The following is a 57,671-nucleotide window of genomic DNA, read 5'->3' as shown; positions in this document are numbered from 1 at the left end:
TGGAGAATGGGGACTGGGAAACAGAGGGGAAAGAGGTAATTCTTAATTCTCCCCCTTACCCCAGCTAAGTGCCCCTCTGCCTTTTGTGCCCAATTACGAATTACGAATTACGAATTACGAATTACGAATTACGAATTTTCTGCGACTCGTTTCAGGCGGCGGAGTTGAGCTTGCATATCTGCTTTTGTCCAAGAAGCAGCAAAGGTGTTGAAACCCCAACTCACTAAGGGGTTAGGAATATCGTACTCAAAACGGTTTAGTAAAAGCGTTCCCTTTTCTGTGGGTTGACATTCCCAGCGATCGCGCCCTTGAAAAAATCCCTGGAATTCCCAGACTACCAAACCTGGTTGTCGTTCTACAACTACGCTATTCAACGTGGGTTTCAGCAGAGGAATTTGAATGATAAAACGACTTTGACTGCCGACATCAGTACTCCAAGCTTCACCCACAGGTTCGCAACGCAGGACGGGGTTGAGCCAGCGTTGCATAAGAGCTAAATCGCTAATACAGCGCTCCACCACCGTAGCTGTAGCATTAATTTGAATTGATTGTTCTAAAACTTGCGGCATTCCACATCTTCGATGCTGTTGCTGCAATTAGAGTAACGCAAAATTCGCCATTGTCAGTACATTAAATCAAATATTTAGTAACAAAGTCAAAAATTACTCTTGATATCAATGCGATAGATGTATGTTTTTACTGGTAAATTGATAGGCAAAACACTTACTCAGTGTTTGCGGTGAATACTTAAGCTTAATTTCCGAAAACCATGAACACAACTTGGCAAGGAATAACCCAGGTGATAGGAGTTGGTTTGCCCATGAGGGTGCAGCAATTTTTGGCACAATCGCCCAGTCTGCAACCGATACAACCAGCAGTGAATCAAGGAATCGCTAATGTACAAGGTATTGTTCAACAGATAATTCTGTTTACGCCCCGTCTACTGGGGGCAGTAGCAATTTTGTTAGTAGGTTGGCTAATTGCAGCGATCGCAGCTGCGGTGACGCGAGGAATCCTCAATCGCACAAATATAGATAATCGCATTGCCGCAGGGGTAACAGGTCGTCAAGATGTTCCCCAAGTGGAGAAATTAATCTCCAGCTTAGTCTTTTGGAGTATTATCCTATTGACGGCGGTAGCTGTTTTACAGACGTTGGATCTGGAGGTAGCCTCTCGACCCCTGAATAATTTTCTCAATCAACTTATTGGCTTTTTGCCAAATTTGGTTGGTGCGGGAATCCTTTTAGGAACCGCCTGGTTTTTGGCAACCATTGTGAAGATTATCACTGTGCGATCGTTACAGGCATTTAATCTGGATGAGCGTTTGAATCCAGAACCAGAAGACAGGACACCTAGCCTGAATCAGTTGTCTCTGAGTGACACCATTGGTAATGCTCTGTATTGGTTTATATTTTTACTGTTTCTCGCCCCAGTTTTAGATACTCTCGGACTAAGACAGGCTCTACAACCAGTACAAGCTCTGATTACAGAGGTTCTGCTAGTTCTGCCAAACATTTTAGCGGCGGCGCTAATTGCTCTAGTTGGCTGGTTTTTAGCTAATGTGGTGCGCCGGATTGTGACTAACTTGTTGGCAACAACTGGGATCGATCATTTGGGTAGTCGTTTGGGATTATCTGCGGCTGCGGGGGTGCAACCTCTATCGAATATTCTCGGCACAATTGTCTATGTTTTGATTTTGATTCCTGTGGCGATCGCAGCGCTTAATGCCTTGCGAATTGATGCGATCTCTGTCCCGGCGATCGCTATGCTGCAACAGATTCTTAACGCTCTCCCTGCCATCTTTACAGCCGTGGCAATTTTAATTGTTGCCTATTTCGTGGGGCGGTTTGTCGCAGATTTGGTTACAAGTATCCTCACCAATTTAGGCTTTAATAACATTTTCACTATTTTGGGTCTAACAACACCCACTAGACGCATCGAAATTTCAACCGAACCAACAATTGCCCATACCCCAAGCCGCACTCCATCGGAAATTGCAGGTATTGTTGCCTTAGTGGGTATCATGCTATTTGCAACGGTGGCGGCGGTAAATATCTTGAATATCGCAGCCCTGACAGCATTAGTGTCTGGGATTGTGATTATATTCGGGCGGATTTTGGCGGGATTGGTAATCTTTGCCATTGGCTTATTCCTGGCAAATCTGGCTTTTAATATCATTACCAGTTCCGGCGAACGTCAGGCAGAGATTTTGGGGCAAGTAGCGCGAATTGCCATTATTGCTTTAGTCTCTGCAATGGCACTGCAACAGATTGGAGTTGCCAGTGATATTGTGAATTTAGCCTTTGGACTTTTATTAGGTGCGATCGCAGTTGCTATTGCCTTAGCCTTTGGTCTTGGAGGGCGCGATATTGCCCGCGAGCAAGTTCAAGAATGGCTAAACTCTTTCAAAAGTAGAAACTAAAAGTTGATAAAGGTGCAATTTCGTCTGTAAATCTCGCAAGAGTACAGCCATAAGCATCAATAGTGCAGAAAATCTGCTTAAGATATTGAAAGTTAGAGCTTAAAAACTCGGAGTTTGAGTGGAGAATTTGACATTTCGAGTTCTAAAGCTCAAGTTCCGAGTTCTGAAGCTCAACGCTTTCAAAAACAAGAGATACAGCAGATTTAAAGTTGGGGAGCTACAAAATAATCGATAGCAGAGAGCGATCGCACTGAAGAAGTCAAACTGGTAATGGAAAATATTTCTCAATGGGTAGGAATTGATGTTAGTAAAGCCATGAAGCCCGCAGTTCTGGGAGCAGGACACACTCAACGAGGAAGAATATCATCTAGGCGAAGTTGAAGACGGGGCAGAAGTGGTGATTTTATTAATTGATTTAATCGATATTGTTGTAAAATATAAGTATCTTCAACTAGTTGACATACAGTGAAAGTAGGTTGTTTCGGTTTACCAATAAATGCGACTCCACCCAATCCTCGATAATCTACAATCCAATATTCAGCAATGCCTAAAAGTGCATACTCCTCAACTTTGCGAGCATAGTCAGTTTCCCAGTTAGTACTCACAACTTCAACCACCAGCTTAATTGAACGTCCCAGCGTAATTACGGGTTCTCGCTCCCAAAGAGGTTCGCGGTCAAGAACAGTTTCATCAAGAACCACAACATCAGGACGACGAACTGTGGCTGCATCCGCGAAAGGGTAAATTAAACAAGTGCGAGGAATAAACCAGGGGAGTTGTTCTGTAACAATTTGTATACCAATTTGGGTTGCAACTTTGCCACTCACCGTTTCATGGGGGGCAGTGGGTTCCATATTAATTAGTTCTCCGTCTGCTAATTCATAGTGGGTATTCTCTCGGTATTGGGACAGAAAATCTTCTGTAGTGAGGGTTTTTTGGGAGATATATGTCATTATCCTGAAAGTATGTTGTTTTAATCTTAAAGTATCTAACCAATGGGGAAGCGCCATTACACAGGGCGCTTGATTATTTTATAAAAGCTAAATTTTCAAGTTAGCTTATTTTTCCAAGCGATCGCACTCTTGTTCTGTCTGCTTCTAAAAGGTACTATTTCTCGTGTTTTTCTATGGAAGTGACCAGAACGCAACTAACACAAGGTACTTTGCCAATGCACTTCAGTTACAAGAAAACCGGAGGTACGTTGAAGCCGGAAACGCTTATTTGCTAAGATTTCCAGTGCGACAACATTAAAACAGGGCAGTTCTCACCACTATGCCAACATCTACAATTGACGATCGAGACGCAGCAGCTATCCAAGCCGCTAGAGTTGGGGTTGCAATATGCGATCGCACCGCTTGGGGACGCATCAAAGTGGCTGGCGACGATCGCCTCAACTTTTTACACAACCAAAGTACTAACAATTTCCAAATACTCAAGCCAGGACAAGGTTGTGATACGGTTTTTGTCACTTCCACAGCCAGAACAATTGATTTAGCAACCGCCTACGTTAGAGAAGATGCAGTAATCCTGCTAGTTTCACCCAACCGCCGCCAATATCTCATGGAATGGCTGGATAAATATATTTTCTTTGCTGACAAGGTGGAATTATCTGATATCACAAAATATACCAACACCTTCAGCCTCATTGGCCCAGAAAGCGACGCTATTTTAGAAAAGCTGGGTATTGGCGAACTCATCGGCCAACCTTACGGTAGTCACAAAGTATACACTATTGCTCCCGCCGAGGGAGTGCGGATTGCCGTGGGTAGTGGGTTAGCTGCGCCCGGATACACCTTAACTTTCCCCTATACTGATAAAGCGACAGTATGGAATAAATTGTTAGAAGCTGGGGCGGTAGAGATGAGCGATCGCGCTTGGGATGCCTTACGAATCTTACAAGGTCGTCCCGCGCCAGATTCCGAACTCACAGATGATTACAATCCTCTGGAAGTTGGTTTGTGGCAAACAATTTCTTTTACTAAAGGTTGCTATATTGGGCAAGAAACCATCGCTCGATTAAATACATATAAAGGTGTAAAACAACACCTTTTGGGTATCCGCCTCAGTGCCCCTGTGGAAGTTGGAAGTGCGATCGCAGTTGGAGATGAAAAGGTCGGTAAACTTACCAGTTACACAGAAACGGCTGATGGTTATTTTGGACTAGGTTATATTCGCACCAAAGCTGGTGGCGTAGGCTTAAAAGTTAAAGTGGGAGAAACTGAAGGTGAAGTCATAGAAATCCCCTTTGTATCTCACGAGTACCCGTAAGTAATTCAAGTCCTAATATCTTCTTCTTTATTTCTAGTGCCGTAACAAAATTCATCCACCCAAGAAGCTAAACTACGGGCATTAGTGGTTGGTATCACTTTGCTTTTAACCTCTTGTGGTTGAATATTCGGTTGTTTACCGTTGCTTTTAACCTCAGTAGTAATTGCTAGCGATCGCACTGATTTGCCATTACTGTTAATCTCGGTTGTAATTGCCAGCAATGCGCCTACAGGGATTCGGACAGATGGCGCGTTGCTTTTAACCTCGCTAGCTAGCGCCACAGATGGCATAGTTTTTGCTTTGCTGTTAACTTCGGTAATCATTGTCAGCGCAGAGTGCAATCCTATGGGTTGATATTCCCTTATAAAACCGGGGGATGGCGTTTTTATCGGAGTATCTGGAGCAATTTTAGTTGTATTTGCTACTACCAACTCAGGTTTGCGGGTGCGAACTACTTCAGTGTTAGCTGTAAATAATGGCACTACTTGATTGGCCCGTGACAAGTTGGAGTCTAGAGTCTTGGCAAGAGACTGAAGTGCAATCTTGCTGGCAGTTACAGATGATAATAGATGTTTATCCTCGGAATGCTTCTCATCTGGCAACTCACTTGCCACTTGGCTTGTAGTTATAGAATGGTCTAATTTTATCAAACGTAACTCTTCATCAGGATTGAAGTTAAGACCTAAAGCAGCGACTATTTTATCTGGATCGTTATTCAAATCCATCATAAAAGCAAGTATTTCATCAAACTGGGGTTCTAAAACAGACAGTGTTGCCAAAATAAAACCGGACAAAGGACGGCGTAGACCATCGTAAGTCCCCCAAATTCGCATTTTCACCAGCCAGGTAATATTTTGGTTGTAGTAAACAAGCCAATTTTGTTTTAAGGATTGACGCAGCTGCTGGATATTCATTGGATGCCTCACTTCAGTCAACAAGATTACAGACTTTGATATTGCTAATTAATTTGATCTCTGGGGATGAAACCGATAATAGAGCATCTGTTCGACTCTTTCACCATCCAGTAAATGATTTTCTATCAGTAGAGATACTTCATCCGGTTGAACGCCGCTATACCAGACCATATCGGGTAATACCAGCACCATCGGCCCATTGCCACATTGTCCTAAACAGCTGCTAGCCGTTACCGTTACATCAGGGATTGGGAAAGCCGTAAAAGCTGCTAATACCTTGGCCGCACCTTGCTTTTTGCAGGTACGATTTTGACAAACCCGCACACATTTAGAAGCAGAGGGTTGGTCTATTGTGGGCAAGTTTGATGGTTGAGTGATGTTGGTCATTTATCCTTTGTCTTTTATATTATTTTTTACCAATGACCAATTACCAATGACTAATCTATTGAAAGTCCTTTTGAAGCTAGCCATTCCGGGTTGAATATCCGCGACTGATAGCGGGAACCACTATCACACAAGATGGTGACAATGGTATGTCCTGGCCCCAACTGCTTCGCTAGGGCGATAGCTGCGCCAACATTAATACCCGTTGAACCGCCCATTAACAACCCATCTTTCCTTAGCAATTGGTAAACTACCCGCAAAGCTTCTTTGTCATCGATTTGGATAGCATCATCGGCAGGTGCGCCTTCCATATTGGCTGTGACGCGACCGTTACCGATGCCTTCGGTAATGGAATTTCCTTCTATATTGATTTCGCCAGTTTTGACATAGCTATAGAGTGCGCTACCCAGAGGATCGGCTACAACGCATTTAATCGCTGGATTTTGTTCTTTCAAGTACAAGGCCACACCAGCATAAGTACCAGCAGTACCAGTTGCAGATGTCCATGCATCTATTTTACCATCTGTCTGTTTCCAAATTTCTGGCCCTGTGGTTTCGTAGTGGGCGTGGCGATTGGCTAAGTTATCAAACTGGTTCGCCCAAATAGCATTTTCTAACTCAGCAGCGACTCTGCCAGATAGCTTGACGTAGTTGTTCGGGTCTTTGTAGGGTACAGCTGGAACGCGACGAACTTCTGCACCTAGTGCTATCAGTGCGTCTATTTTTTCTTGTGACTGAGTATCGGGAATAATAATTAGGCATTTGTAGCCTTTAGCATTGCAAATATGCGCCAGTCCAATGCCAGTATTACCAGCAGTTCCTTCTACAACAGTACCACCAGGTTTGAGTAAACCTTTCTTTTCGGCATCTTCAATAATGTAAAGTGCGGCGCGGTCTTTGACGGAACCGCCAGGATTGAGAAATTCAGCTTTAGCGAGAATTTCACACCCTGTTTCTTCACTGAAGCTGTTTAAGCGAATCAGGGGGGTGTTACCAACAGCGCCGACGAAGCCATTTTTAATATCCATTTTGACTATACCTATTATCGGGGGATTTAGGGGGATCTAAAAGTATTTGATACATCACCAAGGACTTTTCAAACATCCTCTTATAGCGTAATTCACGATTAACCTCACAAAAGTCAAAAAACTGTTCGTCTGTCATTTGCATTGAGGGAGGAATTTGCACAACTAAAGGGGATGAAAACATGATGATTTCCTCTAGGTTTTGCTGTCTACCCAACTGGCTTGTATTTCTTATTCTCACGCAACTAATTCTTTTGGTGAGACAGTAAGGGATTTCCAAAAAATAAATTAATTATCCCTCTTGTGGGGTGGGCATCCTGCCCGCCCTGAATATAGGACGGGTGAGGACACCCATCCCACAAGAAAATTTGGGATGTTTTTTTATTTGTCAGTCCCTAATATTCGTTTTCGCCACAAATTTCCGATAAGAAAGTGCATTTTGTGGTGTTCAACTCCAGCTTCAGTTTACCAGGCTATGAGAAGCAAAATAGTAAATTTACTGGGGTTGCTAAATATTTACGTAAGTTAGTATACAACATGATTGATAAGAAAATGCTGGTATCTTTTCATTGTCTTAGACGGGATGGACACTGATGACATCTGAGAGCGATCGCCAAAAAGAACTTGAACACCGGGAACGCACATTACGAGAACGAGAAGTTGAATTGCGACTCCGGGAAATGGAAACTAACATCCATGCTACTGATGTAGCTTTTCATCAAACTGTGAAACATCAGCCAGATCGGAAACCTTGGATGAAAAAACTGATTCTGGGTGGAAAGCTTTTTGCTCTTGGTGTGGTAGCGCTAGTTGCAGTAAGAATAGCCTCAGTATTAGCTGGGTTTATTATTGTTGGTGTGCTGGGGTGGGTGTCTTACAAACTATTTTTGGAATCTAAAAAAATCAATCTTTAATTAAGGTGTAAATTTTATGACAAATCAGGTGGCAACTGACAGATTTATCCAAGATTTAGAGCGGGTTGCTCAAGTGCGATCGGAGATGTCTGTGTGTTTAACTAAACTGGCTGAAACTATTAATCAAGCGGAGTTAGCTGGCGACTCTTCATCAGGAAAACTCAGTTTAGAGCGAGATATTGAAGATATTACAGTAGCTAGTAAAAACCTCCGCCAAGGTGTATTTCGCCTTTTAGTCTTGGGCGATATGAAACGGGGAAAAAGTACTTTTCTCAACGCTTTAATTGGGGAAAACTTATTGCCGAGCGATGTTAACCCTTGTACCGCAGTATTAACAGTTTTACGCTATGGCCCAGAAAAGAAAGTTACTATTCATTTTAATGATGGTAAAAGTCCGCAAGAGTTAGATTTTCAAAACTTTAAATATAAATATACTATCGATCCGGCTGAAGCAAAAAAACTAGAGCAGGAGAAAAAGCAAGCATTTCCAGATGTCGATTATGCAGTAGTTGAATATCCCTTAACGCTACTAGAAAAGGGAATTGAAATTGTCGATAGCCCAGGATTGAATGATACAGAAGCACGAAACGAATTATCTTTGGGTTATGTAAATAATTGCCATGCAATTCTGTTTGTGATGAGAGCTTCTCAACCTTGTACCTTGGGTGAGCGTCGCTACTTAGAAAATTATATCAAAGGTCGAGGATTGACAGTTTTCTTCTTAGTTAATGCTTGGGATCAGGTGCGGGAATCATTGATCGATCCTGATGATGTCGAAGAATTACAAGCATCTGAGGATAGATTGCGGCAAGTATTTAAGGCGAATTTAGCAGAATATTGTACTGTAGAAGGCCAGAATATTTATGAAGAAAGGGTGTTTGAGCTTTCGTCAATTCAAGCACTCAGACGACGGTTGAAGAACCCTCAAGCTGATTTAGAGGGGACTGGCTTTCCGAAGTTTATGGATTCCCTTAATACATTTCTTACCAGAGAACGTGCGATCGCAGAACTCCGTCAAGTTAGAACCTTAGCTAGACTTGCCTGCAATCATACCCGTGAGGCAGTTGCAAGACGCGTACCATTACTTGACCAAGATGTAAATGAATTGAAAAAACGCATTGATTCAGTAGAACCAGAGTTTAACAAACTCACAGGTATTCGAGATGAATTCCAAAAAGAAATTATCAATACCAGAGACACTCAAGCAAGAACGATTTCTGAATCTTTTCGCAGCTACGTTTTAAACTTAGGTAATACCTTTGAAACCGACTTCTTACGCTATCAGCCAGAATTAAATTTGTTTGATTTTCTCAGTAGTGGTAAACGAGAAGCATTTAACACCGCACTGCAAAAAGCCTTTGAGCAATATATCAGTGATAAATCTGCGGCTTGGACATTAACTGCTGAAAAAGATATAAATGCAGCTTTTAAAGAACTTTCTCGCAGTGCTGCCCAATATGGCGCGTCTTATAATCAAGTCACAGACCAAATTACAGAAAAGCTCACCGGACAAGACGTAAAAGTACATACCACTACTACTGCTGAAGAAGATAACTCTCCCGGCTGGGCAAAATGGGCAATGGGATTGTTATCACTGTCTAAAGGAAATCTTGCTGGTTTTGCGCTAGCCGGGGCTGGATTTGATTGGAAAAATATCCTGTTAAACTACTTCACTGTAATTGGTATTGGCGGCATAATTACAGCTGTGACAGGTGTTTTACTTGGGCCAATTGGGTTTGCGCTGCTAGGTTTAGGAGTAGGATTTTTGCAAGCAGATCAAGCACGTAGAGAGTTAGTTAAAACGGCAAAGAAAGAGTTAGTAAAACATCTACCACAAATTGCACACGAGCAATCTCAGGTTGTATACAGTGCCGTCAAAGAGTGTTTTGATTCTTATGAAAGAGAAGTGAGTAAGCGGATTAACGATGATATTATCTCTCGCAAATCTGAATTAGATAATTTAGTTAAGCAGAAACAAACCCGCGAAATAAATCGTGAGGGTGAGTTCAATCGTTTAAAACGCTTACAAGAAGATGTAATAGCTCAATTACAAAAAATAGAGGCGGCGTATAGTAACTTATTAGCTTACTATAGCTAATATATATTATTACTCTCGTCCTTTCGTTATTCTCGTTCTCAGCTAGAAGCTGGGAATGCCTATAGGAAGGCTCCGCTTTCCATAACCATAAGTAGCTAAACATAAATAAATTAAAGTTTGTAGTAAGGACTTTAGTCCTGATAAACTTTGCTATGAGCGATGAATCGCTCACTACAAACTAGGATTTTATTCTATGTTTAGTTATGCCTAGTATAAACATAAGAATGTGAGGCGGAGCCTGGAAACGAGGAAATATGCAACAACAGTATGAAGGTTATAAGAATTTAGCAGAGTCTCTGAAATCTGTATCTGCGTTACTGAATTTAGAACGCAAATCACAATTACATCAAGATATAATTACCATTTGCAATCATCTAGTTAATCCTAGTTTTCGCATTGCGGTATTTGGCCCTTTTAATCATGGTAAGTCCACTTTACTGAATGCCATTCTAGGAAATCGCACCTTACCAATTGATTTAATTCCTACTACAGGTGCATCAATTACTGTTAAATATGGCTCTGATGTACGGACTCGGATCATATTAGTAGATGGTACAGAAGTCTATCGCAGTGGCACAGAAATTCTACAACAATTTGCAATTCTTGATGGCAATAGGCAGATGCGAAAAGATGTAGCATCTGTAGAAGTCTTTTGTCCGCATCCCTTCTTAGAAACAGGCGTAGAATTTCTCGATTTACCGGGAACAAATGATCGAGATGAACAAGATAATTTAGTCAGAGAAAAGCTTTTAAGTGCAGATTTAGTTATCCAATTACTAGATGCACGAAAATTAATGACTTTAGGTGAACGGGAAAACTTACGAGATTGGCTATTAGATCGCGGTATTAAAACAGTTATATTTGTTGCCAATTTTCTGAACTTACTCGAACCTGACGAGCAAAAACAAGTCCAAAATCGCCTGCTGTTTGTTGCAGAAAGCTTTCGAGCCGAATTACCCCCAGGCTTTAGTAATTTATATCGCGTCGATGCTTTACCTGCCTTAAGAGCTAGATTAAAAGGCGATGTTGCTGCTGCAAATAGTAGCGGGTTAGCAGCTTTTGAAACCGCTTTGCAAAATATTGTGGGGATTTTGCAACCAGATCGTGGTAGTGTGCGTTTGCCAAGAGTGCAAGCGATCGCTTCTCAAATCCAACTCTCATTAAAAGCTAAAATTGACCCGATTGCTCTTGAAATAAAATCTTTTGACGATAAACAAAATAGTAAATTTGAAATTAAACGAAAAGCAGCTAACTTAATTTATAAAGGCTTTTCTACCAGCATTGGAGAATTACGCGATTGGCTAGCATTACCCAAGCTACTCACAAAATATCAAGCTGATGCAGCAGTTGCATTAGCAGAAAATCAATTTAAAGATTGGCAAACAAATATTCTTAAAAAAGACTTAAATCAATTACAATTAGCTGCTGTGAAATGGCTTTATCAAGCTTACGAGTTTTTCCAAGAAGAAAGACCACAAGATTTATTAATTCCTTTTCCTAGCGAACCACAAGTAATACTACCCCCAAAGCCAAACAATACTGATGATTTGAGTGAACCTGGTTCTATCGCTGTTGGTGGTGGTATTGGTTGGTTATTAGGCGGACCGGTAGGTGCTGCTGTCGTGGGAAGTATTTCTTATTTGTTAAACAAGAATATCCAAAAACAAGACGAACAATTAGCCAAGGAATCTTATCATCAGGAAGTTGCTAAACTTTGTATAACTGCAATTGAAGATTATTTTTATAGTTTTAGCAGTCAAGGGTTATCAATTTTGGCTGAATATGAACGGCAAGCTGAAAAAGTAATTTGCTTTGAATTCAGTCAAGAACCAGTAGAAATTAGTAATAAACGCGAAAGTTTGCAGCAATCACAAAATGGTTTTAATCGGTTGCTACGAGAGTTAGAAAAAGTCAAAATCCTCTCAAATCATCAACCTTATAAAGAAATACCAAAATACACTAATACTAATAAAAAATATTCGCCACAGCCAGAGAGAGTTAGAATTTCCCCTGAAAAAGATCCTGTTGTTAAGCAACAGCAGGAAAATACTGTTAAGAATAGTGGTAGAAGGGTAGAATCTGTCTCTCCACTGCCAAAATCTTCTCAACCTCCGAGGAAAGAAGAGGTGGAGGCGAAATTTCGTGATTGGGAACTCAATGAGGAAATAGCCCGGATGAAAGCAGAGATGCGAATGCCTGGTTCCCAAACTAGCAAACAGCAAAATTCAACTCAAAGCAACAAAGCACCCAGTCAACCCAAAAGCCAGACGGAAAAAGATAAGATTACTCGCGCCTACGGCATTTTAGGATTGCAAGCAAATGCTTCTCAGGCTGAGGTAAAGCAGGCTTATCGAACTTTAGTAAAAAAATGGCATCCAGATTTGTTTGTAAATCAGCCGCAACTGCTAAAACAAGCACAAGAGAAAATGCACTTAGTTAATGATGCTTACACAATTTTGAGTGATAAATAAACGATAAGATACCGGACTTCTCTAAAAAGTTAGATTAAGTGTAAGTAGAACGACTTGAAAAAAACAAACTATGTAAAGTAATGTAATTTTAGCAAAAATCAGTTCGTAGTAAGGACTTTAGTCCTGATTTGAGAACTAAAGTTCTCACTACAAACCTTTAATTATTTACCCTGTTCTACTTAGCTGAAACTTTTTGTTTGTCAAGGCGTAAACTTTTCATAAAAACGAACAGTTTACCTAAAGAAAACTCAAAGGCAATAAGTGCTTGGTTTTTAAGAAATTAGTATAAATTATAGGTAGTTCTCCCAACCAGTTTGTCACACTTCACAATACAAATGTAATATGGCGTGGAGATTCATCTAACACTTTCGATGCAGAATCTATTGTTTTAACCATTGAAGACAAAAATTATACTTGTCCTTTTTTTGAGAAAGTTTTCGCCACAGACTCAACTCTCTTAAGGAGTAATATCAATAAATTTTAATAGCCTCTTGTTTTTTAGCACAATCCATGTAAATCTCATAAATGTATACTACGATAATCAGATTGATTTACAGGAGATTATCGATAAATTATCTGCGTTAGCCAATAAACTCAAAATATAGTGCCAAGTAAACTTTTAGCGTCTATTACAAGGGTTGTTGAAAGCTATGTCTGAGCCATATTACAGGATCTGGATTCCCGTTTACGACAACTGCACCATAATGACTCACCCTCTTAAACCTCGTGATGTCAGTTACTCACGAGCTAAGTATCCGATCTAGTTGGCTGAACTATGTGGGTTTACTAAGCTGTCATGCATTTAATTTGCACAATTAAGGCGGGCAAGATGCCCACCCCACAAGAGATTTATTTTTTGGAGGATACAAATTAAAAGATTTTTAGCTTACAACCTTGATTGCAGAACACATGATTTAATCCCAGAAATCAACAACTCGATCGGCTAGAAACTTGGACAGCAGGAGCAGCCGTAGTGCAAAAGCATTGGGAGTACCAATTCAAAAAAGACTGGGGAGGGTCTTATTCGTCTTCAAGGTGCATTTTTAAAGCGTAACTGAAGTTTTTTGTCCCGAAAATCATATCTGAAGATATTTTGAAGTTTGTAAATACTCAACTAGCACCTGAAGACAAAACAGAAGTAATAATTATTACTTCTAATGACCAAGTACGACCGAATATAGCTTTAAGAGATAAAGTAATCGATGCCAATTTTTTTCAACATTGACCTTTCATGATTAATACCATCAAGGAACTCAGAATTAATTTAGTGCCATTAAATCTAGTTTTATTAAGCACACTTGGTCTTTTATCGAAAAGCCTTAAATCAGTGAATGAGTCCAACTAATTCGAGATGTTAATGATGTAGAATTCATTGTTTATTCGGCTAAAACTGTTGTTCTAGCAGCAATAACACTGCAATCTATCGGATAAAAAACAGCTAAAGAGAAAAAGTATACTTTGGCATTAGTCTCGTTAGAGGGTTAAGAAAATGAACCCAATATTCAGAAACTAAACAAGCTACTTAACGATCTACAGGTGAGAGATTTTATTAATAACCAATATCAGGGAGGAATAGGAGATGTATTTTAAATCAGATGAAAGAATGAAGGATGAATATTTTGTTACTTCGTTTTTCAGAAATCAGGAGTTACTAAACTTAAATTGTGACATTTATGGAGAGGAAAGTTATGTTTTTTGGACAAATTGAAAGAGAATGTTTATATGGAGAAAATTGGACAATTTCGCAACCAGCTAAATTACCAGATCATCTACAGTTATTAGTGGATAAAGAAGAAGTAAAATGTGATATCTGGGAATTGCAGAGCCAAGAGCTTGAGAATCAGGCTATTCATCAAAATTTCGAGCGGGACTCTAGTCAGCTATAGGATTCTTTTTATTGGCTGTGGCGTTTATCATTCATGTCAGTATAAGTCAGAGAAAATCTACAGCCGTTTAATGTCTGAAAATAAGGATGTTGGGGTGTAGGGAGAAAAGCTAATCCTAGTTTCAGAGCAATTTGATTTATCGAGGTGTGGAAGAGTAGGGGCAAAACTAGTCATGATTTTCAGAACAATTATATTGAATTAGAGAGTGACTCACCACCCTTACACCCCTATTTTTTCACCAAGCAAGAAAAGGAATCAATCCCAATGGCACATCTATTTGAACCATTAAAGATTCGTGAAGTTACTTTTCGTAACCGCATCGCCGTTTCACCTATGTGTCAATATTCCAGCACAAATGGATATGCTAATGATTGGCACGTTATTCATCTAGCTTCTCGCGCAGTTGGCGGTGCAGGTATAGTGCTAACAGAAGCAGCAGCCGTAGAACCTCGCGGACGCATTAGCCCTCAAGATTTGGGAATCTGGTCGGATGAACACATCGAAACTTTAGCCAAAACGGTGGCATTGATTCATAACTTTGGAGCTGTTGCAGGTATTCAACTCGCTCATGCAGGCAGAAAAGCCAGCACTGCCAAACCTAGTAAGGGAGGGAAAGCGCTAGATGAATCTCAGGAAGGTTGGCGACCTTTGGTTTCGAGTAGTGCGATCGCTTTTAGCAAAGATAGCCCAGTTCCAGAAGCCCTAAGTCTTGAGGGAATTCAGGAAGTTATTGATGCCTTTGTCCAAGCTACTAAACGTTCTCTACAAGCTGGTTTCAAGGTAGTTGAAATCCATGCTGCCCACGGTTATCTACTCCATCAGTTTCTCTCACCTCTTTCTAACCAACGGCAAGATGATTATGGTGGCAGCTTTGAAAACCGGACTCGTTTACTTAGAGAAGTTGTTCAAGCAGTCCGAGAGGTTTGGCCTGAGACGCATCCACTCTGGGTACGTATTTCTGCCACCGATTGGGTAGATAAGGGTTGGGACATTGAGGAAAGTATTGCTTTAAGTGACAAACTGAAGTCTTTAGGAGTCGATCTCATCGATAATTCATCAGGGGGTATTATACCGGGCATAAATATACCAGTTAAACCTGGTTATCAGACTCAGTTTGCCGAACGCATCCGTCGCGAAGCCAATATCCATACAGGAGCTGTTGGCTTAATTACAACCCCTGAACAGGCTGATGAGATTATTCGCACAGAAGTAGCTGATATAGTGCTGTTGGGACGCGAACTACTCCGCAATCCTTACTGGCCGCATCTGGCAGCTAAACAGTTGGGACACGATAAACTCTGGCCTGTTCAATATGACCGAGCTTGGCTATGATATCACCTGTCCTTAATTGAGTATCAACCACCTTCAACCCTTGCTGCTTACAGTGGGTCACTACTGACTGTGGGTGGAGAGTTGAATAAATTGGCAACTAATTATGCTATTGGTCGCGGTCACGGTGGTATCCATTGGCGTTCGGATGCTTCAGCTGCTTTGGCTTTGGGAGAAGAGGTTGCTATTAGTCTGCATTTTTGTCGATCAATTACTGTGTGTTGGTAACGATGCCCAAGTTATTCTCAAAGCAGTTGAGACAGATCCAGCATGTGCGATCGCCAATGCTCAAGTTGCCGCCTTTTATCTGTTTGCTGGTGGTAGTAATGCCTTAACCCAGGCGAAATCGTATCTCAATGTGGCGAAAGCAAACCTGAAAAGAGCTAACGATCGCGAAAAACTTTACGTTGCTGCAATTGAAGCATGGGCAAACCGAGATATTGCTCAAGCGATCGCCCACCATGAAGCGATCGCCATTACTTTTCCCCGCGATTTAGCTTCAGTACATCTGGCCCAATACCACTATAGAAATTCTGGTAACAGCCAGGGAATGTTGCGAATTGCCGAAAAAGTTTTCGCTGCAAATCGTGACAACCCGTATATGTACGGAATGCTGGCCTTCGGGCTAGAAGAGTGTCATCGAATAGCCGAAGCAGAAGAATATGGACGACAAGCGATCGCCCTGAAACGAGATAACCGTTGGGCACACCACGCTGTTGCTCATGTATTAGAAACTCAAGGACGTTTAGAAGAGGGGATTAACTTAATGGAGAGTCTTAGCGATACTTGGGAATATGGTAGCTCGGCTTTCTACGGACACCTTTGGTGGCATACATCCCTTTACTACCTGGATATTGAAAATTTTGCCAAAAGAGATTGAGTAGCAATGTTTTATTGAGTTGGCATAGTTACTTCCCAAATTCCTTCATTTCCACCATATTCCAGAACATAAATTTTATTGCCGATAATTTCACTATCAATAGGATTACTAAAATCTTTGACAATGCGCGTAGCGTTAAATTTATAGTTGGTAGTTCCTACTTTAGTTAAGTTTAAATGTAGTAGGTCTTGGCTAGGATCTTTAAAAGGGCCTGCTACTGTTTCGCCAGTGGAGTCGCCTGGTGTCCAACTCAACATGAATCCATCTCTATTGAATTCTGGACTCATTACTCCTTGTGTATCAAAAACTAAGCCCAAAGGAGAACGGTGGGCTGTAAAACTGCTAAAACTTTGCCCCAGAACACTGGCATCTTTGACTTTGCCATCTACTGGATCGCGGTAACTGTCTGCGTCTGGCCCAAGATTAGAAATTGGTTCAATTAAGGTTACATTAGGCCGAACAGGAAAGGTTGGATCGTTACGAAAATAGCCCTTTTGAACGGCGTTAAATCGAGGGTCTAACAATCTGTCATTAGCAGGATTATAATTGGGAAATTGTTGTGGATTGTCTGTCCCGCCAATGCGCCAGGGAAAGCCGTAGTTACCACCTAGACGTAGCCAATTTAATTCTTCTGACATATCGCGATCGGGGCCATTCTCTGTACCAAATAAATCCCCATTGGGTGCAAATGCCATATCAAAAGTATTACGTATTCCTTCTGCAAAAATATAGCCAGCTGTCTTTAAGGTTGCTCGATTGTTTGCAAGGAAGAGATTTTTGCCATTACTAGGAAGTCGGAGTATACAGGCAGTTAATCCTACTTCGCGAGTATTGGGATACAACCCATCAGAAGACTGAACTTCACCGTGATCGGTACGAGAACCGCTATTCACATAGATAAAGCTACCATCTGGGCTAACAACCACACCGTTGAAGCGATGATCGTAAGCTGTTTTGCTTTTGGGATATCCTGCACTCTTAGCTAAGATAGACCAGATACGCTGTTGTGTACCCGACTGAATTTCACCTTTAACAATAATTGCTTTAGTTTGGTTATTCACAAGGTCTGCATTCCCAACCAAGTAAATTGTACCGTTAGGGCCAATAGCCAAACCTTGAGTCTCACCGATATTATGATTACTAGAGTTGTAGACAAGTGTACTAGTAGAGGAGCCTAAATTGACTCGATAAATCTCACCATTTCGTTTGAGGTAATAGAGGGTATTGTTTCTTGGATCTTTTGCAATCCGAACAGAGGGAGAGTCTGATAATGTATTCAGAATAAGGCGAATCTTAATATCAGCACGCAGGGATTGAGGTGCAGCATTTACTGCACTACTACCATAATTTAATATAACTATTGTAAGTAACAACGCTTTGGCAGCAATAAAGCACCTTTTTAGAGATAAATTACCGATGAATCTGCGTTGATCTTGCTTGGATAATTTAGTGCTATTCATTATTTGGTTCATAAAATAGTCAGATGATTTTGTTTTTAAACTTAATGTTCCTCTAGCCAGCAGTAAAAGTATTCTTAATAGCCTCCTAAGGTTAGTAATCCCTGAAGTTGACAACTTTCTTATACCAAACTCACTTCTAATGTATAAGGAGCAGAATTGCTGTCACTAGAGCCAGTGAAAGTTCCACCATCTTGAGGGAAGAAAGCATATTTGCTCACTGAAATTGAGTACGTTCCAGTACCTAGTGAAGCGGTTATAAACGATCCAAAGTCGGGGCCACTATCGTCGTCACTTTGAAGTAAGATCCCAGCATTGTTAAACAGTCCGATAACTGTATCATCGGTTGTTACCGCACTGATGGTGACAGTTTTGGGATTTGCTAGAGAAAATGTAAAAAAGTCGAAATCAGGATTGTCCCCTGGTTGAACTGTTACCAACTCACCTGAAAGTTTAACGTCTGAGCCTGATGATAAAGAACCCAATGCTTCAGCACTAGCTAGTGTATTGTTTGTAGCTTGTCCAGCATTTTCCCGTTCATAGAAAAGGAAATAGTTACTATCAAGTCTAAGGTTCACTTTCCCCTGGATAAGACCTATAATCTCATCTGGCTCTGTTCCTGGTTTATCTAATAATATTTGTGTGTTGGCTCCAGCAGATTGCAAGCGGTAGTCTTTTGGCGAACCTTTGAGTTCTATTCGATCTTCACTAGGGTTGAAGTCAGTAATAGTCGCCAAGTCACCAAAACCAGCATTGGTAGTGCTTTTATCGTCATAGAAGACATTTTTAGCGTCTCCCAGGATAAATCTATCTAGCCCAACCCCGCCAGTTAAGATATCAGTCTCCCCTAATCCAGGTGATAGTACACTAGCAGGGAAAACACCGATGAGGATGTCGTCTCCAGACCCCCCATTGAGGCTGTCATTGCCGGGGCCGCCTTGTAGACTATCATTGCCATCTTCACCAATGAGCGTATCATTGCCCAAATTACCATCTAAGTTGTCATTGCCTGCTCTCCCATTGAGAGTGTTGTTAGCAGTATTACCAAAAAGTATGTTGTTAAGACTGTTACCTGTACCGTTGATGGCGCTAGTTCCAGTCAGGGTCAGGTTTTCTAAATTTACACTCAGTATGTAGGTGACAGTAGACCGGACGGTATCTGTCCCTGAATTAACAGCTTCGGTAATGGTGTCAGCACCACTGTCAACAAGATAAGTGTCGTTACCTACTCCCCCATTCAAGCTGTCAATACCCAAGCCACCATCAAGTGTGTCATTGCCAAGTCCACCAATTAAACTGTCGTTTCCTGTCCCGCCAAACAAATTATCATTACCATCTGCACCATTTAGGGTATCGTTACCAGACAAACTATTGGCATTATCACCATTAGCCCAACCATATATCGTGTCATCTCCTGAAGTCCCATTTCTTGTGTCAGGAGCCGTAGTGCCGAAAATAACTGCCATATTATTTTTCCTAAATTTCTCACTAATGCCTAAGTTTGGCCTCAGTCAAAGAACTCTTTATAAGTTAAATGTGGATTACTTAAAACTGTAAGTTTAAATACAGATACCTTGATTAACCTAATTAATACCAATATTCATTAGAAAATATCAATTATTGATTTGGTTAGTTGATTTTGAAAGTGATAGGTAATTGAGTTCAAGTTTATTTATTTTAATTATTTTTTTAACTTCAACTTACATTACTTAAGTACCACGAACAAAAGGTTGCGTCAACTTCTTTACGAAATCTTAAAAATAGAAGGTTTGTAATTTTTAATACTTAAGTTAAGAGTTTTATAAACTTTAATTAAGTCTATTTTCAAAAATGCTATATTTCTAGTAAATACAGCAAAATTTTCCAGATTAATCCGCTATTCTCGTTAAGTTAGGTTTCAATGTGAAATTTTTTCTGTAAAAAAAATAATTTTATATTAAAGAAATTCATTTCAAAATACATAAGTTAAATTGATGGATTATCCAAAGCATTTTTGAGCATAACAAAACTTCAGCTTTATATAAAATTTATATATTTTCTTTAACGACTGAAGCTGATTCTGCCAAGGAATGCCCCAAAGAAGATGGTGCTAAAATGAAGCTAATTAACTCAGCAGTGCTAGGTGATTTTGCACTGCGAATTAGTTTAAACTTCAGAAAATGAATCTAAACATCAATTGCTCTTTATTGTTAACTAATCATGCCTAGAAGCGTTAGGCATAATTGCCTTCTGAAGATTTGCACCGCTAAGATTAGCTCCCCGAATGTCGGCTCCTCTGAGGTTAGCTGCTCTGAGATTTGCCCCTGCCAAATTCGCGTCTCTAAGGTTAGTCCAGCTTAAATCAGCTTGACTCAAGTCAGCTTCACTTAAGTTAACCCGCAACAGATAAGCACCACTGAAGCGAGCCTTATTCAAATTAGCTTTGTAAAGGTTGGTTTTATAAAGATAAGCCCCCAATAATTCCGCCTCATATAAAGTTGCTTCGCTGAGGTCAGCCTCAATCAAGTTAGCTTCAATTAGGTTGGCAAAAGAGAGATTAGCCCGGATTAGCTTCGCTGCACCTAAATCGGCATCTCTTAAGTTAGCGCTTCTTAGGTCAGTTCCAATTAGATTAGCATGAGCGATCGCAGCACCTCTCAAATTAGCCTCACTCAAGTCGGCTCCAATCAAATTAGCCTGACTCAAATCTGCCTGCGTAAGTATAGCACCACTCAAGTTAGCAACACTGAAGTTAGCATCACTCAAGTTAGCTTCAACAAGCAAGGCTTTGGAGAGGTTGGCACTACTGAGGTCAGCACTACTGAGGTTTGCTCGCACAAGTAAAGCATTACCCAAATCTACCTTTCTCAGATTTACCCCCTGGAGGTTTGCGCCTCTGAGGTTATCCCCTTGCAGATTTGCGGCGCTGAGGTCTGGTTCAATCTGAGGATTTTTCTTTCTCCACTCACTCCATGTAACTGCACCTGCTTTGAGTAAAGCTAGATGCTCTCGATTTGCCATTTTCTCTCCTTTACTCCTGACGACCACCTAGAGGATTTGCTCGACCAGCTACATTTTCAATGGCTGTTAAAGCTCCCGCCGCACCTGCTAGAATATCCTGTTCTTGCCCACCTAAGTAAAGTCGTCCAAAGCTACCTACAGCTTGAACTTCAAGAATGTTAATCCTCGCTGCTTTCTCCGCTTCATTGGCAGCCAGTGCAGCATAAGCAGCAGGTTCCACTTCTAGTACATATAGTGTTTGTCCTGCTAGTAGTAGCTGTCCCCGTCGCGTGCGATTAATCAGTTGTGTTTGATAAGCATCGATGTTGCGGATAATCTGACTAGAAATAACACGCGGTTTTAGACATTCCTCTCTTTTGACTCCTAGTGCCGCCAAAATTGCTTGACCAGCAGCCCGCGTTTCACCTTGGGAGCTAGAATGAACTTCCAATAGTCCGTATAGTCGTTCAACTACCTGTACACCCGGACGGACAGAAGCAGATTTCAGGGCTATATCCGTAATTTTATTAATTTCGATACCAGGAGAGATTTCAATCCACAGTGATGTATCCCCTGGTAATGGTAAGAAGCCTTGGGCTACTGTTCCCATATATGCTGCATGTTGAGGTTGCAGGTTGTCGAGAAATACGAAACTGCGTAGTTCTATTCCCAAGATTTTGCTCTCCAGTCATAAGGGTAAAAGTTATCTATTGCAATATATGAGTGCTTAACTTGGGTCATTTTTGCCACAAGTGAAGGATGGAAAAATACAAAGTATAAAAATTTTGCTGTCGATAAATTTTACACCTGAGAAGTATTCTGGCAGTAAAAACCACCTTGATAATTGTACAAGCTTTATTACGCACAAATCGCTTTCTGCAATGCCTAACTGGTCTTGATTTACTGATAAAGTTGATGTGACAAAAAAGTTTTTAGCTAAACTGAAGCGGAAAAAGTTGGCTGGGCTTGTGCGGATATCTTCAAAATGCTGCCAAAACCGCAGTCAATCAAACTCACAGTCTTAATATTTACACATTGACAAAGTGGGCAAGAAGTGAGGCAGATGGAAACCAGAAAATAATAGGCTATTCGCTAATCTTAATCTATTGTGTTTCCCCACAGTTGCGTAGCGCAAGCAGTAGCAGAACTTGAGTTATTTAAAGGAAATGATGGGTAAACTCAAATAGTCACATATCCTTCAAAATTTTTATGGGCACTTCTTACGGTTCTATTCACATTCGCTCAACCGACACTGAGCAAATAGCAGAGATTGTAAAAAGCCTTGCTGCACAAGAAAAACAGAAGTTTTTAATTTCTCCATGTATTAACGGTTGGATTAGCGTCTATCCTTCAGGACAAGGGCAAGATCCTAATATTGCTGCTGCGATCGCCCAGCAATTTCCTGGACATTTACTCCATCTCATTCTTCATGATGACGATGTTTTTTATTACATTTATTACAGAAGGCATGAACAGGTTGATGAATATAGTTCAATTCCAGACTATTTTGAAACTGTATCCAGAGAAGAGAAAGAAAAATTACGAGGAAAGCCTGAAGTTTTTGCCGATTTGCTAGCTGAACTACCAAAGAATCAAACAACTATTGAAAAGATTGCTGAAGTTTTGACAGTTCCCTCTGAAGAAGAACGTGAAAAACTCTATCAAAGAAGCCTAGAATTATTGAAACGGTTACAAACAGGTGAAAACCATACTGATATTGATGACTTGCATCATGATAAAGTTTTTCACGCAGCAAAACAGTTTTCTGATTTTGCTCAACTTTTCAATATCAGTAATGCTTCAACTAGCTATGAAGATTTTCAGTATAATGAGCATGAAAAAATTGAACGATGGGAAGAATTTATTCAGATTCCAAATCCATCAATTTAAATAGCATATATTTAAATATACCAATGGCGGACTATTTTGCTAAACCGAGAGTACGACCAGGAAAACCAGCAACGTCAAAATATCGAGTTGAGCCAACAGTTTGATACTTCAAGATTGTCTTTAATCCATTAGTACTTGGTTGAGATGTCAAAGTATTAGATTTAAAATAAACTTTTTTTACTCCTCTGACCAAAGATTCATTTAAAACACGACCTATAAGTTTTCCTTGATGAGGAATATTCAAATTTAAAATCTTAGCCAAGGTAATTGGTACATCAGCGTTACTCACTGGTACTCGGTCTACAAAAGCTTTCTTAAAGTCAGGGCCGATCGCAGCCATATAATTGTAAGTATCAGCACGGCTAAAAGAGCCATGCATCCCCTGTCCTTGCTGCAAAGAAGTGTCTGCAACTTCCACACCGCAAGCAGTTGGATCGCCACAACCAGTATCGAATGTCCGAAAGTTTACTGCGATCGCAGGGCTAGGAAGATGAGATTTACCCTTGAGCGCGATCGCACTTAATGGTAAAGTCCCTGGAATTGAGCCTAATGTATCATTTACAAATAAACCGCTAACATAATCTTCTTTTAAGAGGATATCTACAACTTGTTTAGCAAGTGCTTTGTTATTGGCACTATTAGGTAAATAAATCAAATCTGAACCACCATTAGCAGCCACTAATACATCAGGTTTATTGGGTTCTTTGCCAATTAAACCATTTTTAGAAAACTGACCCTGAGTTGGATCGACAGCAGCATTTTGCTTATCTGGATCGAATAAAGGCAATCCTAAACCATGAGCGATATCAATAGCTAGAAAACCAGGTGGCAAAAATCCTTTCATAATATCTGGATAATCAAGTGTCTTTGAGTAGCTGGTTTTGCTCTCCTTGCTGATTGTAGAAAAACCGTGATCCGCCGTCACAAAAATATTTGTAGAAGCTTCTAAATTTAGCTGTTTGAGAACGGCACGGATTTGTCCGAGATTGTTATCGACATTTTGACGAGCGGCAAATGAAGTGGGGCCATTAATGCCTGGAGTCAGAGTGTTTAAGCTATCACCTTGGTTATGCTGAGTTCCATCTGGATCGCGTGACCAATAAATTAAAGCAAAAGGTTTTTGCCGTTGTTTAAATAGAGGTAATAGCACTTTTGTGGTTATATCGGCAAAGTATTGTTGTTGAACTATATTAGCGATTTTAGTGCCTGGTACTGTGCTGTTCCCAGATTTACCGTTATCTCCTCGTGTAGGTGATTTTAAGTCAATGCCATTTTTTGTTAACAATTCAGCTATTTCAGAACTCAAAGGAATTCCCGTTGGAGAACCTGTGGCATCATCAATTATGATTGTAGATTTACCACTTCGTTGAGTAATATCTTGAATTAATACTGGCCCAATCTTTCCAACGGCAGCGGTACTAAATCCAGTTTCACGCGCGGCATCTAATAGACTTTCTTCGTTTAAATAATTGCCATCAAAGTGTTGGCTAATTTCTCCCAGAACAGCATTGTTTTCTAAGAAAGGAACGGGGCTATTATTAGCACTATTGACAGGAAAGCCAACATTAATTGTATTGCTGAAATCACCAGTATCACCGAGATAATGTCCAGTTGCGATCGCAGAAGCATTAGCGGTAGTAAAAGTAGGAAAGAGTGAATGGCTATTGACAAAGCTTACACCCTGTTGGCGAATCTCATGAAGATTAGGAGTTTCTTGAGCATTAACTTTACTAGGTCGCAATCCATCGGTAATAAAAATTATTATATTGTGTTGAGGTTTTGTTTTGGCAAACCCTGAAACTGCCAATACTGTCACGAGTGTAACAGTAGCTATTATCAGAAAAGTCTTATATATCTTAGGTAAAACCATCCGACCACATCTCCAAATATAGATATTTCCGGCTTTTGGGGCTTTAGTATCTAATTGAACCATGCATCAAGCTTTATTGCGTGTTAACTGGAATACTAATTTTTTTATACCAGAATATATAAGGAGGAGCAGAGAGGAAAGAACTTGGTATTTGAACTCTCCCCTGCTCCTCTGCTCAAGCGCAGGCTTAATCAAGATGTGGTGAGAAATCCGGGTTCCCTATTCCCTATTCACTAATGCTTTTTCATAACAATCCCAATTCTTCTGGAAAGCCTAGCATGATGTTTAAGTTTTGGATTGCGGCTCCTGATGCGCCTTTGCCTAAGTTGTCGAGACGAGCAACTAGCAACGCTTCTTTGGTGGTGTCATTGGCGAATACAAAAACCTGAACAATATTGGTGCCGTTGATTGCGTAGGCGTAGCCCGTCGTAGACATCGCATCCAAAAATACTCCGTCTCGCAGCAGAGTAGAATCTTGGTATGGAGCAACCTGCACAAATTTTTCACCTTGGTAGTAATTAGCGATCGCTTCATAGATTACCTCACCTGATGGTGGATTATCCAAAATTCCTAGTGGTAAAGGTACTTGAACTAGCATCCCTTGCTCAAAATCTCCTACTGACGGTACAAACAGTGGCGGCGATGCTAACTCTGAATAATAATGCATTTCCTTGACGTGCTTATGTCCAAACTGCAAACCGTAGATGGCATAAGGATATAGTGACTCCCCTCCGGCTTGCTGTTCGTGGAAAGTATGGTATTGATTGATGAGATTCTTTCCGCCACCAGAGTAACCTGATACTGCATTAACAGTGATGGGAAAATTACTTTTTAAAACTCCCTTAGCAGTCAAAGGACGGATACAGGCTAAAAATCCTGTGGGATAACAGCCTGGATTGCTGACAAACTGGGCGCTGGCGATTTTCTCTCTCTGTCCTGGATTAATTTCAGGGAACCCATATATCCAGCCATTAGCTGTGCGATGGGCACTACTCGCATCAAGAATCTTAACGGTAGTACTACTGACTAAGCTAACAGCTTCGCGGGCTGCATCATCAGGTAGGCAGAGAATAACAACATCGACGGCATTGATTAGTTTAGCTCGCTCACTTGCATCTCTACGTTTAGATGCCTCAATGCTAACTAACTCGATATCATCCCGTTGATTGAGACGTGAGTAAATTTGTAAGCCTGTGGTTCCTGATTCGCCATCAATAAAAATCTTAGGTTTAGTAATCATGCGGGAAGCATCCTTATATATGAATATATGAGTGATATTTTGACCGATTAGTAGTTTACGTTATATATTTATACATCTTCTAAAGGATCTTCAAAAAGGCTCTGATCCTTGTTGTTCATTGCCCAAAGTAAATTTTTTGGATACACAGAAATTAACACGATCAAAAGGTAACTACTCCTCCCAAGCAAGAGTTCGTTTCACTGCTTTTTGCCAAGTACCAAAGTTGGACAATGGGCGATCGCTCTCCGGCTCAAACACACGCTCAATTTGCCGTTGCTGCACCAGTGCTTCATAGCTCTCCCAAAATCCTACAGCTAAACCTGCTGCAAATGCTGCACCCTGAACAGTCGTATCGCGCATTATCGGCCGTTCAACTGGAATACCTAAAACATCAGCCTGGAACTGCATCAAAAAATTATTCTCACAAGCACCACCATCTACGGTTAATCGTCCAACTGGATTGCTACTAGATTCATTAATTGCTTGCACTACCTCCAGAACTTGATAGGCGATCGCTTCCAACACGGCGCGTACTAGATGCTCTGGTTCTACACTGGCGGTAATGCCAAAAAAGGCTCCCCTCGCGCTCATATCCCAATAGGGTGCGCCCAGCCCACTAAATGCAGGTACAAAGTAGACTCCGCCATTATCTTTGACCTGATTCGCCATCGTTTCACTTTCAGCAGCAGTTTTAATCAGTTTGAGGCGATCGCGCAACCATTGGATACAAGCTCCACTGGTAAACATACTGCCTTCTAAGGCATAGCCTACATCTAATGCTCCGCTTGAATTTGGTTTTGTCCATGCCACTGTAGAAATAAGTTGATGGTGCGTAGGCGTAGCCCCTCGTAGAGATCGCACAATTCGATCGCCTGTGTGAGCTACCAAAAAGCTGCCAGTCCCGTAAGTGCATTTCATCAAACCGGGGCGATCGCAGCCATGACCAAATAAAGCCGCTTGTTGATCCCCCAAGATAGCTGTAATGGGAATTTCAACGCCCAACAAAGTAGTATCGGTAACTCCAAATACTCCTAAACTAGGTTGAATCTGAGGCAAAATATCAGCCGGAATCTGAAACAGATCCAGTAATTTCTCATCCCACTCACAGGTTTTGAGATTCATCAACATTGTCCGGCTGGCGTTGCTGTGGTCGGTGGCATGGACTTTCCCGCCTGTAAGATTCCACAACACCCAGGTATCAATAGTGCCTGCTAAGACATTGTTCAGGTCAACATCTGTAACCTTGGCTAATAGCCACCTGAGTTTGGTAGCAGAAAAATAAGCATCAATGATTAATCCGGTGCGATCGTAAATTTCATCAGCATAGCCTTGCTCTTGTAACTGGTGACAAAGGGGAGCAGTGCGGCGATCTTGCCAGACGATCGCTCTATGGAGTGGTTTACCAGTAGTTTTGTCCCAAATCAAGCAGGTTTCGCGCTGTACAGTTAGTCCCAATGCTGCGATCGCGGATGGAACAATCTGGGCATTTTTAATCGCGGTTTGCATTACCCAACACGTATCTTTCCAGATTTGTTGAGGATCGTGTTCTAACCATCCGGGCTGCGGATAATACTGAGTTAGTTCTTTATATGCCTGCCCAACAATCTTGCCCTCTGCGTTAAATACAAAGGCGCGGTTGCCTGTTGTACCTAAGTCCAGTGCTAAGATGTAGCCCGATGATGGAGTTGTGTTGCCAAGTGTGTGCATAGCTGCTTTAACATCCTGCGATTGCGATTTTAGCAATCCGCATTAAATCAGATATACATTATTTTGTGTCCATTTAGGTCATATTTCTTCACCAAAAATCTATCTGTAATTAATCGAAATCTCTCAAGATCATGTGTTTTTTTAAGTCAAAACTGATAATACCTTCTTCTTGTAATTTGCCCATCAATCGTGTAATTGTTACTCTGGTAGTACAGCAAGCGCTAGCAATATCTTCGTGAGTAAAGCGAACGCTTAGGCGAGTTCCCTCCGGTACACTTTCACCCACTTCTCGTTTTAAAAGTTCTAATAGATAGTGCAAGCGCTCTTGTACTCGTCGCCTTCCAGAAATGACTAAAAAAGATTCTGTTTGCCGTAATCTCTGATTGATTTTTGGTAAAAGCGTATGGCTCAGATTTGGAGAAGCCTCTATCTCTGCCGCGTAAATTGATACCAACTTAACATCAGAGAAAGCTGTTGCTTGGTAGATGTTTAGAGAAGTCAAACTAGAGCCAAAAACCATTCCTGCTGTTGCCAATCCTATCAACACTTCTTCACCCGTTTCACAGTAGGTACTGAGTTTGACCAAACCCTGAGAAACATACCAAATTACTAATGGATTGAGGGGAATAGTTTCTCCTTTAGAATGTTTATGCACGTGGCGCTCGTTGAAGAAATCGCCGTCATTCTTGACTATTCCTGATTCTAAGTACTGACGGCCACTAATATTACGTACTATCCAGCGCAGAGAGATTGCCTTATCTTGCTGATTGCGGACAACTGTCACTGTCAAAGCTGCATCAAAAAACTCGCCATAACGTTGTTGCAAGCGTACCAATAACTCTCTAACTCTGTCTGATTGGGATAACTGGATGAGTTCGCTGTAAACCTGTTGACGTTCTTCTAGAGGGACAAAGTTAATCATTGGTTTGCCCACCAAAAAATGCTTTGAAACATTGAGCAACTTAGCTGCGGTATGATTAGCTTCTTGAATTATTCCTTCTGTATTAGTTACTAAATAGCCATCTGGCGCAAACTCAAATAAATCTTGGTAGTGTTGGCGTTCTGCTTCTAGCCAGTTCCGTGTTTGTACAAGTTCCTCATTTTGTTGATACAGTTCTTGTGCCGCTAACTTTACTATCTTTGAGTTATTGTAAAGTTCTTTAAAAGCTTGCGGCAGTAGATCCGGTGAAATCCAAGGTAATACATTAGCAGTTTGGTATAAATCTGCTAAACGCTTCTGCAATGTTTCTGCGCGTTGAATAAATTTTTCTATGTTCACCTTAAATTCCCGCTACTTGTTTGCAGAGGTTGAGCAAAAAAATCTACTAGTAGGAAATTACAGAGTGCCCGTTGATAACTGTAGTTACCCAGATACTTTTTTACAATAAAGTCTACGGTATTTTGCTAAGTGTTACTTCTACCTTTGGTGGGACAATTCTGTAAACTCAGCTAATAAAAACACCAAAATATGCTGACCTAAGATTATGCTAATTTATGAGTAAACTGATAAGCCAGTAAAAATTGCGAGTAGCAGACAAACTAGATAATAAAGCATAAATCGAAAAAATCCTGGACTCAACTTTTGTTTAACTCACTTTGTCATTCCCCCAATGAATGATTTAGCGTTAATGATAATTGTTTTTAATATTCTTGATGATAACTGATAATATTTTCCTCAACTTCCATGACAAGAATCAAGCCACTACTACTAAAGACATATAATCCAAGTTAAGCTTGCTTGTGTTCATAAATACATTCATTAGTAATAATTTTCACAACAAAATTCCCAACTTCTTTAAAAAGCAGCAAATAAGAGCCTTTCGATTTTCAAATCCATTATCCAACTCTCTAGCACAGGCAAAAGTAAAACTGAAGTCTACCAGTCGTACAAAATACCTGACGGAATTCTAATTACTGAATTATCTTTGATCGATAAAAAAAATCGTATAGAAAATCACGTAACAACTTAACAATTATCCGCCTCTTTAGTTAGAGGATAAATGAAGTAGTAAGCTGGTGTAATTTAACAATGCGTAACAGCTAATCAACGCGTAAGTCATAAGGAGTGATGGGTGAGGTGTCAATACGATAAAATCTCGTCACTCCTTTTTATCTACTTGAATTTACAGCGCTTTTCAAGTAATTGAACTGCACTGTCTGAGTTGTGGTCTAAATGGATGTTTTAAAAGTCTCTTTGTCGGTATCAAAATGTCCTAGATCCCTCTAAATCCCTCGGTAAATTGGGTGACTTTGCTTTTTAAGGGGGTTAGGGGGATCTAAAAGTGCTTAAATATAACATCCAAACACTTTTCAAACAACCTCTAAATACCTGAAATATCCGGTATTAGCTTAACGGATGCCATCATTATCAATGGCGCTGTAACTGTCGCTGGGGAAAAGCCCCAACCAAGGGTCAGAACTAGGAGTTAAAAATAGTTGGGCGTATACTTGCTCATTTAGCGCTTCCACACTCCTTGTTTGCTTACCTTGGATAAACCATTGATGAATTTGGTTGTGTAGCATATATTCATTTCTGACTGTATCTAAAGCCATTGTGGTTTCAAATTTTTTCACTATTATCGGCAAATTATCTTCTTGAGTGTTGACAGAGTGAGACCTTTTAGCTTTGATTAAAGAGATGCTATTTTGGTCTAGCTTGACATCAGCCGCATAGAGTTGAGCGATTTTGTTCCAAACTTCCTCGTCGGTAATTTTAGCTAAGGCGTTCTGATTCCGTTCAGCATCAGACTGGAAAGCACTCAGCATTGGCGTTTCAACTCTCATCTTAGAAACTGCTAGAGAACTTGCTATTTCTGCTGTTGGTGGTTGACTGGGATTGCTGGGAATTTTTACCAACTGAGGGGGAGACTGGATACCCAGGCGGGATAAATCTGCAATCCATTGGGCTTGGATAGAATTCAGGCGATCGCTGTGGTATTTTCTTAAATAAGCCTCGCGATCGCTTGGTGTCAGTTTACTATAATTTTTTACTGCTACTTCAGCCTGCTGTAACTGACGCAAAAATGCTTTTGGGCTATATAACCCTGGAATTGCATCAATTGGACGACCCGATGCATCTAATATATAGTGAATGCTATTGCCTGTAATTGTTCGCTCCAACTTGCGTCCGTCGCCAAAATCAATAGTTACTTTAGGTACAGGGCGCACTGATTCCCAGTGTAAAATGAAGCGGTCTTGAAGCAGTTTAGAAATTTCACTATTTGGATACAGTGCTACCCTGAAGAACCTACTATTAGCACAACTCAAATCCTGATCCAGCCTACCTAGCAACCGCAGAGATAAAATAGGTTTACCACTGGTTCTAGCAGCCGCCTTGGCTTGCTCTATATCAGTGTACCAGTAGAGACGAGAGGCGTAACAGTCTCGTTGTTGGCAGAGTTCATCTAAAGCTACCCGGAGTGCAGGGGAAGGTACGGCTGCATCTGAAGAATTGATACTTAACGTATTAGCATGTGATTTGAGAAATACTTGTAACCCGCTTGGGCCTTGTTTCCGAAGTACAGAAACTTCTTGAGATAGCTTGGAAATTTCAGCTACAGGAGTTTGAGCATCAGCTGTCTGCAAAAAACTGAAGCCGATTAGCATGAGTGCGAAAGGATATTTGAGGGTTCTAAATTTCATATATTTTCAGACAAATAGGGGCGTGAGTGTCGCCATTACTAACTAGAGAAATCTAGTCTAACTTGTAAGAATCCCCAGATGCTCTGAAAGTTTCAGGTGGGATAGTAAACCTTAAAATATCGACATAAGATCAAAAAATTATCACTTTATTGCTGGCTGATTTTTCCGATCCGAACGGGATGCTGCTTTAGGAGTTCTAGAGATAAACGATTAGTATCTATTACTGAACGTGTACACGTATTTATTACAGAAGCTACTTCATAAAGGTCAGGTTTTATTAAAAGTATATAAACTTTCTGATTTAGTTACTTAAATATGTGATTTAAAAGTTGATTTTCTATAAACTAGCTTTTTATAAAAATCAGTAATTTTTCTCTTTTATTAACAAGCTAAATACAACTAAAGTATTAATGGTTGTGCTGGCTTAGTTGATGAACAAAAACGTCAGCTATTCTAGATGTATCTACTTGCTAACTCTCTATCAGACTGATTCAGCAGTTTCAAAATGACTGCTCTCTTTTGATTAAAGAGAAAATTCCATTACCCTTAATTTATAAGGGATTTGATTGGGTACGCTCCAGTCTTTTTAGCTAATTAATGTCCTAACAAGTGCTAGTAATTATCCAATCAAACCTGACTTTCAGGTTTGATTGGATAGAAATACCATGATTTATATGGGGAAGTTACGGTTTTATTTATAACTAAGAACAAGCACAACTACTTGAAACTTTGAATATTTACCAACCATTTTGCCAATCTCTATGCAACAATACTTTTGTCGTTTGCTCATACTAGCATTAGGAACAACTTCGACTTTCATCATTGCTCCATGTCAAGGTCAAACTCCGGTAAAGCCCAACAGTCAAAATACTGAAAATATTAGCTCCATCTCTTCAAATTCATCTCCGGCTATCCCATTGAGTGATTCTGCCAATTCTACTAATAACAAACCAGCTATCATCTCTGAGGCAATCAATAACTCTTCTACTGCTAATGCCAATATAACTACAACTAAGCCAAAGCTACGGATTCCTATATCCAGCAGAATTTTTCCCACAACTTCGATGCAGCAATAATAATCAGTGGCTAATATTTACATGATGTGCGACTTTGCTAATAAAAATATCACTCCAGCAAAAGAAATTTTAATTATTCTCTTTTGCTAGGGTGAGATGAATATCATCCATAGCGGTTCTTGTTTGTATGCAATATACCCTGACCTCACTTCCATTCCTCTCTCCTTTAAGAAGAGAAAAATGGAAGTGTTACTCCTCAACGCAACAAGGGTTGGGGCTGTTTTTGTTAGGGTCTATATTGGACTTAACTGAGAACCGCTATACTATGTGAGGCATAGCTTAATTTGCTTTATGCTTGCATTTGACAGAGCAATAAACCAAACCATTGATTTGGATCTGTCCACACTTCAAGAGGTGATAAACCCTGTGCAGTGAGTTGCTGCTTGATGGTATCGAGGTCAAATTTGCGAGAAATTTCGGTAAGGATAGTCTCACCTAGTGCAAAATTAACCTTGAGATTAAGAGCGTGTAATTCTACAATTTGCGATCGCAGGCTGCGTAAATGCATTTCTATTTGCTGCTCACTTTCATTGTAAAACGCCCAGTGTTCAAACTGTGTGGTGTCGAAATTGCCGTCAAAGCGGTGATTTAAATGCTCTAGCATATTGAGGTTAAATGCTGCCGTCACTCCCTGGCGATCGTTATAAGCTGGTTCCAAAATATGTTTCGGCTTTTGTAAATCTATCCCCAACAAGAAATACTCACCTACTTGCAAAGCTTCTGTAATTTCCGAAAAGAAGACATCACACTCACCAGGTGTAAGATTACCTAAACTGCTACCAATAAAACAAATCATCCTGCTGGGTAATTGCGTTGGTAGAAGTTGTGCAAGCGCTAATTCATAAGTTCCCGCTAGTGCATAAACTTGCAGTAAAGGATAATCTCCCAATAACTGCTTGGCACTAGTCTCCAACATACCTGCACTCACATCAATTGGTAGGTAGTGCAGAGAATAACCTAGATTTTGGTAGGCATCTAGCAAAATCCGGGTTTTGGTAGAACTGCCACTGCCAAGTTCTACCAATTCACAAGGGCCAGTAATCTTAGCAATTTCGTCAGCATACTGCTGTAAAATCGTTGTTTCTGTGCGTGTGAGATAATATTCTGGTAAATCACAGATTTGCTCAAATAGCTCAGAACCACGGTCATCATAAAAGTAAGAAGGGGGTAGAGATTTAGGTGTTTGAGTTAATCCCTTCACAACATCACTCCCACTACTAGGTGCAACTATTTGAGTTGCTCCTAGCAAACGCTGTATCTGCAAGCGTTTTTCAACATTGTTTTGAGAAGTAACATTACTGTTAACAGCTTTAGATATCGACATTAAACCTCCGTATGCTTGGCGTAATAAGTTACCTTTGATGGCAAACCTTTACTCCAATAGTGAAACACATGGTCATAGCTAATAAAATCATGCTTGAGCTATATAGCTCAAGCATTAAGACAGAAGATGCTCGTAATGATTCAGGCGAACCGAGGTAAGGAAGTAAACGGCAGATGATGAATATTCCACCTTCACTTAACACAATTATTGGGCAACAGCCTTACCCGCTTTTATTTACCATCATTAGTGGTTCCCACTTGTATGGTTTTCCGTCGCCTGATTCTGATTATGACTTGCGTGGTGTGCATATTTTACCAGTTCAAGAAGTGGTGGGATTAGAAACTGGCAATGAAACTATTGAAGTTTCAGAATTTCGTGAATCTTTGGAAATTGATTTAGTAACTCATGATGTCAAAAAATTCTTTTTGATGCTACTTAAAAAGAATGGTTACGTATTAGAACAATTATATTCACCTTTAATATTAACAACTTCACCAGAACATCAAGAATTAAAATCTCTTGCTAATAATTGCATTACCCGTCACCATAGTCACCACTATCTTGGTTTTTCAGCAACCCAATGGAAACTTTTTGATAAAGAACAGACGCATCAAATAAAGCCATTACTTTATGTTTATCGAGTTCTCTTAACTGGGATTTATCTGATGCAAACAGGGGTAGTTGAAGCTAATTTAATTAAGCTGAATGAGGTGTTTAATTTACCATACATTCATGATTTAATTGCCCAGAAACTAGTGGGTAAAGAAAAGTCTATTTTATCAGATGTTAATGCAGATTTTCATAGAAGAGAATATGAACGTCTGCGTAATAAGTTGCAAGAGGCGTATGAATCTAGCCAATTACCTGAAGTACCTTCAGCGAATGTGGCTTTGCATAATTTGTTGGTACGCCTGAGAGCGAGGAGGGATGAATATTAATTACTTTTTATACTTGAATGTTCCTTTCCCTACTTTGGAAGGAGAGAATTAAGACTTCAATAAATGGAGTTAGGAGTCAAAAACTCTTAACTCCGCATTTCTAACTTTTTTACAACTTCAAATTCCAAGCAGCAAAAGCTAAAGTACCCCAACCAGCAAGAAAAGCTACACCACCGAGTGGTGCGATCGCTCCCAAGGATTTAATACCGGTTAAACTAAGGGCGTACAAGCTACCGGAAAAAATAGCAATACCAATGAGAAACAGCCATCCACTGGCGATGAGAGTGGGTTGAGGGGACTCGGTACGACTAATTAGGATGGCAACTAAAAAAAGTGCTAGAGCATGATACATTTGATAGCGAGCGCCAGTTTCAAAAATTTCTAGCGATCGCTCACTAATTTTTTCCCGTAAGGCATGGGAAGCAAAAGCACCAGCAGCAACTGACAAACCGCCTAAAATTGCAGCTACACTCAAAAAAATCTGCGTCATTAGACCTAGCCGTAAGTTGATTATTAGTCATTTGTCATTTGTCTTTGGTCATTGGTGAATAACAAAAGACAAATGACAATTAGACATCAAAATGATATGATACAGCCCCTTCTTCGTTCACCTTAAAGTTTGCATTGAATTCTTTAGCTTTTTCATCTAAATACTGTCTGGCGTGGGTTGCGGGTAGTTGTGAGTGCATTGCAAAGCCTAAAACAGTTACGCGCCCATGATTTTCTTCTAGCATCTCATAAAAAATCGATTGCAGGCGATCGCTAACTTGTTGATTAAGCGCCTTTTTCTCTTGCCGACTTTGACGATACAATCCCAATGCTAACCATGTCCCCAATGTTAAAGTTGGCACACCAAAAATTAGACCACCAACAGCAGCATTATCATCTTCGTAAGTAGCATTTGGCGCAGTAAAATCATACTTGTCTGTGGGTATTAAGATGGCTTTACCTGTAGCAAATTTTTCCAATATAGCTGTTGCTGATAGCGTGAGAAACATGAATCCGAGTGTCAGTAGCCAACCAGCAGCCAATTTTTCAGCAGTTTTCATAGTTTCACTTCAGATTTACACTTTGCTAGCGATTTTAACCTTACTTTCGCAAAGCTTCCAATATATCAATCTACTCCCAGCGACGATTTTTTAGCTTTCGCATCAAATTTTTTGCCTGCCTTTCTTGAGAGGATGTTTTAAAAGTCTTATTGTAGGTATCAAAACGTTCTAGATCCCCCTAAATCCACGCCACTTACTTCACTTGGGGAGACCCCAAGACCGCAGTGGCTCCCCTTAAAAAGAGGGACTTTGATTCTGGTTCCCCCCTTTTTAAGGGGGGTTAGGGGGGATCGACAAGTGCCTAAAATCACAGCTAAATACTTTTAAAACATCCTCTGAGGAAGCAAGGGTATTAAGTACATGCAATATACCCAGTAATCATGTAATATTTCGACAAATTAAGCAATTTGATAACACCGAAATTGAACAATTCCTGCAACCATTTAAATCAGCATCCCCAGAATTTTGAACCAGCTGTATCCTCTATCAAAGCTTCTAAGGATACAATTTACCGGAATATAAGGGAAATCTGGTTACTTCCTGGAATTATTTTCTTAGGATCGGCTGCGATCGCCATCGCTTATTTTATGATATTTACTGATGCTCCCAATCAGAACGATAAGCAAAATCAGAACTTAGCGCTACTAACTACAATACCTACCAATGTTAAGCCTTGAAATTGTCAAATCGCAGCAAAGGTAAATAGACCTTTGCTGCGATTTTAACCTTAGTTGCGTGTAGCTTCCAGCAGGCGGGAAAAATAGAAGCGAGTCTTCGTCATCGCCTTTCGTTGCAATGAAAAACCATTAGTTTCTAAAATTTTCACCACATCAGCCTCACGATGCAAATATGCACGAGTCGCTTTACTTGGCCCGGGAAAGAAACTACCAATTTTCTTTAGTATAGTCAGAGCGCAAGTTTTGGGCGCAAAACTGAGAATTATCCGCGACTGTGCCAAGGAACAGAGATGAGAAATCATCTCATCGGCTTTTTCTTGGGGGTAGTGGATGAGAACATCCAAGCAAATAACGGTATGGTAACTCCCACTCAACGATTCCAAATCCTGCACGGCAAAAGTAGGATTTTCATTATTTCCCAAGGTTTGTTTGGCTCTATCCTTGCCTTCTTCCACCATTTTCTCAGAAATATCGGCGGCATAGACCTTGGCACCATCTACCGCAAGGGGAATGCTGAGACTACCGACACCACACCCAGCATCGCAGATTGATAGCTCTGGTAAATTATTATCAGCCTTCAACCAGCCGATAACTGTATCTACGGTTTGCTGGTGTCCATTGCGAATGTCTAGTTGGACTTTGTTGACTTCGCCATCGCCGTAGATTCGCTTCCAACGGTCAAACCCTGTGGAATTGAAATACTCACGAACAATCGTTTTATCGTCGGCTGCGTTCATAAACTCTGATTTTTAGGGGTTCCCAATGCTTAAAATTATCATTGATAGGAACCCATAAGAGCGGTCTTCCAGATTTTTCTAGATATGGTGGACAGAAGTAGGGGGCAAATATGTATACCTCTAATTCATTTAAACAATAACCGCTATTTTTAAGAAAATATTGTTGTTTTATGACTTATTGAGCGCATTTCCTACTATTTAAACATCTATTCTTTTTGTTACTATAAATTTCATTCTTATTTCAACCTGTAGATGTAGATAACCCCTTCTTAAGGTAGAGTCGCGATCGCGATCGCAACATCTATGCTGTTAAAAATTTAATTTTTTGTAACCAATAAAACTTAAATACATAAAAATTATAAGTAAAATTTCTTAAAGATTTTGTATATTTTCTGTCTAGGTTTAATTATTACACATGGCACTGAACTCGCTAACAGACAGTCCTATCGTTGCATTTACAATTCTCCTAACAGTAATCTTTACTGTACCCCCGATATTTGAGAAACTACGACTACCTGGATTAGTGGGGTTGTTGGTTGCAGGTATATTACTAGGGCAAAATGGACTAAAGTTGTTAAATCCTGAGTCTGAAACTATCAATCTACTCTCTGATATCGGCAAACTTTATTTAATGTTTGTGGCAGGGTTAGAAATTGACTTAGAGCAGTTTCGTAAAACTAGAAATCGCTCAATCGGGTTTGGCATTTTAACATTTTTAGTTCCATTGATTGCTGGCATTGCTACAGGGCGATTATTCAATTTTGGTTGGAATTCCTCCGTCCTAATTGGTTCTTTACTAGCCTCTCATACCCTCTTGGCATATCCAATTGTGAGTCGTCTGGGAGTGGTAACAAATGAAGCTGTAACCGTCACAATTGGTGCCACAATTTTTACTGACACAGGTGCTTTGCTAGTATTAGCGATTTGTGTTGGAATTCATGGAGGACAATTCTCCGCCATGAGTTTAGCGATTTTATTAGGTGGATTAGCAATTTACTCTGCTGTCGTTCTGTTTGGCTTTGACTGGGCAGGAAAAGAGTTTTTTCGCCGTTCTGGAGATGAACAAAGTAATCAGTTTTTGTTTATTTTACTAGCATTATTTTTAGCATCAGTTGGAGCGCAGGTAATTGGGGTTGAAAAAATCGTTGGTGCTTTTTTAGCAGGTTTAGCTGTAAATGATGTTCTGGGACGTAGCCCAGTTAAAGAAAAAATCGAGTTTATTGGTAGTGTTTTATTTATCCCTTGTTTCTTTGTGGACATGGGATTATTGATTAATATTCCTGCATTTATCAAAACCCTCAGTTCAATTTGGCTAACTTTGGTAATTGTAGTAGCTTTGATTGGCAGCAAATTTATAGCGGCATTCTTAGCCAAATTATTGTATCGCTACAACACGGCAGAAATGCTAACAATGTGGTCATTGTCACTACCACAGGTAGCAGCCACACTAGCAGCAACGCTGGTTGCTTATCAAACGAAAAATCCTGCTGGTGAACGCTTAATCAGTGAAGCTGTCTTAAACAGTGTGATTGTCCTCATGCTGGTAACTGCAATACTAGGCCCCATAATAACAGCACGATTTGCTTCTGCATTACAGCTTTCTCAGTCAGATTTTGCAACAGATAGTTTGACAACTTGGTGGCAAGGTAATGAAGATGATCTAGTGGAAAAAAAACAAGATCCATTTACTGTAGTAGTGCCAATATACAACCCTCAAACCCAGCGCTATCTAATAGAAATGGCAGCGTTACTGGCTAGTCATGAATCTGGAAAAATTGTGCCATTAGCTATTACTAAAGCACATATTCAGATGGATGATCCGCAATTAGTAACAGCACTCGATCAAAGTCGAGAAAGATTGAATTTAGCTAAAGACATAAGTCAAGAATTTGAGGTAGAAGTATCACCAGCAATTCGGATTGATGATGATGCAGCTTTAGGAATTAGCCGCACCAGTCGAGAACAAAACGCTAGTTTAGTAGTGATGGGTTGGTCGCGGACAACAGGTTTGCGTGCCCGCTTATTTGGTAGTGTAATTGATAGCGTTTTCTGGTCTTCTCACTGTCCAGTAGCAGTAACACGCCTCTTAAGTAGTCCTAAGACAATCCAAAGAATTCTTGTACCAGTTGGAGACTTAACGCGCCAAACCATCGGCGCTTTGCGGTTTGCACAGATTTTGGCTGATGCTAATCAGGCAGAAGTTGTACTATTGCACGTATCCGATCGCAAAACACCTCAGAATCGAGTGGAAAATTTTGTATCTCAATTGTCTGATATTACCTCTAAAAGCCAATTAGAGGTGAATACAAATATCCAAACAATCAGGGGTGATGATATTGCTAGAGTGATAATTCGGGAGGCTCAGGCGTTTGATTTGGCGGTGTTGCGTTCCGTTCGTTATCGCACAGCCGGCGGATTAGCTGTCAGCGAAGTGACAACGCAGTTACTTCGAGAGTTGAAATGCTCAATTGTCTTGCTTGGAGAGCCTCACTCGTGATGTGGTGACTAGTGTAAGTACTCTTCATCAACAAGTGCCTAAAATCACAGCTAAACACTTTTCAAACAAACAGAGTGTAGGAAAGGTGCGATCGCTCATCGTCTTTCGAGAATTCGCCGCAGTCATTATAATATTTTCACCTCAGACGACAGGGAGAAATAACGATCGCTCTCCACGGAAGTTTCATTTTTCTCTGGAAATAGCAAAAATTTTTCAGGCAACAAGAAAATTTACTCATTATATTGTTAATTTTTGTAAAATTGATGTCTTCAAGACTAGAAACCTGATATCTAGATAGCTAAACTAACAAACAGTGCATCTGTACTGTTAATTATTAAAAGTAGATGTGGCGCTATAGCCTGAATGATCCCAGTACAACTTATCCTCAAAAACTTTCTTAGTTACCGTGATGCAACTTTAGATTTTCGTGGTTTGCATACGGCTTGTATTTCGGGTTCCAATGGTGCGGGTAAATCTTCGCTTCTGGAAGCAATCACTTGGGCTATTTGGGGTGAAAGCCGTGCCACTGCTGAAGATGATGTCATCTATTCTGGCGCAAAAGAAGTTCGAGTTGATTTTACTTTCCAAAGTAACCAGCAAAAATATCGGGTGATTCGTACCCGAATTCGGGGCGGTACTAGTGTCCTCGAATTTCAAATTGAAATCCCATCTGGATTTCGCTCGCTCACTGGCAAAGGGGTAAGAGCAACCCAAGATTTGATTTTAGAACATATCAAGCTTGATTATGATACATTTATTAACTCTGCATACTTACGTCAAGGTCGTGCAGATGAATTCATGCTCAAGCGCCCGACGGAACGCAAAGAAATTTTAGCGGAGTTATTGAAACTCAATCAGTACGATGATTTGGAAGAACGGGCAAAGGAATCTTCTCGTCAGTTCAAAGCACAAGCAATAGAGTTAGAGCGTTCTTTGGAGTCGATAAAAACTCAGTTGCAACAACGCGAGATTACCCAAGCGCAAAGAGTCGAGTTAGAAGCCGAACTCAACCAACTGCAACAGGTACAAGCCTTTGATAATATTCAATTACAAAGTTTGCAAGTTGTCCAGCACCAGCGCCAAAATTGGGAACAACAACTCACCTTTATAAAGCAGCAATACCAAAATCTTACCCAAGATTGCGATCGCCTCCAACAAGAACAATCAGCTATTGGCTCTCAGCTATCAGATTTAGAAAAAATATTACACCAAGAAGCTGAAATTAAAGCTGGATACGCCCAATATCAAAGTCTCCAATCTCAAGAAGAAGCCTTTGCTGCCAAATTTGAAGAATATACCCGCGCTGGGCAAACTCGCCAACAAAAGCAACAACAGCTTACCAAACAAATTCACGAAATCGAACGGCAACTGCAACAAGCCCAAGCGCAGCTAGAAGCTTTGCAACAACAAGAGCGAGATATTCAGCAAACTCTAACTAAATCAGGTGAAGTCGAAGCTGCTTTGTCACAACTAGCCGCAGCCCGTCACCATGTTAATCGCTTAGATGAACTGCAAATGCAAGTGACTCCGTTGTTGCAACAACGAGCAACTTTACAAAGCCAACTCGATCGCACTCATGCTGGTTTATTAGCGCGACTCGAACAACTCCAAAGTACTGAGAATCAATTGCAACGCCAGCAGCGACGACAACCGCAACTACAACAAGCGGTGATGGATGTGGGAATCCAGATTGAGGAATTGGAGAAAAAGCGGGTTTATCTGCAACGAGTGCAGGAAAAAGGGCAAGAAAGGCGACACTTTATTGAACGTCTGCAAGCTCACCAACGGGATTATGAAAAGCAACTGGGAGAATTAGAGCAAAAATTGCAAATGCTCCAAAATCCTGAAGCACTTTGTCCATTATGTGAGCGTCCTTTAGATGAACATCACTGGAATCGGGTGGTGGAAAAAACCCAGACTGAGTTAGAGGATACTCAAGGGCAGTTTTGGGTAGTGCGAGAACAAATGGCTGTGTCTGACAAAGAAATTCAGACACTGAGGCAGGAATATCGGGATATTTCTCAACAATTGGCGAGTTACGATGGTTTACGCGAACAGCGAGGACAGTTGGCAGCCCAGTTAGAAGCTACAACTGATGTTCAACAACAATTACAACAAATTGCTGCTGAAAAACAACATTTAGAGCGATCGCTCCAAGCTGGTGATTATGCTCCTGATAAACAAGCCGAACTCCGACAGTTAGACCAATATCTGCAACAAGCTAATTATAATGAACAAGACCACGCCCTCGCCCGAAGCGAAGTTGAACGGTGGCGATGGGCAGAAATCAAACAAGGGCAGATTAAAGATGCTACTAAGCGACAAGGGCAACTATTAGTCCGAAAACCAGAATTACAATCCCAAATTGCTCAATTACAAGTCAGAATCCAGCAGGAACAGACTGATTCTGAATGCGCTAAACAAATCGCGGCTCTTGAGCGTCATATTGCCGAAATTGGTTACAGTTCCGAGCAGCACAATAGTTTACGTACGGCTGTCCGCCAAGCTCAATCTTGGCATTTGCGGTATCAACAACTGCTGTCAGCCCAGCAGCAATATCCTCAACTCCAAGCGAGATTGCAAGAGTTGGAGGAATCCAGAAGCGCCAGAGTAACCGAGCGGCAAAAACTCGGCGGACAAATTGAAAGCATTATCCAGCAATTACAAGCAACAGCTAACCCATCTGCCCAAATTCAAGCTCTAGAGCAGCAGTTAGCCATACGCAGACGACAACTCGATGAGCAAATAGCCAAGTTGGGGCGTTTGGAACAGTTGGCGCTTCAACTGGAAACGCTGCAAATTCAGTACGATCAACAGCAACAGCAACTACAATCTTGCAAGCAAGAATATCGTGTTTATCAGGAATTAGCGCAAGCTTTTGGTAAAAATGGTATCCAAGCACTGATGATTGAAAATGTGTTGCCACAACTGGAAGCTGAGACAAATCAACTACTTTCGCGGTTGAGCGGCAATCAGTTTCATGTACAATTTATTACTCAAAAAGCTGGACGTAGTGCTAAATCAACTAAGAAAAATGCCAAGCTGATAGACACCCTAGATATTTTAATCGCCGATTCTAGAGGAACGCGATCTTATGAAACTTACTCTGGTGGAGAAGCCTTTAGAATTAACTTTGCCATCCGTTTGGCACTGGCGAAATTATTAGCGCAACGGGCGGGGGCGGCGTTGCAATTGTTGATTGTAGATGAGGGTTTTGGTACACAAGATGCTGAAGGATGCGATCGCCTGATTGCCGCGATTAATGCGATCTCCTCCGATTTCGCTTGCATCCTCACCGTTACCCACATGCCCCACCTCAAAGAAGCTTTCCAAGCCAGAATTGAGGTGAATAAAACTCAAGAAGGTTCGCAGCTAAGTTTGTCAATTTAATCAAATCTTCCCAGTCCCCAATCCCCAGTCCCTAATTCAATTGTATTTTACTCGTGCATCCAGACCTAATGAGCGGAGCTTTTTCGTTAGGGTTTCGGCTTGGGCGCGATCGCTAAATGCTCCAGCATTCACATAATCCCCTAGATGGGATTGCTCTGTGATGGCATCAGGTATATACTGTTGCACTTTACTCAGAGTATCATTACTGGAAATTGGCACTATTACTCTGTAAGGATTACTAGCAACTAATGTGTTGCCATTGTTAACAGGTACCACATAACCACTACTAGGAGGTAATACAGAGCGATAAGTTTGAGGTGCTACATAGTCATTATTAGGAGTTGATGCATAACTATTAGCTTCAGTATAATTACCCCCAGTTGAGCTATTCAAACCTAATGCTTGCCAAGTTGCCCAATCTACATTTCCAGTAGCATTAATTCGAGAATATTGCTGGAATGCAATCACAGTATCTCTGGTGTAATCGCTGAAAAAGCCATCAGGATTGATATTAGAGAAACCCAACTGCGATAAACGCTCTTGAACTAATGTGACATTATCTCCGCGATCGCCTACAGTCAGATAATCTCTGCTCGGTTGTTGAGTAATAGATCCGCCTGTAGAGACTCTACGCACTGCCTCCAAAACTTGAGCATTGGCAATGCCATCTACAGGTAGGCGATTATTTTGCTGGAATTTGCTCACAGCATTTCTAGTTACCGGGCCAATAGTCCCAGTGGGATTAGTATTAAAATAACCTAACTGCCGCAACCGCACTTGTAGTTCTCTGACTTGTTGGGTAGAGAGACTGGTTCTGGCTTGAGTTGGAGACGAACCTAGCAGTGCGTTCCAAGTTTGTTGATTCACAATCCCGTTAGCAGCTATCCCATAATTTCGCTGGAATTTGATCGTAGCATCTCTAGTCTTTGGGCCAAAATTTCCAGTGGGATTAGCATTCAAGTAACCTAACTGCCGCAGACGCTGTTGTAACCTTGTCACGGCTGCACCAGTTTTGCCTTGAGAGAGAACAGGATATTGGCCACTTGGCGATGCCTGCGGTGGGCTGCGCCTACGCGATGCGGTACTATTATTCCTACCAGCAGTTCTACTTTGACATGCTCGTTGTAAAGCCTGTTGCGTATTAACACCTATAACCCCATCAGCAGGTATTCTGTTTGCTTGCTGAAATTTGATCGCAGCATTTTGAGTCAAAGCAGCAAACTTACCTGTAACAGGGCCGTTAAAGTAGCCTAATTTTTTTAAACATCTCTGGCTACTGCTAACTTCCGGCCCATTACTTCCGATTTTCTGAAGTGCTAAAGCTTGCCCAGCTATACTCAGAAGCCCTGTAATCAGTGCCACAGATAAAAGACGCATTGACGCACCGCTAGATAACTTTTTCCAATTCAAAAATTTGAAATTAGCTACGCTAGGAACAGTCTTGACACTTTTGGATGCCTCATAGACTGAGGCAAGCTTAGTTAAATAACTATTTACCCCTGTTTTCACTTGCTTTTTTCAAGTTATGGCTATGGAGGATTATACCAGTTTCTCTGTGTTATGCTTGCTTTTTGTATGATTATTTACAAGTAATTCACCAGAATAGCCAGGGGGAGGGGATCTACTCTTAGAAGGGAGAAAGAATTAAAAGAGCCATCCTAGTTTCAGAGCAACAAAATTTATTTATAGAATTTTTATTGCTCTGGTTTTTCAGGCTGTTGTTCATCAACTTTTTCAGTATTACCTGCTTTCACCCAACCTTCTTGTTCGCTACCTTCCAAACGGATCTTTTGCCAAGCTTTGTCCTCGCTTTCTGACAAAATAATAATTTTTTGATTAAAAGCAACCCCACCAATTTTTTCAGCTTCTTGATTTGGTTGCGATCGCAAACTCAAGCCTTCAGCCCAACTAACACGCCCTCGGTAAGCTCCCGATGGCAATGGTTTTGGTGATGGGGTAGCCTTTGGTGATTCTGTGGGAGTGGAGGTTGGAGACGATTTAGTAGATGTCCCAGGTGTTAGGCTGGGTTTAGCTCCTCCAGGCTGAGTTCCTTTTGGAGCTTGGGCTTTTACCGAGGGGCTATCGTTGGAAAAAACGGGTTTGGCAGGAGGTATGCCGGTGCGATTCATGAAATAGAGTGCAACTGCAACGCCGCCACCTACCAATACAGCGATCGCTAAGAAAAACCCAAGTATAAATTTTGTTAAGCCAGACAACATAATTAAAACCCGATTGCCAGTAGTAAATAGTCAATAGTCAATAGTAATTCATGATTAACTATTGGCTATTAACTAGCAATTATTAACTAATCAATTATTGTAGCCACTGTTGAAGCGTTCACGTAGTGCGCCGGAGGCGATCGCTTAAAGGATTGTGTTTCGATGCTAAACGCGCTCTCCCAGCCGCCGCCCATTCTTGGAGTTGCTGAATTTGCTCTACGGCAGTTCGCGCCAACGGGATAATTTGACTAGCTGCTTCTAAAATATCGTCGGTAGCAAAGTCGCGGTTTTGGCTAAATCCAATATGCATCGCTTCAATTAAAGTTTGCTCAATCTCTGCCCCAGAAAAATCGGGCGTTTCATAAGCTAACCTTTCAATGTCATAACTTTTCAAGTTATGGGGGCGCAATCGGGATAAATGAACATCATAAATTGCTTTTCTCTCTTCTTGGGTGGGCAATCCCACAAAGAAAATTTCATCAAATCGTCCTTTACGCAGCATTTCCGGGGGTAAAGCTTGGATATCGTTGGCGGTGGCGACGACAAACACGGGTGAGCTTTTTTCGGCTAGCCAGTTGATAAAAGTACCAAACACCCGGCTGGCTGTTCCGGCATCACCTTTGCTACCAACTCCAGCAAAGGCTTTATCTATTTCATCAATCCACAAAATACAGGGAGCGAGGGCTTCGGCTACTTGGATCATTTGCCGAGTCCGAGATTCTGACTCACCCACCAAACCACCAAATAACCTGCCCACATCCAGACGTAGTAAGGGTAAATGCCAGTGATGAGCGATCGCTTTTGCTGTTAAAGATTTACCAGTTCCCTGAATACCCACCAACATTAAACCACGCGGGTGCGGTAATCCGTACTGTCGGGCTTTATCTGTAAATGAGCCTCCCCGACGGATCAGCCAGTCTTTCAAGTTATCCAATCCGCCGATATCAGAAATTTGCTCAGTGGCGGGGTAGAAGTCCAGGATTTGGGTTTGGCGGATAGTTTGGCGCTTTTCTTCCAAAACGAGATCCACGTCTTCTGGCTGCAATTCGCCGTGGGTAGCGATCGCTTTTGCCAAAACCCGACGAATCCTTTCCATTGAAAGCCCTTGACAAGAACGCACCAAGTCATCTAAAACTTGGCCAGAAAGTGAGTTACCAGTACTTTGTAGTAAGCGTTCTACCTCAGTTTTAATTTCTGGGGCGGCGGGTAAGGGAAACTCGACGACTGTCAGAACTTCGGTTAAATCGTCAGGAATAGCGATGCGTGGTGACAGTAGTACAATATTTTTTGGTTGCGACTTGAGGAGTCGGGACAGATTGCGGAGTTTGCGTGCGATCGCTACATCATCTAAAAAGCGATGATAATCTCGTAAAATCAATACCGCAGGTGCGGAAGCTGGTAATTTTTCGATAAATTCTAAAGCTTGCAACGGGTTACGTCGTCCAAACCCAACATCATTAGGGTTTCCCTGGTAGCCATCGACAAAATCCCAAGTATACACCGGGCGATTACCCTGGTTAGTTGCTTCTTCCCGGATTGCTGCTTCTACCCGTTCTTCCTCATAAGTGGGAATATAAATCAAAGGGTAGCGGGCACGTAGCAGCAATTTAAACTCTTCACGGAAGTTCATATTTAGCTGTTATTGGTTAGTTTCTCTTGAACGCAATGTACAACTTTCTTGGTTCAGAAAGCCAATGAGTAACCAGCAAGAACAATACAATATTGCTTTTCTCGTTCAGCAACTATGCACAAGTCAAGATAACGCTATTCTCAAACAGACTGCTAAACATTTGGGATTTATTGGTGCTAATAACCCGGATGTAATAGCTGCCTTGATTCATGTAGTACGTACCACAATTGATGAACCAACACGCTGGGCAGTAATTCAAAGTTTGAGCGAAATTGGTACTGATAATAATGATGTTATCCAAACTCTGATTGAGCAAATCAACACTGCTCGTATACCTACCCGCAGGATAGCAGCTCAGAATTTGGCAAAAATTGCTGTTGGTAATCAATATGCAATTACTAGTCTAATAAGTTTGGCACAAATAACTGAAGAAGAACATACTCAGCAGTATGTTGCTTATAGTTTAGGATTTATTGCAAAAGGTAATAGAGAGGCTGTGAATGCTCTAATTGATTTAATCTATAAAAGTTCCGATGAATATACTCACTACTTATCCGTTGACGCTTTTACAAAACTTGGTAACTGGAATAAAGAGATAATTGACGCTTTAATTCATATAGGCAAAACAGCAGAATTTTATATTCGTTCGAAACTATTGCAGACGTTAAAAGCAAGAGGAATAAATATAAATGGCTATACTTCGAATTCTTCATTTCGTCTATTGTTAGAACAAATGAAAGAAGAAAATAACCAAACTGAATAATCGGTCTGACTTTTCACGATATCTGAAAAACTTCTCCTCTTGTGGTTCAGGGGGTTGGGTTTCGCGTAGTTTATCCTAAAAATTCTGGATCGTTTAATATTTCTTCCATCATTTGACCAAAAGATGGATATCTTTGTGCGTCTCCATATTTAGAATCATAATACCAAGCTTCCCACTCACCATCACTTGTAATAACTTGAGGATTAAGTAAAAAAATCATCGGATAGTCTTCAGTACTAATTTCTAGACACGTTTGTAGATGTTCTACGCGACTATAAGATTGCTCATCACCGTAAATAAAGTATTCTTCATCTGGTACTGGTTCCAAATGCTGGTGCAGTTCTATCAAATCATCTATAGAGATTTCTTTGCCTAAAATATACCACTGAATTTCTTCAACTGAAGAAAATTTGATGCCATACTCTGAAGTAGAATGCAACCCATTGGAAACTTTGAGAAACTCTCTGTAAGAAGGCGGAAAGGTTACACCTAATCTAGCTTCCTCAGCAGAGATTTGCTCTTCAGTTGCACCTGGATAGCCTAAAGATCCATATTCAATAACTTCTGGAGACAACTCTTCCTGCTCATACTCTTCGAGCGCTTCTATTCGCTGACGGCTCCATTCTCTAATACGACTTTCCCAGTCAAAAGTCTTCATTATGTAATTTTTTTATTGAAAGTTAACTGATCACTAGTTTAACAAAAGAAGCTTTAATAGTATTAACTGATAAATTTTTATGTTAAACATTGTTTGCTTAATTATAAAATTAAAAAATTAGTAATTTAAAATAATGAATATTTCTTATAATTCTTGAAGAGGAGATTATTTAATATTAGTTGAAGCAAGAACTTATGAACATTCTGATTAACTTAGTTTTAGTAATTGATAAAATACAACAATTTTGGCTATCTTTTAGATAGAAATATGACTATCAAATCTTACCAAAAGTATTTAATAAAATACAAAACAATAAGCCTGTGTAGACAGGCTTAGTTCGTGTAGCCGCAGACTTCAGTCTGACGTAATTATCAAATTATTACCCTGGAAGTTGCTTTTTCAAACCTTCCAGAGAAGCCCAACGGTTATCAACTGGAGTTTCAGGAATATCGGAATTATCAACTGTACTACTTATAGGAATACCTGGACAATTGCGATGCCTACGGCGGTAAACTACGCACGGGCGGGAAATCACCTTGGTTAAGATGCTCTTAATGTTCTGTTACCAAACCTGGGAAGGTTTTAGATTTAGTAAGGTAAGATGTATATACTCAAGTAAGGAATCCTTACATTTGATAGCAAAGGCTAGGAGGCAAGTCATGCTCGCCAAGTTAACTTCTAAAAATCAACTAACGCTGCCTAAAAGTATTACTCGTGAAATCGGTGAGGCTGAGTATTTTGAGGTAAAGGTGGAGGGAGGGCAAATTATTCTGACTCCTGTAAAAATTCATCGGGCTGATGCGGTTCGATCTAAGCTGGCGGATTTAGGACTGAGTGAGCAGGATGTGGCTGATGCAGTGGCTTGGGCGCGTCAATCGTAATGGTTTGTCCACGGGTGGTAATTGATACTAATATCATTATCTCGGCGCTGATATTTGGGGGCAGAGTATCTAGGCTTCGTTTGGCATGGCAGGACGATCTCTTCACTGTGCTGGTTTCTAAAGCGACAACAACTGAGTTAATCCGAGTGCTGGCTTATCCAAAGTTTAAGCTCACGCCAACTGAGCAAGAAGATTTACTATCGGATTACATACTCTTTTGTGAAGCTGTAGCGATGCCCGGCCGCTTGCCTGTAATTCCTAAATGTCGCGATCCGTTTGATGTGCCTTTTTTACTTTTGGCTGTGGTCAGTGAGGCTGATTATCTCATGACCGGCGATCGCGATTTACTCAGTCTAAAAGATAATTTTTCTTGCCCAATTATCACGGCTGAAGATTTTCTAAATGTTATTGATGGTCAGTCACCCTAATTTTTCCGGTGATGCCTTGTAAAAGTGTAATGTCGAGCCGAGATACAATAGTAGACCGAAAACTTCTGCGATCGCATCTTACAAGCCTCTTAATATTTACCACCCATGCTGTCTCTGTCGAGTTAATTATTCCCGAAAGCTATCGCACGGGCGGGAAATCACAGAATTTTAGGCATAAGCAATAAGCTATTAGCCCGGAAGTTGCTTTTTCAGTGCTTCCAGAGAAGCCCAACGGTTATCAACTGGAGTTTCAGAACTATCAGAACTCTCAACAGTACTAATTACAGGAATACCTGGACAATTCCTACTGCACAGCTGGCGCAGAGGTACTGCTAAACACATCTGCTCATACAGCCATTCGTTAGGAGAAAAATAACCATCGGGTGGAAGGGTTTCAAGCAACTCTTCCATAACCACTTCCCGCTCTAAGGGCAAGTCATTTACTTGATTTGCAGCTTCATCTAACCAGATGATTTCTTTGGTATCAAGCCCTAAGCGGCGATTGTATTGCTGTAAGCAGCGATTGCAGGTACAAGTAATAATTGTTTCTGCCTGAGCGGACACTTCCAAGTAAGTGCCATTATGCTGCACGCGCACATGACCGCGAACTGGTGTCAACGTTTCCAGACCAGGCAGAAATTCCTCAACTTGAACTTCCTCTGTCCGCTCCGGGGCTTTCGTTAGCTGCGGAATATAAATTGCGTCCATAGGATTTGTGAGACATCCTCACGAAAATTAATGGTCATTATCAGCAATAATACTGATACTACATCTTTATTTTAGCTTTTAGGAACAAGAGAAATTTTGAAATTATATTGAGCTTTCAATTAACCCTTGTACAGACGCGATTAATCGCGTCTCTCTTCTTCCAACGAAGCTGGCTGCACAACCAGATGACGATGTGGCTCTTTGCCGCGACTGAAGGTTTCCAAATCTCCAAATTCCTTCAAGAAGGTATGGATTTGTCGCCTTTCAGCAGAGCTTAGAGATTTGATTTCTACTTCTCTACCAGAAAAGCGCACTTCATCGGCTGCTGCTTCTGCTAGTGCGCGAATTTCGGCTTCCCTTTTGACTCGGTAGCCATTCAACTCAATAGTGTAAGAGGCTTGTTCCTCTGGGGGTTGGCTCAGGTTTAAAACCGAATTAGTTAGATACTGAATCGCATCTAGCACAGAACCATCAGTACCAATTAATACCTGAATTTGCTCTGTCGTCAAATTAGTTTGCTCGATTGTCAACCAGTAATTATCTGGTTCTGGGGAATCGCCTTCTTGAGATTGGGCCGTTTCTAAATGACCCTGAATCTCAGCAGGTACTCCAGTGAGTTCCAGCAGGGTTTTTAACCACTGCTGCCCTCGCTGCATCGAAATGTTATTCATGATCCCCCTGTGGCCTTTTTCTTAGAACTTTTCGGTTCAAATGGCAATGCTTTTTGTCCAGTAGATGTTGTTGCTTCTTTCTCCTGGGTTTCTACAATTTTTTGCAGTTCTTCTGATAGAGGTTCGCGGGAAAGAAGATAAGTTTGTGCGGTTTGAAAAATATTACCAATCACCATATACATCAGCACCCCGGCTGGTAGGGGAAAGAACAAAAACATCCCAGAGAAGATGACTGGAGTGATTTTGTTAACAGTATCCTGCTGGGGATTACCACCACTGGAATTTTGCCCAGAAAGCATTTGGCTAACATAAAGGCTGATTCCAAAGAAGACAATCATGGCGACAATATCCCAGTGGATTGTGCCATCAGGATCTTGTGCGCCAACCCTGCCTAAAGCATCAATGAATAGAAAACCTTTTTCTGCTGCTAGTCCAGGAATTGTTCCTTGAATGCTAACTTCTCCCGGTTGCAAGGCTTCTACATTGCCATCAGCATCAATTTTTATCCGCTCTTCCCCTTTGGTGACTTTCCAATCAGGAACTAGCTTATTTTCTGGGTGTTCTGCTAAAAGTACCTGAAAGGGTTTGCCCTCAACTGTCTGATATTGGATCTTAGTGTGTTCTCCAACGGCCAGTTTGCTGCCACTGGGAAGGATTGCAGCTACTTTAACGTGTTCCCCATCCGCAACATAAATATTTTGAGGAGCAGTAGCAAAGGCTTGCGGTTGAATTTGCTCGATTTGTTCTGCGGGAAGGATTTGCAAGTTAACGCTGTAGTTCGCACTTGCAAAAGGCGAACCCCGCAAAGTAGCAAACAGCGCTAATAAGACCGGCATTTGTACTAGTAATGGAAAACAGCCTGCCAAGGGGTTGCCAAATTCTTTTTGGACATTGACCATTTCCTCCTGCTGCTTTTGCGGTTCATCCTTATAACGCTCTTTAACTTCTGCTATCCGCTTCTGCATTAGAGGTTGTACAATTCGCATCTTCCGCATGTTGCGAATTGAGCCAGCACTCAGGGGATAGAGCGCGAAGCGGACTATCAATGTCAAAGCAACGATCGCCAATCCGTAGCTCGGAAATATACCATAGAAGAAATCTATGATTGGCAGCATCACGTTGTTCGAGAGAAAGCCGATACCAAAATCCATTATTCTGAATTCAACCTGAGGTACTGTAAACTGACTGAATCTAATTTATCTAAATCATTAATTATGTGCGACTACCCTTCGCTACGGATAGCCGCACATTCAAATAGGGCATTGGGAATTGAGCATTGGTTCTTCTCCCTCCCCTTGCTTCGATCACTTGTTAGCAGTAGCGCTATATTCGGGATTTTTCGCAGCAATTCTTTCATTAATGTAGTCATAGACTTCCCGAAATTTGGGAATTGCACGCAATTCGAGACGACTGCCATTTCTGAGGGTTAGTACCATATCTCCCCACAAACCAATGCCACGGGGGATGGTAACAACTTTGACAATTTCTGAGTAAATTATGTCAGTGCGATCGCGCCCCTGCCAACCTCCGATTACGGTAACTCGGCGGTCGGTGATGCGGAAACGCAGCCACAATGCCCTAACAATTGCTCCAACTGTTAATGGTATTCCAACGACAGTTAACCCAATTAGCAGGTTGACAATTAAATCCCCAATATGGGGGCCACCTTCATAATAAACATCTTCACGAATTCCCATCGAACACCTCAGCTTGTGCCAACAACTGCTCTAATTCTTGCAGAAATTGTGGGCTTACGCACTTAGATTCTGCTGCTGTGGGTTTGACAATGAACACTAACCGCCATCCTGGTGATAATTTGGGTAGCAAGTTATATAAAGCAGAGGTAATTTGCCGTTTGATTCGGTTGCGAACCACTGCCCTTTTACTGACTTTTGTGCTTATGGAAATACCAATTCGCGTGCTGGCAAGATTTACTGAGTCAATCGCTTGTGTACTCTGGGTGGCAGTGTCCAAAGAAGGTTTTCTTGAACACAACGGCTTTAAGGCTCTCAATGTTAAGTAAGAGCCATTACGCCGAATTCCTTCCCGGAAAACTGCTTGGAAATCCTTGCGGGATTTTAGCCGATTTGCTTTAGGCAAAGCCACAGATGCTCTTTTAGCTCAATATGTCCTAAACACTCAAACGGTGACGACCCTTTCTTCTCCTAGCGCTAATCACGTTTCTACCGTCTGGTGTGCGCATCCTGGCGCGAAAACCAGAGGTTCTTTTTCTCTTACGGCTAGTGCCGCCTAGTGTTCTTTTCATACTCTTCTCCTCTTAGGTGATTTTTATAAAAACTCACAATCTCTAACTGTATCACCTTTTTTAGTGAATTGGGAATTGATTATTCCTCTTGTTCCCTTATCTGCCCAGTCTCCAGTAACCATTCCCCAGTCTTAATTGATGCTCAAAATCCATGTTCCCAGGTAGCGCAGTAGTGGTACATCGCCAGGGGAGAGAACTTGACAATTAAAATAGTAAACTCCGCCGAAGGATGGGTTTTTCACGTTAGAAAAGACTACCTCAACTGCACTACCTGCTGGCACGGGCTCTTGAGGATAAATATTAATCAGCTTACCTTCTTTGTCCCACTTCACCTCAGAAAGTGGAACTGCTTTACCTTTGACTCGGACTTCAATTTCTTTCTGGTCAAAAGTTCCTTTGTAATAATCGGGGTAGGTAATGGCAAATTGACCAACTGCCAATTTCATTCTTTTGGCTGGAATCTTTAATATGTAACGATCCCAACCATTGGCTTGTCCGCCAAAATCTAACCGAAAGGGCAGTTGATTGTCGGCTTTAACACCGCTAAAGAGTGTAAATCCTGGTAAGCTATCTGCCCAAGTCAGGGCTGGAAATCCAGTCACTAAACAGCTAGTCACGGCTAAAGCGGAAAGTAAACGTCGCATAATTGAGCTTCCTCTACCAAAAAATAAATCTGTTATCTAAAATAACTGTGTGTTAGTATTCGTTACTAAAGTTTACTACTCACTTCCTGACAATTGACGTTCCGTAACAACAAAAAGTGCCATTCTCCCTGATGTTTAGGCGACAGTAAAATTCCTTAGTAGTAAATTTAACCAATAACCAATTTACTTCATTACCCTTGCAGAGTACTGATTTGATGACTAAGTTGGTCAAATTTTCAACTAAATATAAATACAGTGGGGATTTGATTGTGTTTCTAAATATGTACAAGTGTATCTAAATTTGAGAGTTTTGTTATAAAAATTGAGGGATGCCATCAGCGATCGCCAGTTAACTTGAGATAAATTGATTAAGATAAGTTGGAATGAAATTCGTAATCATTAAAATTTGATTTGGAAATTCTCAAGCTTCAAAAATTCGGTCAATATTACTCTATAAGAAAGGAATACCAAAATTTCTCAATCCCGAAAACAAGCTAAAGATAAAGATGCAAAATTTGGGAATCAACTTAGGATGTGCAATACGTAACCCTGTTTGCAACTATCTGAAAATATGACATCTGCGAGCGGCAAAGTGAGGCTTTGCCTGGAGAGCTAAGAGTGGGAGAGGAAAGATTCAAGGTTCAATCTACAAGTAAAATTCATGGTTGATGTTCCTGCCTAAGTACTATGAGTGCGGGACACGCATCATCTGGACAATCACTTACTTGGCAGAGATTAAGTATTTATCTTCAGGAGATTTCATGAGAATAGCAGTTGCTAAAGAAATTGAAGTTTGCGAACGTCGTGTGGCATTAATTCCTGACACCGTTGCTCGATTGGTAAAGCAAGGTTTGGAAGTTTGGGTAGAAACAGGTGCAGGAGAACGATCTTTTTTCAGCGATACTGACTATGAAGCCGCAGGAGCTACAATAATCAGCGATACTGCCAAATTATGGGGCGAAACAGATATTCTTTTAAAAGTCAGCCCACCGCAAGAACGAGAAGATGGACGCTCAGAAGTTGATTTGTTAAAGGAAGGGGCTGTATTAGTAAGTTTCCTGAATCCTTTGGGAAATCCTATTGTGGCGCAGCAACTAGCAAATAGGAAAATCACAGCTTTGAGTATGGAGATGATCCCCCGTACTACCAGGGCGCAAAGTATGGATGCTTTGTCCTCGCAAGCTTCATTAGCAGGTTACAAGGCAGTATTAATTGCGGCAGCTGCATTACCAAAATATTTCCCAATGTTAACCACAGCCGCAGGGACGATCGCACCAGCGAAAGTATTTATTATGGGCGCTGGTGTAGCCGGATTGCAAGCGATCGCCACCGCCAGACGTTTGGGAGCAGTAGTAGAAGCCTTTGATATTCGTCCCGCCGTTAAAGAAGAAGTGCAAAGCTTAGGGGCAAAATTCGTTGAAGTCAAATTAGACGAAGAAACCGTTGCTGCTGGGGGTTACGCCAAGGAAATTTCTGAGGCTAGCAAACAACGTACCCAAGAAGTTGTCGCCGAACACGTCAAAAATTCTGATGTCGTAATTACCACCGCTCAAGTACCTGGAAGACAAGCACCACGGCTAGTTACAGAAGAAATGGTGGCACAAATGAAACCAGGTTCAGTAATTGTGGATTTGGCTGCCGATCAGGGTGGTAACTGCGCCTGTACCGAACCCGGCAAAGATATTGTGTGGAACGGTGTAACAATTATCGGCCCCATCAATCTCCCATCATCAATGCCAATTCACGCCAGCCAATTGTATGCCAAGAACGTAACATCGTTGATGCAATTGCTAATCAAAGACAAAGTTTTGCAAGTAGACTTTAGCGACGACATCGTTGATGCAGCTTGCGTTACCCACGCTGGTGAAATTCGCAATCAACGAGTGCGGGATGCGCTACAAGCTTTGAGTACTCAACAATCGGCGGTTAATTAGGGACAAGGGGACAAGGAGAATAACCAATTCCCAATTCCCACTTCCCACTTATAAAAGGAGTTTTGATTTTCATGACAGAGGCATTACTTGCTGCTTTGTTTGTATTTGTGTTGGCATCTTTTATCGGCTTTGAAGTCATCAACAAAATCCCACCGACTTTACACACGCCCTTAATGTCAGGCTCAAACGCGATTTCTGGCATTTCGGTACTGGGGGCAATAGTTGCTGCTGGTGCAAGAGACACCAGTGTGTCAGTAATTCTTGGTTTGATTGCTGTGGTATTGGCAACAGTCAACGTTGTGGGTGGATTTTTAGTGACAGACAGAATGTTGCAAATGTTCAAGAAGAAGGAGATTAAGGCGTGAGCGACTTTTTACCAACTGGCATTCAGCTGACGTACTTAGTCGCTGCATCGTTATTCATTCTGGGCTTGAAAAAGCTGGGATCGCCTGCTACAGCGAGAAACGGTAATCTTGTCGCGGCTGTGGGGATGCTGCTAGCGATCGCAGCGACAATGCTGGATCAGCATGTGTTGAACTACGAGATGATATTGTTAGGCTTGGCGATTGGATCGGGAATTGGTGCGATCGTTGCCTACAAAGTCCAAATGACCGAAATGCCCCAAATGGTGGGTTTACTCAACGGTTTGGGCGGTGCGGCTTCGGCTTTAGTAGCTGTTGCCGAATTCTCGCGATTATTAGATAGTTCGCAGCCGATACCCCTTGATGTCAACATTTCCATACTATTGGATGTGTTAATCGGTGGTATTACCTTCACAGGTAGTTTTTTAGCCTTTGCCAAATTGCAAGGTTTAATTAGCGGTTCCCCAATTACATTTCCATTCCAGCAACCATTTAACCTTTTGCTTTTGGGTGCTTATATAGTAGGTAGTGCCTATTTAATCATCACACCAGATAGCTTACCTATATTCTTGGGAGTGGTTGGCGTTTCATTGGTGCTGGGCGTGATGTTCGTCATCCCCATTGGTGGCGGCGATATGCCAGTGGTAATCTCGCTGTTGAACTCGTTGTCAGGTGTGGCGGCGGCGGCAGCTGGGTTCGTGGTGATGAACAATATGTTAATCATCGCTGGTGCTTTGGTAGGAGCCTCTGGCTTAATCCTCACCGAAATTATGTGTAAGGCGATGAACCGCTCGTTATTTAGTGTGCTGTTCAGCGCTTTTGGTACAGGTTCTAGTTCTAGTGGTGCTGCTGCTAGTGGTGGTGCAACCGATCAAACTGTCCGCAGTATCGATCCTGAAGAAGGGGCGATGATGTTGGGTTATGCCCGTTCTGTGGTAATTGTACCTGGTTATGGTATGGCAGTTGCCCAAGCGCAACATAGCGTCCGGGAATTGTCAGATCAGTTAGAAAAAATGGGTGTTGATGTCAAGTATGCCATTCACCCTGTTGCTGGGAGAATGCCGGGGCACATGAATGTGTTGCTGGCTGAAGCAAATGTGCCTTATACCCAGTTGTACGATATGGATGATATTAATCCCCAGTTTGAACAAGCGGATGTGGCTTTGGTAATTGGGGCAAATGATGTGGTAAATCCGGCGGCGCGGAGTGATAAAAATAGCCCGATTTATGGTATGCCGATTTTGGAAGTTGATCGGGCGAAGCAGACAATTGTAATTAAGCGCGGGATGAGTACGGGTTTTGCCGGTGTAGATAATGAGTTGTTCTACAAGGATAAAACGACGATGCTTTTTGGTAGTGCGAAGGATATGGTGTCGAAGTTGGTTTCGGAAGTGAAGCAACTTTAACGAACCGCAGAGGCACAGAGAACACAAAAAGTAGAGA

52 protein-coding genes and 1 pseudogene are annotated in these 57,671 nt (G+C 41.2%); 21 read left to right on the top strand and 32 right to left on the bottom strand.

The features are described from left to right. Positions 1-128 precede the first annotated feature (128 nt). A complete protein-coding gene (locus CDG77_RS02260; protein ID WP_094327669.1) occupies positions 129-569 on the bottom strand; it encodes an SRPBCC family protein in 441 nt (146 codons plus the stop codon). A gap of 200 nt (positions 570-769) precedes the next feature. On the opposite strand from CDG77_RS02260, the gene CDG77_RS02255 reads away from it, so the two are divergent. Further along, complete coding sequence (locus tag CDG77_RS02255) at positions 770-2,422, top strand: mechanosensitive ion channel (RefSeq protein ID WP_094327668.1); 1,653 nt, start codon at positions 770-772, stop codon at positions 2,420-2,422. A gap of 347 nt (positions 2,423-2,769) precedes the next feature. Here the strand turns inward: CDG77_RS02255 and CDG77_RS02250 are convergent, their stop codons facing one another. Next, positions 2,770-3,375 carry a Uma2 family endonuclease gene (locus CDG77_RS02250; RefSeq protein WP_094327667.1) on the bottom strand — a complete coding sequence of 202 codons (606 nt, stop codon included), beginning with the start codon at positions 3,373-3,375 and terminating at the stop codon, positions 2,770-2,772. A gap of 319 nt (positions 3,376-3,694) precedes the next feature. Here CDG77_RS02250 and ygfZ point away from each other — a divergent pair, with 319 nt between their 5' ends. Then, a complete protein-coding gene (gene ygfZ / locus CDG77_RS02245; RefSeq protein WP_094327666.1) occupies positions 3,695-4,690 on the top strand; it encodes a CAF17-like 4Fe-4S cluster assembly/insertion protein YgfZ in 996 nt (331 codons plus the stop codon). A 5-nt stretch (positions 4,691-4,695) separates the two neighbouring features. Here ygfZ and CDG77_RS36200 read toward each other — a convergent pair whose 3' ends face one another. From CDG77_RS36200 to CDG77_RS35145, 4 genes and pseudogenes are all read right to left on the bottom strand, one after another. After that, on the bottom strand, positions 4,696-5,604 hold the full coding sequence (locus tag CDG77_RS36200) for a DUF5331 domain-containing protein (protein ID WP_190233890.1): 909 nt from the start codon (positions 5,602-5,604) through the stop codon (positions 4,696-4,698). Between the two features lie 48 nt (positions 5,605-5,652). Next, positions 5,653-5,991, bottom strand: coding sequence for a (2Fe-2S) ferredoxin domain-containing protein (locus CDG77_RS02235; RefSeq protein WP_094327665.1), 339 nt, complete (start codon positions 5,989-5,991; stop codon positions 5,653-5,655). A 50-nt stretch (positions 5,992-6,041) separates the two neighbouring features. Further along, positions 6,042-7,016: a cysteine synthase A gene (locus CDG77_RS02230; protein WP_094327664.1), complete on the bottom strand. Its 975-nt coding sequence runs from the start codon at positions 7,014-7,016 to the stop codon at positions 6,042-6,044. Positions 7,017-7,101: 85 nt separating this feature from the next. Beyond that, positions 7,102-7,197 (bottom strand): annotated as a pseudogene (locus tag CDG77_RS35145) (Uma2 family endonuclease); the annotation flags it as partial. 409 nt (positions 7,198-7,606) lie between these two features. Here CDG77_RS35145 and CDG77_RS02220 point away from each other — a divergent pair. The 7 genes from CDG77_RS02220 to CDG77_RS02185 all read left to right on the top strand — a co-directional run bounded on the left by CDG77_RS02220 (position 7,607) and on the right by CDG77_RS02185 (position 16,591). After that, the gene (locus CDG77_RS02220) at positions 7,607-7,927 is read left to right on the top strand and encodes a DUF3040 domain-containing protein (protein ID WP_094327662.1); all 321 of its coding nucleotides are present in this window, start codon (positions 7,607-7,609) and stop codon (positions 7,925-7,927) included. Positions 7,928-7,943: 16 nt separating this feature from the next. Continuing rightward, complete coding sequence (locus CDG77_RS02215) at positions 7,944-10,025, top strand: dynamin family protein (RefSeq protein ID WP_094327661.1); 2,082 nt, start codon at positions 7,944-7,946, stop codon at positions 10,023-10,025. A 254-nt stretch (positions 10,026-10,279) separates the two neighbouring features. Continuing rightward, entirely contained in the window at positions 10,280-12,496 is a 2,217-nt protein-coding gene (locus tag CDG77_RS02210; protein WP_094327660.1) for a dynamin family protein, read from the top strand. Between the two features lie 1,093 nt (positions 12,497-13,589). Then, positions 13,590-13,721: a MetQ/NlpA family ABC transporter substrate-binding protein gene (locus CDG77_RS37340; RefSeq protein WP_223269693.1), complete on the top strand. Its 132-nt coding sequence runs from the start codon at positions 13,590-13,592 to the stop codon at positions 13,719-13,721. Positions 13,722-14,184: 463 nt separating this feature from the next. Next, positions 14,185-14,382, top strand: a complete 198-nt coding sequence (locus tag CDG77_RS02200) for a hypothetical protein (RefSeq protein ID WP_094327659.1) — start codon at positions 14,185-14,187, stop codon at positions 14,380-14,382. 264 nt (positions 14,383-14,646) lie between these two features. Continuing rightward, on the top strand, positions 14,647-15,714 hold the full coding sequence (gene namA, locus CDG77_RS02195) for an NADPH dehydrogenase NamA (protein ID WP_094327682.1): 1,068 nt from the start codon (positions 14,647-14,649) through the stop codon (positions 15,712-15,714). Between the two features lie 103 nt (positions 15,715-15,817). Further along, complete coding sequence (locus CDG77_RS02185) at positions 15,818-16,591, top strand: hypothetical protein (RefSeq protein ID WP_181154338.1); 774 nt, start codon at positions 15,818-15,820, stop codon at positions 16,589-16,591. 11 nt (positions 16,592-16,602) lie between these two features. Here CDG77_RS02185 and CDG77_RS02180 read toward each other — a convergent pair whose 3' ends face one another. The 4 genes from CDG77_RS02180 to CDG77_RS02165 form a co-directional block, all read right to left on the bottom strand. Further along, positions 16,603-18,051, bottom strand: a complete 1,449-nt coding sequence (locus CDG77_RS02180; RefSeq protein WP_190233889.1) for a PQQ-dependent sugar dehydrogenase — start codon at positions 18,049-18,051, stop codon at positions 16,603-16,605. A gap of 119 nt (positions 18,052-18,170) precedes the next feature. Then, positions 18,171-19,514, bottom strand: a complete 1,344-nt coding sequence (locus tag CDG77_RS02175) for a calcium-binding protein (protein ID WP_094327657.1) — start codon at positions 19,512-19,514, stop codon at positions 18,171-18,173. 727 nt (positions 19,515-20,241) lie between these two features. Then, a complete protein-coding gene (locus tag CDG77_RS02170; RefSeq protein ID WP_094327656.1) occupies positions 20,242-21,048 on the bottom strand; it encodes a pentapeptide repeat-containing protein in 807 nt (268 codons plus the stop codon). 10 nt (positions 21,049-21,058) lie between these two features. Then, on the bottom strand, positions 21,059-21,700 hold the full coding sequence (locus CDG77_RS02165) for a hypothetical protein (protein ID WP_094327655.1): 642 nt from the start codon (positions 21,698-21,700) through the stop codon (positions 21,059-21,061). Positions 21,701-22,236: 536 nt separating this feature from the next. Here CDG77_RS02165 and CDG77_RS02160 point away from each other — a divergent pair. Beyond that, positions 22,237-22,917 carry a hypothetical protein gene (locus CDG77_RS02160; protein ID WP_094327654.1) on the top strand — a complete coding sequence of 227 codons (681 nt, stop codon included), beginning with the start codon at positions 22,237-22,239 and terminating at the stop codon, positions 22,915-22,917. 31 nt (positions 22,918-22,948) lie between these two features. Here the strand turns inward: CDG77_RS02160 and CDG77_RS02155 are convergent, their stop codons facing one another. From CDG77_RS02155 to egtD, 7 genes are all read right to left on the bottom strand, one after another. After that, positions 22,949-24,850 (bottom strand): alkaline phosphatase family protein, encoded by a 1,902-nt coding sequence (locus tag CDG77_RS02155; RefSeq protein ID WP_223269692.1) that lies wholly within the window; start codon positions 24,848-24,850, stop codon positions 22,949-22,951. Between the two features lie 181 nt (positions 24,851-25,031). Next, positions 25,032-26,024, bottom strand: a complete 993-nt coding sequence (gene argC, locus CDG77_RS02150; RefSeq protein ID WP_094327680.1) for an N-acetyl-gamma-glutamyl-phosphate reductase — start codon at positions 26,022-26,024, stop codon at positions 25,032-25,034. A 174-nt stretch (positions 26,025-26,198) separates the two neighbouring features. Further along, the gene (gene glpK / locus CDG77_RS02145; RefSeq protein WP_094327653.1) at positions 26,199-27,734 is read right to left on the bottom strand and encodes a glycerol kinase GlpK; all 1,536 of its coding nucleotides are present in this window, start codon (positions 27,732-27,734) and stop codon (positions 26,199-26,201) included. 109 nt (positions 27,735-27,843) lie between these two features. Next, positions 27,844-29,013 carry a helix-turn-helix domain-containing protein gene (locus tag CDG77_RS02140; protein WP_094327652.1) on the bottom strand — a complete coding sequence of 390 codons (1,170 nt, stop codon included), beginning with the start codon at positions 29,011-29,013 and terminating at the stop codon, positions 27,844-27,846. A gap of 1,070 nt (positions 29,014-30,083) precedes the next feature. Then, positions 30,084-31,376: a hypothetical protein gene (locus CDG77_RS02135; protein WP_094327651.1), complete on the bottom strand. Its 1,293-nt coding sequence runs from the start codon at positions 31,374-31,376 to the stop codon at positions 30,084-30,086. A gap of 862 nt (positions 31,377-32,238) precedes the next feature. After that, entirely contained in the window at positions 32,239-32,433 is a 195-nt protein-coding gene (locus CDG77_RS02130) for a hypothetical protein (RefSeq protein WP_094327650.1), read from the bottom strand. A 308-nt stretch (positions 32,434-32,741) separates the two neighbouring features. Beyond that, on the bottom strand, positions 32,742-33,776 hold the full coding sequence (egtD, locus tag CDG77_RS02125) for an L-histidine N(alpha)-methyltransferase (RefSeq protein WP_094327649.1): 1,035 nt from the start codon (positions 33,774-33,776) through the stop codon (positions 32,742-32,744). 173 nt (positions 33,777-33,949) lie between these two features. Between egtD and CDG77_RS02120 the strand changes: the two genes are divergently transcribed. After that, on the top strand, positions 33,950-34,714 hold the full coding sequence (locus CDG77_RS02120) for a nucleotidyltransferase domain-containing protein (protein WP_223269691.1): 765 nt from the start codon (positions 33,950-33,952) through the stop codon (positions 34,712-34,714). A gap of 109 nt (positions 34,715-34,823) precedes the next feature. Here the strand turns inward: CDG77_RS02120 and CDG77_RS02115 are convergent, their stop codons facing one another. Both CDG77_RS02115 and CDG77_RS02110 read right to left on the bottom strand, forming a co-directional pair. Further along, positions 34,824-35,204: a DUF423 domain-containing protein gene (locus CDG77_RS02115; RefSeq protein WP_094327647.1), complete on the bottom strand. Its 381-nt coding sequence runs from the start codon at positions 35,202-35,204 to the stop codon at positions 34,824-34,826. Between the two features lie 79 nt (positions 35,205-35,283). Then, on the bottom strand, positions 35,284-35,763 hold the full coding sequence (locus CDG77_RS02110) for a hypothetical protein (protein WP_094327646.1): 480 nt from the start codon (positions 35,761-35,763) through the stop codon (positions 35,284-35,286). 407 nt (positions 35,764-36,170) lie between these two features. On the opposite strand from CDG77_RS02110, the gene CDG77_RS02100 reads away from it, so the two are divergent. After that, the gene (locus CDG77_RS02100) at positions 36,171-36,440 is read left to right on the top strand and encodes a hypothetical protein (protein WP_143856949.1); all 270 of its coding nucleotides are present in this window, start codon (positions 36,171-36,173) and stop codon (positions 36,438-36,440) included. 50 nt (positions 36,441-36,490) lie between these two features. Here the strand turns inward: CDG77_RS02100 and bchM are convergent, their stop codons facing one another. After that, positions 36,491-37,177, bottom strand: a complete 687-nt coding sequence (gene bchM, locus CDG77_RS02095; RefSeq protein WP_094327644.1) for a magnesium protoporphyrin IX methyltransferase — start codon at positions 37,175-37,177, stop codon at positions 36,491-36,493. Positions 37,178-37,592: 415 nt separating this feature from the next. Between bchM and CDG77_RS02090 the strand changes: the two genes are divergently transcribed. After that, entirely contained in the window at positions 37,593-39,674 is a 2,082-nt protein-coding gene (locus CDG77_RS02090) for a cation:proton antiporter domain-containing protein (RefSeq protein ID WP_094327643.1), read from the top strand. A 363-nt stretch (positions 39,675-40,037) separates the two neighbouring features. Then, complete coding sequence (gene sbcC, locus CDG77_RS02080) at positions 40,038-43,064, top strand: exonuclease subunit SbcC (RefSeq protein WP_094327641.1); 3,027 nt, start codon at positions 40,038-40,040, stop codon at positions 43,062-43,064. Between the two features lie 36 nt (positions 43,065-43,100). On the opposite strand, the gene CDG77_RS02075 is transcribed toward sbcC, so the two are convergent. The 3 genes from CDG77_RS02075 to CDG77_RS02065 form a co-directional block, all read right to left on the bottom strand. Next, positions 43,101-44,441 (bottom strand): peptidoglycan-binding domain-containing protein, encoded by a 1,341-nt coding sequence (locus CDG77_RS02075; protein WP_223269690.1) that lies wholly within the window; start codon positions 44,439-44,441, stop codon positions 43,101-43,103. Between the two features lie 317 nt (positions 44,442-44,758). Continuing rightward, positions 44,759-45,283, bottom strand: a complete 525-nt coding sequence (locus CDG77_RS02070) for an SH3 domain-containing protein (RefSeq protein ID WP_094327639.1) — start codon at positions 45,281-45,283, stop codon at positions 44,759-44,761. A 118-nt stretch (positions 45,284-45,401) separates the two neighbouring features. After that, positions 45,402-46,913: an AAA family ATPase gene (locus CDG77_RS02065; RefSeq protein WP_094327638.1), complete on the bottom strand. Its 1,512-nt coding sequence runs from the start codon at positions 46,911-46,913 to the stop codon at positions 45,402-45,404. 64 nt (positions 46,914-46,977) lie between these two features. Here CDG77_RS02065 and CDG77_RS02060 point away from each other — a divergent pair, with 64 nt between their 5' ends. Beyond that, positions 46,978-47,676 carry a HEAT repeat domain-containing protein gene (locus tag CDG77_RS02060; RefSeq protein ID WP_094327637.1) on the top strand — a complete coding sequence of 233 codons (699 nt, stop codon included), beginning with the start codon at positions 46,978-46,980 and terminating at the stop codon, positions 47,674-47,676. Positions 47,677-47,746: 70 nt separating this feature from the next. On the opposite strand, the gene CDG77_RS02055 is transcribed toward CDG77_RS02060, so the two are convergent. Beyond that, a complete protein-coding gene (locus tag CDG77_RS02055; RefSeq protein ID WP_094327636.1) occupies positions 47,747-48,334 on the bottom strand; it encodes an SMI1/KNR4 family protein in 588 nt (195 codons plus the stop codon). A gap of 379 nt (positions 48,335-48,713) precedes the next feature. Further along, entirely contained in the window at positions 48,714-48,869 is a 156-nt protein-coding gene (locus CDG77_RS02050) for a hypothetical protein (RefSeq protein WP_223269689.1), read from the bottom strand. 124 nt (positions 48,870-48,993) lie between these two features. Here CDG77_RS02050 and CDG77_RS02045 point away from each other — a divergent pair, with 124 nt between their 5' ends. Genes CDG77_RS02045 through CDG77_RS36195 form a run of 3 tightly spaced genes read left to right on the top strand, consistent with a single transcriptional unit; the run spans position 48,994 to position 49,828 of the window. Beyond that, positions 48,994-49,215, top strand: a complete 222-nt coding sequence (locus tag CDG77_RS02045; protein ID WP_094327679.1) for an AbrB/MazE/SpoVT family DNA-binding domain-containing protein — start codon at positions 48,994-48,996, stop codon at positions 49,213-49,215. Continuing rightward, entirely contained in the window at positions 49,215-49,643 is a 429-nt protein-coding gene (locus CDG77_RS02040; RefSeq protein ID WP_094327635.1) for a putative toxin-antitoxin system toxin component, PIN family, read from the top strand. Before CDG77_RS02045 ends, CDG77_RS02040 begins: the two co-directional genes overlap by 1 nt. A gap of 29 nt (positions 49,644-49,672) precedes the next feature. Then, complete coding sequence (locus CDG77_RS36195; RefSeq protein ID WP_190233888.1) at positions 49,673-49,828, top strand: hypothetical protein; 156 nt, start codon at positions 49,673-49,675, stop codon at positions 49,826-49,828. Between the two features lie 4 nt (positions 49,829-49,832). On the opposite strand, the gene CDG77_RS02035 is transcribed toward CDG77_RS36195, so the two are convergent. The 7 genes from CDG77_RS02035 to CDG77_RS02005 all read right to left on the bottom strand — a co-directional run bounded on the left by CDG77_RS02035 (position 49,833) and on the right by CDG77_RS02005 (position 53,932). Beyond that, positions 49,833-50,351, bottom strand: a complete 519-nt coding sequence (locus tag CDG77_RS02035) for a YceD family protein (RefSeq protein ID WP_094327634.1) — start codon at positions 50,349-50,351, stop codon at positions 49,833-49,835. 140 nt (positions 50,352-50,491) lie between these two features. Then, complete coding sequence (locus CDG77_RS02030) at positions 50,492-51,022, bottom strand: Jag family protein (protein ID WP_094327633.1); 531 nt, start codon at positions 51,020-51,022, stop codon at positions 50,492-50,494. Next, positions 51,019-52,173: a membrane protein insertase YidC gene (gene yidC, locus CDG77_RS02025; RefSeq protein ID WP_094327632.1), complete on the bottom strand. Its 1,155-nt coding sequence runs from the start codon at positions 52,171-52,173 to the stop codon at positions 51,019-51,021. The genes CDG77_RS02030 and yidC overlap by 4 nt, the downstream gene beginning before the upstream one ends. Before the next feature lie 153 nt (positions 52,174-52,326). Continuing rightward, a complete protein-coding gene (locus CDG77_RS02020) occupies positions 52,327-52,719 on the bottom strand; it encodes a PH domain-containing protein (RefSeq protein ID WP_094327631.1) in 393 nt (130 codons plus the stop codon). After that, entirely contained in the window at positions 52,706-53,128 is a 423-nt protein-coding gene (rnpA, locus tag CDG77_RS02015; protein ID WP_094327630.1) for a ribonuclease P protein component, read from the bottom strand. The genes CDG77_RS02020 and rnpA overlap by 14 nt, the downstream gene beginning before the upstream one ends. Positions 53,129-53,153: 25 nt before the next feature. Then, positions 53,154-53,288 carry a 50S ribosomal protein L34 gene (gene rpmH / locus CDG77_RS02010; RefSeq protein WP_094327629.1) on the bottom strand — a complete coding sequence of 45 codons (135 nt, stop codon included), beginning with the start codon at positions 53,286-53,288 and terminating at the stop codon, positions 53,154-53,156. Positions 53,289-53,419: 131 nt separating this feature from the next. After that, entirely contained in the window at positions 53,420-53,932 is a 513-nt protein-coding gene (locus CDG77_RS02005; protein WP_094327628.1) for a DUF2808 domain-containing protein, read from the bottom strand. A 761-nt stretch (positions 53,933-54,693) separates the two neighbouring features. Here CDG77_RS02005 and CDG77_RS02000 point away from each other — a divergent pair. From CDG77_RS02000 to CDG77_RS01990, 3 genes are all read left to right on the top strand, one after another. Continuing rightward, entirely contained in the window at positions 54,694-55,866 is a 1,173-nt protein-coding gene (locus CDG77_RS02000; protein ID WP_094327627.1) for a Re/Si-specific NAD(P)(+) transhydrogenase subunit alpha, read from the top strand. 71 nt (positions 55,867-55,937) lie between these two features. Next, entirely contained in the window at positions 55,938-56,231 is a 294-nt protein-coding gene (locus CDG77_RS01995) for an NAD(P) transhydrogenase subunit alpha (RefSeq protein WP_094327626.1), read from the top strand. Further along, positions 56,228-57,634, top strand: a complete 1,407-nt coding sequence (locus tag CDG77_RS01990) for an NAD(P)(+) transhydrogenase (Re/Si-specific) subunit beta (RefSeq protein WP_094327625.1) — start codon at positions 56,228-56,230, stop codon at positions 57,632-57,634. The genes CDG77_RS01995 and CDG77_RS01990 overlap by 4 nt, the downstream gene beginning before the upstream one ends. Positions 57,635-57,671: the final 37 nt, after the last annotated feature.

It is taken from the genome of Nostoc sp. 'Peltigera membranacea cyanobiont' 213, assembly GCF_002245975.1.
GTDB lineage: Bacteria > Cyanobacteriota > Cyanobacteriia > Cyanobacteriales > Nostocaceae > Nostoc.
Note: the sequence above shows the minus strand (reverse complement) of the source record. Positions and strands in the feature narration are given on the sequence as shown.

Coding starts and splice junctions, on each gene's coding strand:
- CDG77_RS02260 (WP_094327669.1), bottom strand. CDS start 569: ATGCCGCAAGTTTTAGAACAATCAATTCAAATTAATGCTACAGCTACG.
- CDG77_RS02255 (WP_094327668.1), top strand. CDS start 770: ATGAACACAACTTGGCAAGGAATAACCCAGGTGATAGGAGTTGGTTTG.
- CDG77_RS02250 (WP_094327667.1), bottom strand. CDS start 3,375: ATGACATATATCTCCCAAAAAACCCTCACTACAGAAGATTTTCTGTCC.
- ygfZ (WP_094327666.1), top strand. CDS start 3,695: ATGCCAACATCTACAATTGACGATCGAGACGCAGCAGCTATCCAAGCC.
- CDG77_RS36200 (WP_190233890.1), bottom strand. CDS start 5,604: ATGAATATCCAGCAGCTGCGTCAATCCTTAAAACAAAATTGGCTTGTT.
- CDG77_RS02235 (WP_094327665.1), bottom strand. CDS start 5,991: ATGACCAACATCACTCAACCATCAAACTTGCCCACAATAGACCAACCC.
- CDG77_RS02230 (WP_094327664.1), bottom strand. CDS start 7,016: ATGGATATTAAAAATGGCTTCGTCGGCGCTGTTGGTAACACCCCCCTG.
- CDG77_RS02220 (WP_094327662.1), top strand. CDS start 7,607: ATGACATCTGAGAGCGATCGCCAAAAAGAACTTGAACACCGGGAACGC.
- CDG77_RS02215 (WP_094327661.1), top strand. CDS start 7,944: ATGACAAATCAGGTGGCAACTGACAGATTTATCCAAGATTTAGAGCGG.
- CDG77_RS02210 (WP_094327660.1), top strand. CDS start 10,280: ATGCAACAACAGTATGAAGGTTATAAGAATTTAGCAGAGTCTCTGAAA.
- CDG77_RS02200 (WP_094327659.1), top strand. CDS start 14,185: ATGTTTTTTGGACAAATTGAAAGAGAATGTTTATATGGAGAAAATTGG.
- namA (WP_094327682.1), top strand. CDS start 14,647: ATGGCACATCTATTTGAACCATTAAAGATTCGTGAAGTTACTTTTCGT.
- CDG77_RS02185 (WP_181154338.1), top strand. CDS start 15,818: ATGCTATTGGTCGCGGTCACGGTGGTATCCATTGGCGTTCGGATGCTT.
- CDG77_RS02180 (WP_190233889.1), bottom strand. CDS start 18,051: ATGAATAGCACTAAATTATCCAAGCAAGATCAACGCAGATTCATCGGT.
- CDG77_RS02175 (WP_094327657.1), bottom strand. CDS start 19,514: ATGGCAGTTATTTTCGGCACTACGGCTCCTGACACAAGAAATGGGACT.
- CDG77_RS02170 (WP_094327656.1), bottom strand. CDS start 21,048: ATGGCAAATCGAGAGCATCTAGCTTTACTCAAAGCAGGTGCAGTTACA.
- CDG77_RS02160 (WP_094327654.1), top strand. CDS start 22,237: ATGGGCACTTCTTACGGTTCTATTCACATTCGCTCAACCGACACTGAG.
- CDG77_RS02155 (WP_223269692.1), bottom strand. CDS start 24,850: ATGGTTCAATTAGATACTAAAGCCCCAAAAGCCGGAAATATCTATATT.
- glpK (WP_094327653.1), bottom strand. CDS start 27,734: ATGCACACACTTGGCAACACAACTCCATCATCGGGCTACATCTTAGCA.
- CDG77_RS02135 (WP_094327651.1), bottom strand. CDS start 31,376: ATGAAATTTAGAACCCTCAAATATCCTTTCGCACTCATGCTAATCGGC.
- egtD (WP_094327649.1), bottom strand. CDS start 33,776: ATGTCGATATCTAAAGCTGTTAACAGTAATGTTACTTCTCAAAACAAT.
- CDG77_RS02120 (WP_223269691.1), top strand. CDS start 33,950: ATGATGAATATTCCACCTTCACTTAACACAATTATTGGGCAACAGCCT.
- CDG77_RS02115 (WP_094327647.1), bottom strand. CDS start 35,204: ATGACGCAGATTTTTTTGAGTGTAGCTGCAATTTTAGGCGGTTTGTCA.
- CDG77_RS02110 (WP_094327646.1), bottom strand. CDS start 35,763: ATGAAAACTGCTGAAAAATTGGCTGCTGGTTGGCTACTGACACTCGGA.
- bchM (WP_094327644.1), bottom strand. CDS start 37,177: ATGAACGCAGCCGACGATAAAACGATTGTTCGTGAGTATTTCAATTCC.
- CDG77_RS02090 (WP_094327643.1), top strand. CDS start 37,593: ATGGCACTGAACTCGCTAACAGACAGTCCTATCGTTGCATTTACAATT.
- sbcC (WP_094327641.1), top strand. CDS start 40,038: ATGATCCCAGTACAACTTATCCTCAAAAACTTTCTTAGTTACCGTGAT.
- CDG77_RS02075 (WP_223269690.1), bottom strand. CDS start 44,441: ATGCGTCTTTTATCTGTGGCACTGATTACAGGGCTTCTGAGTATAGCT.
- CDG77_RS02070 (WP_094327639.1), bottom strand. CDS start 45,283: ATGTTGTCTGGCTTAACAAAATTTATACTTGGGTTTTTCTTAGCGATC.
- CDG77_RS02065 (WP_094327638.1), bottom strand. CDS start 46,913: ATGAACTTCCGTGAAGAGTTTAAATTGCTGCTACGTGCCCGCTACCCT.
- CDG77_RS02060 (WP_094327637.1), top strand. CDS start 46,978: ATGAGTAACCAGCAAGAACAATACAATATTGCTTTTCTCGTTCAGCAA.
- CDG77_RS02055 (WP_094327636.1), bottom strand. CDS start 48,334: ATGAAGACTTTTGACTGGGAAAGTCGTATTAGAGAATGGAGCCGTCAG.
- CDG77_RS02045 (WP_094327679.1), top strand. CDS start 48,994: ATGCTCGCCAAGTTAACTTCTAAAAATCAACTAACGCTGCCTAAAAGT.
- CDG77_RS02040 (WP_094327635.1), top strand. CDS start 49,215: ATGGTTTGTCCACGGGTGGTAATTGATACTAATATCATTATCTCGGCG.
- CDG77_RS36195 (WP_190233888.1), top strand. CDS start 49,673: ATGTCGAGCCGAGATACAATAGTAGACCGAAAACTTCTGCGATCGCAT.
- CDG77_RS02035 (WP_094327634.1), bottom strand. CDS start 50,351: ATGGACGCAATTTATATTCCGCAGCTAACGAAAGCCCCGGAGCGGACA.
- CDG77_RS02030 (WP_094327633.1), bottom strand. CDS start 51,022: ATGAATAACATTTCGATGCAGCGAGGGCAGCAGTGGTTAAAAACCCTG.
- yidC (WP_094327632.1), bottom strand. CDS start 52,173: ATGGATTTTGGTATCGGCTTTCTCTCGAACAACGTGATGCTGCCAATC.
- CDG77_RS02020 (WP_094327631.1), bottom strand. CDS start 52,719: ATGGGAATTCGTGAAGATGTTTATTATGAAGGTGGCCCCCATATTGGG.
- rpmH (WP_094327629.1), bottom strand. CDS start 53,288: ATGAAAAGAACACTAGGCGGCACTAGCCGTAAGAGAAAAAGAACCTCT.
- CDG77_RS02005 (WP_094327628.1), bottom strand. CDS start 53,932: ATGCGACGTTTACTTTCCGCTTTAGCCGTGACTAGCTGTTTAGTGACT.
- CDG77_RS02000 (WP_094327627.1), top strand. CDS start 54,694: ATGAGAATAGCAGTTGCTAAAGAAATTGAAGTTTGCGAACGTCGTGTG.
- CDG77_RS01995 (WP_094327626.1), top strand. CDS start 55,938: ATGACAGAGGCATTACTTGCTGCTTTGTTTGTATTTGTGTTGGCATCT.